At 65.1% G+C, this 55,802-nt stretch carries 56 protein-coding genes (1 of these 56 running past the window's edge); 30 read left to right on the top strand and 26 right to left on the bottom strand.

The window, feature by feature from the left end; all coding sequences use genetic code 11:
• Nucleotides 1-478: the 5' portion of a DUF4394 domain-containing protein gene (locus tag EPO50_RS20310; RefSeq protein ID WP_296346874.1), read on the bottom strand. It extends 299 nt beyond the left edge of the window; the window shows 478 of its 777 coding nt (coding positions 1-478); its start codon is at nt 476-478; its stop codon lies off the left edge, out of view.
• Nucleotides 479-698: 220 nt separating this feature from the next.
• Between EPO50_RS20310 and EPO50_RS20305 the strand changes: the two genes are divergently transcribed.
• Nucleotides 699-1,268, top strand: coding sequence for a sigma-70 family RNA polymerase sigma factor (locus EPO50_RS20305; protein ID WP_296346872.1), 570 nt, complete (start codon nt 699-701; stop codon nt 1,266-1,268).
• Nucleotides 1,265-1,990 (top strand): anti-sigma factor, encoded by a 726-nt coding sequence (locus EPO50_RS20300; RefSeq protein WP_296346870.1) that lies wholly within the window; start codon nt 1,265-1,267, stop codon nt 1,988-1,990. Before EPO50_RS20305 ends, EPO50_RS20300 begins: the two co-directional genes overlap by 4 nt.
• 2 nt (nt 1,991-1,992) lie before the next feature.
• Here EPO50_RS20300 and EPO50_RS20295 read toward each other — a convergent pair whose 3' ends face one another.
• The 9 genes from EPO50_RS20295 to EPO50_RS20255 all read right to left on the bottom strand — a co-directional run bounded on the left by EPO50_RS20295 (nt 1,993) and on the right by EPO50_RS20255 (nt 10,704).
• Nucleotides 1,993-2,952, bottom strand: a complete 960-nt coding sequence (locus EPO50_RS20295; protein ID WP_296346868.1) for an ABC transporter ATP-binding protein — start codon at nt 2,950-2,952, stop codon at nt 1,993-1,995.
• Nucleotides 2,949-3,932, bottom strand: coding sequence for an ABC transporter ATP-binding protein (locus tag EPO50_RS20290; RefSeq protein WP_296346866.1), 984 nt, complete (start codon nt 3,930-3,932; stop codon nt 2,949-2,951). Before EPO50_RS20290 ends, EPO50_RS20295 begins: the two co-directional genes overlap by 4 nt.
• Nucleotides 3,933-3,942: 10 nt before the next feature.
• Entirely contained in the window at nt 3,943-4,812 is an 870-nt protein-coding gene (locus EPO50_RS20285; RefSeq protein ID WP_296346864.1) for an ABC transporter permease, read from the bottom strand.
• On the bottom strand, nt 4,793-5,746 hold the full coding sequence (locus EPO50_RS20280; protein WP_296346863.1) for an ABC transporter permease: 954 nt from the start codon (nt 5,744-5,746) through the stop codon (nt 4,793-4,795). Before EPO50_RS20280 ends, EPO50_RS20285 begins: the two co-directional genes overlap by 20 nt.
• A 26-nt stretch (nt 5,747-5,772) precedes the next feature.
• Nucleotides 5,773-7,308, bottom strand: coding sequence for an ABC transporter substrate-binding protein (locus EPO50_RS20275; RefSeq protein WP_296346861.1), 1,536 nt, complete (start codon nt 7,306-7,308; stop codon nt 5,773-5,775).
• A 111-nt stretch (nt 7,309-7,419) separates the two neighbouring features.
• Nucleotides 7,420-7,719, bottom strand: a complete 300-nt coding sequence (locus EPO50_RS20270; protein WP_296346859.1) for a hypothetical protein — start codon at nt 7,717-7,719, stop codon at nt 7,420-7,422.
• A 49-nt stretch (nt 7,720-7,768) separates the two neighbouring features.
• Nucleotides 7,769-8,533, bottom strand: coding sequence for a sulfite exporter TauE/SafE family protein (locus EPO50_RS20265; protein ID WP_296346857.1), 765 nt, complete (start codon nt 8,531-8,533; stop codon nt 7,769-7,771).
• Between the two features lie 150 nt (nt 8,534-8,683).
• Complete coding sequence (locus EPO50_RS20260) at nt 8,684-9,463, bottom strand: SDR family oxidoreductase (RefSeq protein ID WP_296346855.1); 780 nt, start codon at nt 9,461-9,463, stop codon at nt 8,684-8,686.
• A gap of 92 nt (nt 9,464-9,555) precedes the next feature.
• On the bottom strand, nt 9,556-10,704 hold the full coding sequence (locus EPO50_RS20255; RefSeq protein ID WP_296346853.1) for an iron-containing alcohol dehydrogenase: 1,149 nt from the start codon (nt 10,702-10,704) through the stop codon (nt 9,556-9,558).
• Between the two features lie 48 nt (nt 10,705-10,752).
• On the opposite strand from EPO50_RS20255, the gene EPO50_RS20250 reads away from it, so the two are divergent.
• Genes EPO50_RS20250 through EPO50_RS20240 form a run of 3 tightly spaced genes read left to right on the top strand, consistent with a single transcriptional unit; the run spans nt 10,753 to nt 13,222 of the window.
• Nucleotides 10,753-11,232 carry a GNAT family N-acetyltransferase gene (locus tag EPO50_RS20250; protein ID WP_296346851.1) on the top strand — a complete coding sequence of 160 codons (480 nt, stop codon included), beginning with the start codon at nt 10,753-10,755 and terminating at the stop codon, nt 11,230-11,232.
• Nucleotides 11,233-11,275: 43 nt separating this feature from the next.
• The gene (locus EPO50_RS20245; RefSeq protein ID WP_296346849.1) at nt 11,276-12,361 is read left to right on the top strand and encodes a TauD/TfdA family dioxygenase; all 1,086 of its coding nucleotides are present in this window, start codon (nt 11,276-11,278) and stop codon (nt 12,359-12,361) included.
• A complete protein-coding gene (locus EPO50_RS20240; protein ID WP_367268055.1) occupies nt 12,362-13,222 on the top strand; it encodes a phosphotransferase family protein in 861 nt (286 codons plus the stop codon).
• A 4-nt stretch (nt 13,223-13,226) separates the two neighbouring features.
• Here EPO50_RS20240 and EPO50_RS20235 read toward each other — a convergent pair whose 3' ends face one another.
• On the bottom strand, nt 13,227-14,450 hold the full coding sequence (locus EPO50_RS20235) for an ABC transporter substrate-binding protein (RefSeq protein WP_296346847.1): 1,224 nt from the start codon (nt 14,448-14,450) through the stop codon (nt 13,227-13,229).
• Between the two features lie 203 nt (nt 14,451-14,653).
• Entirely contained in the window at nt 14,654-15,262 is a 609-nt protein-coding gene (locus EPO50_RS20230) for a TetR/AcrR family transcriptional regulator (protein WP_296346845.1), read from the bottom strand.
• Nucleotides 15,263-15,365: 103 nt separating this feature from the next.
• Between EPO50_RS20230 and EPO50_RS20225 the strand changes: the two genes are divergently transcribed.
• The gene (locus EPO50_RS20225) at nt 15,366-16,463 is read left to right on the top strand and encodes an enolase C-terminal domain-like protein (protein WP_296346843.1); all 1,098 of its coding nucleotides are present in this window, start codon (nt 15,366-15,368) and stop codon (nt 16,461-16,463) included.
• Nucleotides 16,464-16,484: 21 nt separating this feature from the next.
• On the opposite strand, the gene EPO50_RS20220 is transcribed toward EPO50_RS20225, so the two are convergent.
• Complete coding sequence (locus EPO50_RS20220) at nt 16,485-17,384, bottom strand: LysR family transcriptional regulator (RefSeq protein ID WP_296346841.1); 900 nt, start codon at nt 17,382-17,384, stop codon at nt 16,485-16,487.
• Nucleotides 17,385-17,455: 71 nt separating this feature from the next.
• Here EPO50_RS20220 and EPO50_RS20215 point away from each other — a divergent pair, with 71 nt between their 5' ends.
• The 11 genes from EPO50_RS20215 to EPO50_RS20165 all read left to right on the top strand — a co-directional run bounded on the left by EPO50_RS20215 (nt 17,456) and on the right by EPO50_RS20165 (nt 28,593).
• Nucleotides 17,456-21,037 (top strand): ABC transporter ATP-binding protein, encoded by a 3,582-nt coding sequence (locus tag EPO50_RS20215; protein WP_296346840.1) that lies wholly within the window; start codon nt 17,456-17,458, stop codon nt 21,035-21,037.
• Nucleotides 21,038-21,041: 4 nt separating this feature from the next.
• Nucleotides 21,042-22,361 carry an LLM class flavin-dependent oxidoreductase gene (locus EPO50_RS20210; protein ID WP_296346838.1) on the top strand — a complete coding sequence of 440 codons (1,320 nt, stop codon included), beginning with the start codon at nt 21,042-21,044 and terminating at the stop codon, nt 22,359-22,361.
• A gap of 192 nt (nt 22,362-22,553) precedes the next feature.
• Complete coding sequence (locus EPO50_RS20205; RefSeq protein WP_296346836.1) at nt 22,554-23,393, top strand: tripartite tricarboxylate transporter substrate-binding protein; 840 nt, start codon at nt 22,554-22,556, stop codon at nt 23,391-23,393.
• 30 nt (nt 23,394-23,423) lie between these two features.
• The gene (locus EPO50_RS20200; RefSeq protein ID WP_296346833.1) at nt 23,424-23,807 is read left to right on the top strand and encodes a VOC family protein; all 384 of its coding nucleotides are present in this window, start codon (nt 23,424-23,426) and stop codon (nt 23,805-23,807) included.
• A 63-nt stretch (nt 23,808-23,870) separates the two neighbouring features.
• Nucleotides 23,871-24,575 (top strand): DinB family protein, encoded by a 705-nt coding sequence (locus EPO50_RS20195; protein WP_296347373.1) that lies wholly within the window; start codon nt 23,871-23,873, stop codon nt 24,573-24,575.
• An 88-nt stretch (nt 24,576-24,663) separates the two neighbouring features.
• Nucleotides 24,664-24,993, top strand: a complete 330-nt coding sequence (locus tag EPO50_RS20190; protein ID WP_296346832.1) for a hypothetical protein — start codon at nt 24,664-24,666, stop codon at nt 24,991-24,993.
• Between the two features lie 43 nt (nt 24,994-25,036).
• Nucleotides 25,037-25,291, top strand: a complete 255-nt coding sequence (locus tag EPO50_RS20185; RefSeq protein WP_296346830.1) for a hypothetical protein — start codon at nt 25,037-25,039, stop codon at nt 25,289-25,291.
• A gap of 113 nt (nt 25,292-25,404) precedes the next feature.
• A complete protein-coding gene (locus EPO50_RS20180; protein ID WP_296346828.1) occupies nt 25,405-26,460 on the top strand; it encodes a phosphotransferase in 1,056 nt (351 codons plus the stop codon).
• 12 nt (nt 26,461-26,472) lie between these two features.
• Nucleotides 26,473-27,465 carry a tripartite tricarboxylate transporter substrate-binding protein gene (locus EPO50_RS20175; protein ID WP_296346826.1) on the top strand — a complete coding sequence of 331 codons (993 nt, stop codon included), beginning with the start codon at nt 26,473-26,475 and terminating at the stop codon, nt 27,463-27,465.
• Nucleotides 27,466-27,484: 19 nt separating this feature from the next.
• The gene (locus tag EPO50_RS20170; protein ID WP_296346824.1) at nt 27,485-28,231 is read left to right on the top strand and encodes an alpha/beta fold hydrolase; all 747 of its coding nucleotides are present in this window, start codon (nt 27,485-27,487) and stop codon (nt 28,229-28,231) included.
• A 20-nt stretch (nt 28,232-28,251) separates the two neighbouring features.
• Nucleotides 28,252-28,593 carry a DUF4189 domain-containing protein gene (locus EPO50_RS20165; RefSeq protein WP_296346822.1) on the top strand — a complete coding sequence of 114 codons (342 nt, stop codon included), beginning with the start codon at nt 28,252-28,254 and terminating at the stop codon, nt 28,591-28,593.
• A gap of 10 nt (nt 28,594-28,603) precedes the next feature.
• On the opposite strand, the gene EPO50_RS20160 is transcribed toward EPO50_RS20165, so the two are convergent.
• Entirely contained in the window at nt 28,604-28,978 is a 375-nt protein-coding gene (locus EPO50_RS20160; protein ID WP_296346820.1) for a hypothetical protein, read from the bottom strand.
• A 97-nt stretch (nt 28,979-29,075) separates the two neighbouring features.
• A complete protein-coding gene (locus EPO50_RS20155) occupies nt 29,076-29,456 on the bottom strand; it encodes a hypothetical protein (RefSeq protein ID WP_296346817.1) in 381 nt (126 codons plus the stop codon).
• A gap of 87 nt (nt 29,457-29,543) precedes the next feature.
• Between EPO50_RS20155 and EPO50_RS20150 the strand changes: the two genes are divergently transcribed.
• Nucleotides 29,544-30,350 (top strand): hypothetical protein, encoded by an 807-nt coding sequence (locus EPO50_RS20150; RefSeq protein ID WP_296346815.1) that lies wholly within the window; start codon nt 29,544-29,546, stop codon nt 30,348-30,350.
• Nucleotides 30,351-30,362: 12 nt separating this feature from the next.
• Here EPO50_RS20150 and EPO50_RS20145 read toward each other — a convergent pair whose 3' ends face one another.
• A complete protein-coding gene (locus EPO50_RS20145; protein WP_296346813.1) occupies nt 30,363-32,684 on the bottom strand; it encodes a xanthine dehydrogenase family protein molybdopterin-binding subunit in 2,322 nt (773 codons plus the stop codon).
• Nucleotide 32,685: 1 nt separating this feature from the next.
• Entirely contained in the window at nt 32,686-33,759 is a 1,074-nt protein-coding gene (locus tag EPO50_RS20140) for an aromatic ring-hydroxylating dioxygenase subunit alpha (protein ID WP_296346811.1), read from the bottom strand.
• A gap of 111 nt (nt 33,760-33,870) precedes the next feature.
• Here EPO50_RS20140 and EPO50_RS20135 point away from each other — a divergent pair, with 111 nt between their 5' ends.
• The gene (locus EPO50_RS20135; RefSeq protein ID WP_296346809.1) at nt 33,871-34,596 is read left to right on the top strand and encodes a glutathione S-transferase N-terminal domain-containing protein; all 726 of its coding nucleotides are present in this window, start codon (nt 33,871-33,873) and stop codon (nt 34,594-34,596) included.
• An 8-nt stretch (nt 34,597-34,604) separates the two neighbouring features.
• Here EPO50_RS20135 and EPO50_RS20130 read toward each other — a convergent pair whose 3' ends face one another.
• The 6 genes from EPO50_RS20130 to EPO50_RS20105 all read right to left on the bottom strand — a co-directional run bounded on the left by EPO50_RS20130 (nt 34,605) and on the right by EPO50_RS20105 (nt 40,278).
• Nucleotides 34,605-35,432: a metallophosphoesterase gene (locus tag EPO50_RS20130; protein ID WP_296346807.1), complete on the bottom strand. Its 828-nt coding sequence runs from the start codon at nt 35,430-35,432 to the stop codon at nt 34,605-34,607.
• A gap of 52 nt (nt 35,433-35,484) precedes the next feature.
• On the bottom strand, nt 35,485-35,784 hold the full coding sequence (locus tag EPO50_RS20125) for a hypothetical protein (protein ID WP_296346806.1): 300 nt from the start codon (nt 35,782-35,784) through the stop codon (nt 35,485-35,487).
• Between the two features lie 48 nt (nt 35,785-35,832).
• Nucleotides 35,833-36,675, bottom strand: a complete 843-nt coding sequence (locus tag EPO50_RS20120) for a carbohydrate ABC transporter permease (protein ID WP_296346803.1) — start codon at nt 36,673-36,675, stop codon at nt 35,833-35,835.
• Between the two features lie 5 nt (nt 36,676-36,680).
• Complete coding sequence (locus EPO50_RS20115; RefSeq protein ID WP_296346801.1) at nt 36,681-37,589, bottom strand: carbohydrate ABC transporter permease; 909 nt, start codon at nt 37,587-37,589, stop codon at nt 36,681-36,683.
• A gap of 29 nt (nt 37,590-37,618) precedes the next feature.
• A complete protein-coding gene (locus EPO50_RS20110) occupies nt 37,619-38,965 on the bottom strand; it encodes an ABC transporter substrate-binding protein (RefSeq protein WP_296346800.1) in 1,347 nt (448 codons plus the stop codon).
• A gap of 77 nt (nt 38,966-39,042) precedes the next feature.
• On the bottom strand, nt 39,043-40,278 hold the full coding sequence (locus EPO50_RS20105; protein ID WP_296346799.1) for an MFS transporter: 1,236 nt from the start codon (nt 40,276-40,278) through the stop codon (nt 39,043-39,045).
• An 85-nt stretch (nt 40,279-40,363) separates the two neighbouring features.
• Here EPO50_RS20105 and EPO50_RS20100 point away from each other — a divergent pair, with 85 nt between their 5' ends.
• Nucleotides 40,364-40,807, top strand: a complete 444-nt coding sequence (locus EPO50_RS20100; RefSeq protein ID WP_296346798.1) for a helix-turn-helix domain-containing protein — start codon at nt 40,364-40,366, stop codon at nt 40,805-40,807.
• Here EPO50_RS20100 and EPO50_RS20095 read toward each other — a convergent pair.
• Nucleotides 40,804-42,225, bottom strand: coding sequence for an MFS transporter (locus tag EPO50_RS20095; RefSeq protein ID WP_296346797.1), 1,422 nt, complete (start codon nt 42,223-42,225; stop codon nt 40,804-40,806). The genes EPO50_RS20100 and EPO50_RS20095 overlap by 4 nt on opposite strands.
• Before the next feature lie 83 nt (nt 42,226-42,308).
• Nucleotides 42,309-42,626: a BON domain-containing protein gene (locus EPO50_RS20090; protein WP_296346796.1), complete on the bottom strand. Its 318-nt coding sequence runs from the start codon at nt 42,624-42,626 to the stop codon at nt 42,309-42,311.
• Between the two features lie 155 nt (nt 42,627-42,781).
• Here EPO50_RS20090 and EPO50_RS20085 point away from each other — a divergent pair, with 155 nt between their 5' ends.
• From EPO50_RS20085 to EPO50_RS20075, 3 genes are all read left to right on the top strand, one after another.
• On the top strand, nt 42,782-43,639 hold the full coding sequence (locus tag EPO50_RS20085) for a hypothetical protein (protein ID WP_296346795.1): 858 nt from the start codon (nt 42,782-42,784) through the stop codon (nt 43,637-43,639).
• A 152-nt stretch (nt 43,640-43,791) separates the two neighbouring features.
• Nucleotides 43,792-44,766, top strand: coding sequence for an SDR family oxidoreductase (locus tag EPO50_RS20080; RefSeq protein WP_296346794.1), 975 nt, complete (start codon nt 43,792-43,794; stop codon nt 44,764-44,766).
• 79 nt (nt 44,767-44,845) lie between these two features.
• Complete coding sequence (locus EPO50_RS20075) at nt 44,846-46,105, top strand: MFS transporter (RefSeq protein ID WP_296346793.1); 1,260 nt, start codon at nt 44,846-44,848, stop codon at nt 46,103-46,105.
• 9 nt (nt 46,106-46,114) lie between these two features.
• On the opposite strand, the gene bla is transcribed toward EPO50_RS20075, so the two are convergent.
• Complete coding sequence (gene bla / locus EPO50_RS20070; protein WP_296346792.1) at nt 46,115-46,984, bottom strand: class A beta-lactamase; 870 nt, start codon at nt 46,982-46,984, stop codon at nt 46,115-46,117.
• A gap of 162 nt (nt 46,985-47,146) precedes the next feature.
• On the opposite strand from bla, the gene EPO50_RS20065 reads away from it, so the two are divergent.
• The 7 genes from EPO50_RS20065 to EPO50_RS20035 are packed head-to-tail and all read left to right on the top strand — an operon-like array spanning nt 47,147 to nt 55,601.
• On the top strand, nt 47,147-49,504 hold the full coding sequence (locus tag EPO50_RS20065) for a cache domain-containing protein (RefSeq protein ID WP_296346791.1): 2,358 nt from the start codon (nt 47,147-47,149) through the stop codon (nt 49,502-49,504).
• A complete protein-coding gene (locus EPO50_RS20060; RefSeq protein WP_296346790.1) occupies nt 49,504-50,325 on the top strand; it encodes an ABC transporter permease in 822 nt (273 codons plus the stop codon). The genes EPO50_RS20065 and EPO50_RS20060 overlap by 1 nt, the downstream gene beginning before the upstream one ends.
• 1 nt (nt 50,326) lies before the next feature.
• Entirely contained in the window at nt 50,327-51,025 is a 699-nt protein-coding gene (locus EPO50_RS20055; RefSeq protein ID WP_296346789.1) for a hypothetical protein, read from the top strand.
• Nucleotides 51,022-52,023, top strand: a complete 1,002-nt coding sequence (locus EPO50_RS20050; protein WP_296346788.1) for an MlaD family protein — start codon at nt 51,022-51,024, stop codon at nt 52,021-52,023. The genes EPO50_RS20055 and EPO50_RS20050 overlap by 4 nt, the downstream gene beginning before the upstream one ends.
• Nucleotides 52,020-52,937: a hypothetical protein gene (locus EPO50_RS20045; protein ID WP_296346787.1), complete on the top strand. Its 918-nt coding sequence runs from the start codon at nt 52,020-52,022 to the stop codon at nt 52,935-52,937. Before EPO50_RS20050 ends, EPO50_RS20045 begins: the two co-directional genes overlap by 4 nt.
• A 60-nt stretch (nt 52,938-52,997) precedes the next feature.
• On the top strand, nt 52,998-53,969 hold the full coding sequence (locus tag EPO50_RS20040; RefSeq protein ID WP_296346786.1) for an SDR family oxidoreductase: 972 nt from the start codon (nt 52,998-53,000) through the stop codon (nt 53,967-53,969).
• A 12-nt stretch (nt 53,970-53,981) separates the two neighbouring features.
• A complete protein-coding gene (locus EPO50_RS20035; RefSeq protein WP_296346785.1) occupies nt 53,982-55,601 on the top strand; it encodes an NAD(P)/FAD-dependent oxidoreductase in 1,620 nt (539 codons plus the stop codon).
• The last annotated feature ends 201 nt before the right edge of the window (nt 55,602-55,802 follow it).

Here is a 55,802-nt window from a genome sequence, read left to right as displayed (position 1 = left end):
TGTAGGCGCCGGCGACCACCTTGGGCGTCTTGCCCTTGGCAGCGTCCGTTTCCGCGAACTTCAGGCTGCCGTCCTTGACGACCTTTCCGTCGTCGACGTTGACACGCAGGCTGGTGCCATCGCTGCCGATGACACGAAGGCGATCCGCCGCGGGATTGAAGTCCACCGTCGCGACGACGCCGGCCGGCAGCATGGTTTCCATCTTGGACTTCATGGTCGCTTTGCCATCCATGCCGATGGTGTAGAGCGTGCCGTCCGCCGCCAGGGCGTAAAGCATGCCATCTGCCGGACGGACGTCGATCCCGAGCAAGGGACCGGAGACACCAGAAACCTTCATGCGCTTGGTCGCCTTCTTCGCCGTCGTGTCGACGATGGCGATGGTGTCGTTGCCGATCAGGGCCGCGACGTCGGCGGCCTGTGCCGCGGTCGCCAGCGTTACGGTGACCGCCGAAGCGGCCAGAAATGCCTTCACTGTCATCACGATCACTCCCGGTTCGTTGCAGACCCAGCAGCGGGTCATGTTGCGGTTACTGGTCGGGAGAAGCCTTTGGATGCCATTCGAAGAAGAAACATTTTCTTCGTTACCGGCTGCATCCAATTGGCCGATTCGGCCGGTACAGTGTTCAGGCGTAGACTGGCCGGATGGGCTCGGAGGCAGGACGGATGACAGCGGACGGTCGGCACAAGGCGGGCAGTCGATGACGGTCGCACCGGCGTCATCTGGCGACTCGGACCACTCTTTGACCGCTGAAGCGGAGATTTCCGCCGCCGTCGTCCGGTGCGCGAGCGGCGACCGGCTTGCGTTGCGGATCATCTATGACCGCGAAGCCGCCCGAATGATAGGCGTGGCAATGCGCATCCTGCGCCGCAAGGACCTCGCCGAGGAGGCGACGCACGAGGCCTTCCTGCGCATCTGGCGCAGTGCACAAAGCTTCGATCCGGCACGAGGTACCGCCCGTGCCTGGCTCTTCGCCATCGTCCGCAACCAGGCCCTGACGAGCCTGCGCAACGAGCAGCGCTTCGACGCCGAAACGCTCGATGAAAGTCACGAACCGGACCTGACGGCTGCGGTATCAAGGCTGCCCGAGTCGAGCGCGTTGCGTCGCTGTCTCCAGCAACTCGACACTGGCAGGCGCAGCGCCATCGTCCTGGCCTACGTCCATGGCTTCAGCCACGGCGAGCTCGCCGGACGGCTGGGCGTGCCGCTCGGCACCGTGAAAAGCTGGGTCCGCCGCGGCCTTCGCTCCCTGCAGGAGTGCATGGGATGACGCCGGCGCGCGACGACAGCCCCCTCGCCGCCGAGTACGTCATGGGTTTGCTTGACGCCGAGGCCCGTGCCGAAGCCGAACGCCGGATTGCCTCCGACGCCGACTTCGCGCGCCAGGTCGAAACATGGCGCGCCCGGTTCTCCCCGCTCGACGATACCGCCGAGGAAATCGTGCCAGCACACGATCTTTGGCAGCGAATCGAAGGCAGCCTTTCCAAGGAAGCGCCCGTTGCGCAGGTTCCTGCTGTCGGCATGATCGGTCGCTTCTGGAGAAGCGTTGCCGCGCTGCGGATCGCGACGCTGGGCAGCACGCTTGTGGCCGCCTTATTAGCCGTCGTTGCCGTGGTAACCCTGCAGCACGCTCAGCAGGTAGCCGCGCGCAAGCCAATCTACGTGGCGATCCTGATCGACGATGCGACCCGGCAAGCGGGTGCGGTCGTGAACGCCTTTGCCGACGGCCGCGTCGAGATGATCCCGCTGGTCGACATGAACGTCCCCCAGGGACGGGCACTCCAGGTGTGGACACTGTGGAACAGGGAGATCGGCCCCCGTTCGGTTGGACTGCTCTCCCGAGCGAGGGCGACCCAGCTCGATCTCGAAAAGCTGCCGGGGACGACCGCCGATCAGTTGTTCGAGATCACGCTAGAACCCGCGGGCGGTTCGCCGACCGGCCGCCCGACGGGGCCGATCCTCTACAAGGGCACGACCACACGAGCGTTGTGAGTTCAGGCGACCAGTGGAAAGTGACAGGCGACCTCGCGGCCCGGCGCGATCGCACGTAGCGGCGGCACCTCGGTGGCGCAGCGCGGCTCGGCAAGCGGACAGCGGGTTCGGAAACGGCAGCCCGAGGGTGGGTCGAGAGGCGATGGCGGATCGCCGGGCTTGAGCTTGGTGTCCCCTAGCGGGAGGTCCGGATCCGGCTCCGGGATCGCGGCCATGAGGGCGGCGGTATAGGGATGCGCGGGCGAGGCGAACAGGTCTTCCGAACTCGCCACCTCGCACAACTTGCCGAGATACATCACGGCGACCCGGTCGGAGACGGACTTCACCACCGCCAGGTCGTGAGCGATGAATAGCAAGGTCAGCCCGAAGCGCGCCTTCATGTCTTCGAGCAGATTCAGGATCTGGGCGCGGATCGAGACGTCGAGGGCGGAGACCGGCTCGTCGCAGACGATCAGGCTGGGCTCCAGCACCAGTGCGCGGGCAATCGCGATGCGCTGGCACTGCCCGCCGGAGAATTCATGCGGCCGGCGGTTCCATACCAGATCGGGGTCGAGGCCGACGGCTTCCATGACGGACCGCACGCGCCGGGTCCGCTCTGCCGCATCGGCGACGCCGGAGACGATCAGCGGTTCGGCGATGATCTCGGCCACCTTGCGACGCGGATTGAGCGAGGCAATCGGGTCCTGAAAGATCATCTGCAGCCGCGGTCGCACGGCGCGCAGCGCCTTCCCTCGCAACTGTGTGAGTTCGTTGCCGTCGAACAGGACGCTGCCGCCCTGCGGCGGCGGCAACTGCAGCAGCGCGCGCGCCAACGAGGACTTGCCCGAACCCGACTCACCCACCAGTCCCAGGGTTTCGCCGTCGCGGACCGTGAGCGTCACACCGCTGACGGCATGGACGCGCCGACCGCCACCGACTGGATACTCGACCACGAGATCGCTGATGCGGAGGAGATCGTTCATGCGCCGTTCGCCAGCGGATGGAAGCAGGAAAAGCCGTGGCCGCCCTCGCGGGTCAGCATCGGCTGCTCGGCATCGCAGCGTTCCGTGCGGTAGCTGCAGCGCGGCGCAAAGGCACAGCCGCCGGTTCGCCGCGCAAGGTCGGGCGGGCGGCCTGGAATAGCGGTGAGCCGCGTATGGGTGCGGTCGCTCAGCCGCGGCAGGGAACGCAGTAGCGCTTCGGTATAGGGCATGCGCGGCGTGCGGAAGATCTCGCGCGTCGAGGCCGCCTCCACCGCGCGGCCGGCATACATCACCATGATGTCGTCGGCGCGGCTGGCAGCAACGCCGAGATCGTGAGTGATCAGGATCATTGCCATGCCGCGCTGGCGCTGCTCGCGCTGCAGCAGGTCGAGAATCTGACGCTGTACCGTGACGTCGAGTGCCGTGGTCGGCTCGTCGGCGATCAGGAGCTTGGGCGCGCAGGCAATGGCAATAGCGATCGCCACCCTCTGGCGCATGCCGCCCGAAAGCTCGTGCGGATACTGCCTTGCCCGACGTTCAGGCTCGGGGATGCCGACCTCCGACAGCAGTTCGACAGCACGCCTGTCCGCGGCGGCCCGGTCGAGGCCGCGATTGAGCCGCAGGCCCTCGCCGATCTGGCGGCCGATCTTCGTCACGGGATTGAGCGAGGTCATCGGGTCCTGGAACACGATGCCGATCTCGCTACCCAGGACGCGACGGAAGTCAGCAGGCGACAACTTCCGGAGGTCCCTGCCCTCGAACACCACCTGGCCCTCGACCTCGACGCCCGTCGTCGCGCTCACCAGACCGATCAACGACCGCACCAGGACCGACTTGCCCGAGCCGGACTCGCCGACGATGCCCAGCGTCCGCCCTTCGGCGAGTTCGAACGACACGCCATCGACGGCCCGCACGACGCCGCGCACCGTCGTGAAGCCAACGCGTGCATCGCGCACGGAGAGAAGCGGTTTGTTGGTCACGACAGCCAGCTCATAGCGCGGACCTGCGCGGATCGACCATGTTGCGCACAATGTCGCCCACGAAGTTGAGCGACAGCACGGTGGCGAACATCACCGCCGCCGGAATCAGCGCCGTGTGCGGGGCGACGTCGAGCGCCTCTCGGCCATCGGCGATCATGCCGCCCCAGCTCGGTTGCGGCGCCGGAATGCCGAGGCCCAGGAAGGAGAGCGCGCCCTCGGCCACGATGATCACGCTGATCGCTACCAGCCAGAAGGCGAACATCGGCGGCAGCAGGTTGGGCAGGATCTCGCGCGTCAGGATGCGCCAATTGCTGGCGCCGATGGTGCGGGCGGCCAGCACAAAGTCGCGGTTGGCCCAGGCCAGCGTGTTGGCGCGCGACACCCGTGCTGCCGCCGGGATCGACAGGATGCCCAGCGCCAGGGTGACGTTGAACAAGCTCTGTCCGAGATAGGCGGTGAAGGTGAGCGCCAGCACCAGTGCAGGGAATGCCAGCAGCACGTCGATGAAGCCAACGGCCAGCAGATCGATCTTGCCGCGGAAGTAACCGGCACTCATGCCAATCGCGCCACCGACCAGGAAACCCAGGAACGGCGCGCAGATACCGACGATCAACGAGGTGCGGGCGCCGTAGATGATGCGCGAGAGCATGTCGCGCCCGAGATTGTCGGTGCCCAGCAGATACTCGGCCGAGGGCGGCTTGCGACGCAGGATGAGTTCCTGGGCGGCCGGATCGGGCAGGCCGATCCAGTCGGCGGTAATCGCCAGGAAGACCACCAGCAGCAGCCAGCCGAGCGGCAGGACGAGCGCCCAGTGCAGGCGCCGCCGCGGCCGCGAGGCGGGTGCTGCCGCGAGAGTGGACTTAGTTGCGGAAACGGACATGACGGACCCGCGGATCGAGCACGGCGTAGAGCATGTCGACCAGGAAGTTGATGATCACGAACCCCGCGGCGATGAATGACACGGTGCCCTGCACGAGGATGAGGTCGCGGTTGAAGATGCCGCCCAGCAGCAGGCGGCCGACACCCGGCAGCGCGAAGATCTGTTCGACGATCACGGCGCCGCCGATCAGCCCGCCGATATTGAGGCCCAGGACGGTGATCAAGGTGAACGATGAGGGGCGCAGCGCGTGCTGCAGCAGCACGCGCCAAGGCGGCAGGCCCTTGGCGCGCGCCAGCAGGATGAAGTCCTCCTTGAGCGTCGTGAGCAGGTCGGAGCGCAGCACGCGCATCAGCACCGTCCACTCGATCAGGCCCAAGGTCAGGGCCGGCAGGATCATCGATTCGAGATTGTCCCACAGCCCATCCGACAGCGGCGAGAAGCCGGTCGCCGGCAAAAGGTCGAAACTCACGGAGAACAGGTAAATCAACACGATGCCCAACATGAAGTTAGGCATCGCCAGGAAACCGAAGGCCGCCGAGGCGGAGATCCGGTCGAACCACCCGCCCGGCTTGCGTACCGACAGGAGAGCGACCGGGATGGCGATCCCGAGCGCCACCAACTGGGCCAGCACCATCAGCTCGAGCGACACCGGCAGGCGGTCGGCAATCGCCTGCGCCACCGGCTCGCCGTTGCGGTAGGACCGGCCGAGATCACCGGAGAGTGCAGACCCCAGCCAATCGAAGTAGCGCACCAGCATCGGCCGATCGAGGCCGAGATCGGCACGCAGGCCTGCAATGTCCTGCGGCGTTGCCAGCGTCCCCAGGATCACGATCGTCACGTCACCCGGCAGGATATTGACGATCAGGAACGTGACCAGGGTGACGCAGAACAGCACGGCCACCAGCCGCAGCAATTGGCGTGCGAGCCAATGCATCGAGACTCCTTACGCGGTGTCGACGGCTACTTGGAGAGCCAGGCTCCCTCGACCTGCACGGCACCGCCCCGCAGCGCCGGAATGCCGTGCACGTTCTTGCGGGTGATGGCGAAGTCGATGTTGCTGCCGCTCCACAGCCACACCGCGTCGTCGTTCAGGATCTTGATCAGGTCGCAGTAAGCCTCTTTGCGCTTGTTCTCGTCGAGGCTGGTGCGACCAATCAGCAGCAGACGGTCGACTTCCGCATTGTTGTAGCCAGAGAAGTTGATCGGGCTCTTGGAGTGGAAGTTAGCGAACATCTGCGGATCGACATCGGCCAGATCGATGATGCGCCAGCCGGTGACCTGGAAGTCGCGGCTCAGCGCTTCCTTGACGAGCTGGGTCTGGTCGACCGGCTTGATCTCGACATCGATGCCGACCTTCTTCATGTCGGCCTGGAAGACCTGTGCCCCCTCACGGCCACGCGGCGTGGCGGTGACGGTCATGGTGAGCTTCACCGGCTTGCCGTAGTCGGCGATCAACTTCTTGGCAGCCTCGGGATTGTAGCCCAGCGTGCCGGTGTCCTTGCAGACGATGCCGGACGACGGCGCATACGGATCGTCATAGACCGGGCGCAGGTTCTGGCTCAGCACCGCGGCATTGGCCTTGCGGTTCAACGACATAGAGACAGCCTGCCGCACGCGCTTGTCGTTCAGCGGCTCGCGCTGGGTATTGAGCGGGATTACCAGCGCGCCGCTGCCCACCCATTGCAGGACCACGAGGTTCTTGTCCTTCTTGGCCTTGACGATGTTCTCGGCGCGATCCTCCCAGACCACCTGCACGTCGCCTTTGACCAGGCTGGCGTAGCGGGCGTCGGAGTCGGGCAGCGGCCGCACGGTCACGCGGTCGAGATAGGGCTTGTCCTTGTCCCAGTAGTCCGGGTTGCGCTCGGCCACCAGACGGTCCGCCGCACGCCACTCCTTGAACACGAACGGGCCAGTGCCGACCGGATTGCGGTTGTAATCGGCGCCCTTCTCGTTGGCCTGCTTCACGGAGATGATCAGCGTCACCACGGTGGGCTGGGCCAGGGTCCTGGGCAGCGCCGCATTGGGTCCGCGCATCTTGAAGACGGCGGTCAGGTCGTCCCCGACCTCGACCTTCTCGATGGCGATATAGGCGCGGCCAGCGAAGCGGTTGGCCGGATCGAGCAGGCGGTTGAAATGGTCGGCCACCGATTGGGCGGTGAATGGCGTGCCGTCATGGAATTTAACGCCGGGCCGCAGCTTGGCGACCCAGACGCTGCCGTCCTCGTTGGGCGTCATGGACAGGGCGAGTGCGGGGATGAGGTTACCCTTGTCGTCGAGCCGCATCAGCGTGTCGTAGATCAGCGACGCCGCCGTGACCGTCGAATTGGAATAGACGCCGGCGCGGATGGGATCGAACCCTTCGAAATCGCTCTCGACGCCGATGGTGAGCGCACCGCCGCGTACAGGTGCCGATGCCGGCGCCTGTGCCAGAGCGGGCGCCGCAATGCCGGCCGCCAGAGCCGCTACCAGACCGAACCTGCGTGAAAATAGTCTCATCCTGCCCTCCGATGATCGCGCCGTTAACCGGCGTCGCACTATGGAGCGGGACGATAGCGCGGTGAGCGCCCGCAGCCTAGAAGGGATTGTGTCGCGACCCCTGCAGCTGGCCTACATGCAATAGGCTTGCGCCGCGACGACGGCGTTGAGGCCCTGCATTTCCTGAGGCGACAGGTTCGAGGGGTTGAGCAGGTTACCGCTGACACTCACCGACTGGTTCGACTTGCGCAGGCCCAGGATCGCGTTCTCGCGCTGGTCCGCCGGGATGCGCGCAATGATGCACTGGCACGTCTGCTGGGAGGCCGTGACCATGCATTCGCGCATGAGATCGTCGGCCCGTGCAACGGTCGACAGGCTCACGGCCAGACCCGCGACAAGAGCAACACCAGAAACAAGGGCGATCACACGCATGGAAGTCTCCAAAAGAAGGCCACCATCATACACGGACTGCCCCGGCGTTTCAGCCGATCAACCAGTTCCGGAGCAGGCCAAACAAGCCGGTCGCGAATAATATGGCCAGGGCCACGTTACGGTAGAGCCTCTCGCTGGCAAGGCCGTGAAACATCCGGCCACCGGCCCAGGCTCCCAATGCCATGACCGGGAACAGCACGACCGCCCGCACCAGTGCATCGACGCCCGCCACCCCCGTCGCCAGCACGATGACGATCAGCAGGAACTGCGTCAGGAAATAGTAAGTAACGATGTTGGCGCGATTGACCTCGGGCGGGTCCTTGCCGGAGAGCAGGTAGAGCAGCACCGGCGGGCCGCCGACACTGGTCGTGGCCATCATCGCGCCCGACAGCGAACCAACGATCACCGTCGCCACGGTCGAGCGCTTGCCGTGATACTTCCAGCCCGTCCACATCAGGACGACGAAGCCCACGATGACGGCCGAGACAGCTGTCACGATCGTGTTCTTGTCGACGCTTGCCAGCAGCCAGACTCCGAGCGGCATGGCGGCACAGGCGGCGATGCTCATGGGCGTCAGCACCTTCCAGTCGGCGTGCTTGCGCACCTGCGGAAAGAGCTGCAGCGAGACCACGAGCTCGATGGCCACGACGGTCACGACCATCTCGGCCGAGCCGAAGAGGATCGCGAAGATCGGCGCCATCAGCATGGCCGAGCCGAAACCGGCAAAGCCACGCATCAGGCCGGCGATCAGAGTGACACCGATGGCGGTCCACAGGCCGGTCTCGGCGAACAACGACTGGATATAGGGGAGCATGAAACAACAACTTCGAAACGAGAGGCGGACGACGACAGCCCGCGGCTCTTTAAGAGCGGCGGGTCAGCAGGTAAGTCGAAGCGCGGCCAGTCGTTTCATGCGGCGTGGACCATCGACGATCTGTTGCTTGCGGTCAACGGCAATGGAACATCAGGCGCGTTTGCCTTGGCCCTCGCCGGTCTTGTCGCGCAGGCGGCGCATGCCGCGCAGCCAGCGGTCGCGGTCGAGCTTGCGTGCCATGTAGTCCTTCACCTCGGCGTGCGGCAGGATCAGGAAGCGCTCCTCGTCCATCGCCTCGATCACGCTCTGAGCGACCGCCTCGGTGTTGAGCACGCCATCGACCGACGCCGCGGTGGCGCCGGCCATGCGCAGCATGTTGGTATCGACCGCCTGCGGGCACAGGACCGAGACGCGGATGCCGCGATCGCCGTACTGGATGGAAAGATGCTCAGCCAGGGCCACGCCGGCATGCTTGGTGACGCCGTAGGGCGCGGAGCCCATCGAGGCCAGCAAGCCAGCGGCGCTCGCGGTGTTGAGCAGATAGCCCTCGCCCCGCTTCAGCATCTGCGGCACCAGCGCCCGCGCGGCATAGACATGGGCCATGACGTGGATTGCCCACGAATCGGCCCAGTCCTTGTCAGTGGCATCCTCGTGGCCGCCACGGCCAATACCGGCATTGGAAAAGAAGACGTCGATCTCGCCGAACTTCTTTTCGGCTTCGGCAATCAGGCGCTTCACCTCGGCTTCCTTGCCGATGTCACCGGCCACCGCGAGCGCACCGATATCCTTGGCGACCTTGTCGAGGCGGCCGGCATCCATGTCGGCCACGATGACGCCCCTGGCGCCTTCCTGGGCGTAACGCCGCGCAATCGCCTCGCCGATGCCACCCGCCGCGCCGGTAACGACGCAGACCTTGTCTTTGACTTTCATGCGTTCCTCCTTTGCCGGGGGCGCGCCAATCCAGTGGCGCGATCTTCATTGGTCACGAGCTTGATCGCGCGACTGGAGTCGCGCGCACCCAGCTACCCCCAGCTTTGCGCGATCAGTTCGACATACTGCGCCTTGGTCGGCTGGCGTGGCGTCGAGAGATGGCAGTGGTCGCCCATCGCGCCGTCGGCGATCTTCTCGACCTCACCTTGAGCCAAACCCATCGCACCCAGGCCCTTGGGAATGCCCAACCGCTCGTTCAGCCCGGCGACCGCGTTCGCCACGCCTTCGGCGTTGCCCTCACGCTCGGGCAGGCCCAGGACCTGCGCCACCTTCTTGAACTTCTCGCCGACGGCTGGCTCGTTGAAGCGCAGTACCGCCGGCAGGTAGATCGCGTTCAAGGTGCCGTGATGCAGCCGATATCCCTTGAGACCACCGGTTGGATGGCTGAGCGCATGCACGGCGCCCAGGCCCTTCTGGAAGACCATGGCGCCTTCCATTGCAGCCATCGCCATATTGTAGCGCGCCTCGCGGTCCTGCCCGTCCTTGGTCGCACGCTCGACGTACTTCCACGCCTTCTCCAGACCATCGAGCGCGATCGAATCGGCCGGCGGATTGAAGACGTTGGCCAGGAAGCATTCGATATTGTGCGTGAAGGCGTCCATGCCAGTGCCGGCCGTGAGATGCGGCGGCAGGCTCAAGGTGAGTTCCGGATCGATCAGCGCCAGCCTCGGAATGAGATACGGGCTGCCGATGGCGAGCTTGCGGCCGGAGTCCATGATGATGACGCCGCCGCGGCTCACTTCGCTGCCGGTGCCCGAGGTCGTGGGAATGGCCACGATCGGCGCCACGGCTGCGGTGATCTTGGCCGCGCCGCCTTCGACGAAAGAATAAGGCTGCAGCGAATTGCCGGGATGCGTCGCCATCAAGGCAACCGCCTTGGCGAGATCCATCGGCGAGCCGCCACCGATGGCGATGATGCCGTCGCAGCCTTCATCCTTGTAAATCTTGAGCGCGTCGCGCATCGCCGCTTCGGTCGGGTTTTCCGGAGTACCGTCATAGATGGTCAGCGGCATGTTGCCCGGGAGCTGGTCCTTCACCTTCGCCCAGAGGCCTGCCGAGATGACGCCCTTGTCCGTGACGACCAGCGGCCGGCGGATGCCGAGGAGCTGCAGTTCGGCGTCCAGCAACTTCAGTGCGCCGAAGTCGAACTGAATGCGCGTCAGATAGGTGATCAAGGCCATCCGCTATTCCCTCTCGATTTTGCCGCGAGCCTACGCGAGAAGAAGCGGATGAGCGATACTCTTGTCTTGCGCGTCGCAACACTTGCCGATGCGTCGAAGATCCTGGCGACCATCACCGCTGCCTTCGAGCAGTATCGCGGCAAGCTGGTGCCCCCCTCCGGTGCGTTCCAGGAAACCGTTGAAGCGATCGCGGCGGAGCTGGCCAAAGACGCCGGCGCAATCGTCGCGGAGCGAAACGGCGAAATACTGGGCTGCGTCATGACCTATGAGGTCGAGGGCGATCTCTACTTCGGCCGACTTGCCGTGGTGCCGGTAGCGCGCGGCACAGGGCTCGCCCGGCGGCTGATCGAGGCCGTGGAAGCCGATGCTCGACGACGCGGCCTGGCCGGTGTTCGCCTCGGCGTCCGCGTCGCGCTCACCGAAAATCAGCGCCTCTTCCTGTCGCTCGGCTACCGCGAAATCTCACGCGAGGCGCATCCCGGGTTCGATTATCCGACCTCGATCAACATGCGCAAATCTCTGGTCTAAGCCTCTTGGCAATCCCGGTGTCGCGGAGGATAAAATCGCCTCCATGAGCACCCCTGCTAGCAATCGCGCGCCCCTCACCGGTCCTTCTGCCTGGCACGGCAAGGATATCAAGGACTCCAAACGCTGGATCCGCGACCTGCCGCCCGAAGTCGGCGAGGAATTCGATGCTGCGCTCAAAGGATTGCGCGGCATGGAGTGGTCGGAGATCAGGGCCGAGGACGTCTGGCTGCCGAGCCTGGGCGAATTGTGGGACGATATCGCCGACGAACTCGAGAATGGTTGCGGCATCGTCAAGCTGCGCGGCTTCCCGGTCGATCGCTACAGTGAAGAGGATTTGCGCCGGCTCTACTTCGCCATCGGGACGCATATCGGCACGCCTGTATTCCAGAACCGCACCGGCGAGCTGATGCGCCTCATCCGCGACGAGGGCGCCCATGTCGGCCGGACCTACGGCGAAACCAAGGACGAGAAGGGTTCGACCTTCCTTTCCTCCTACGCCCGCACCCTGACCAACGGCGGCCTGCGCTTCCACACCGACCGCACCGACGTGGTCGGCCTGCTTTGCGTGCGCCAGGCGCTCGCCGGCGGCGTCAGCAAGCTCGCCAGCACGCCGGCGATCCACAATGCCATCCTCGAGCGCCGGCCCGACCTGCTCGAAGTGCTGTTCCAGGACTACTGGCGCAGCCGCTTCGGCGAAGAAGGCACGACCAAGGATGGCGAGGGAACGACCAAGGAGACCGCCTACCCGCTGCCGATCTTCGGCCTGCGCGATGGCAAGTTCACCTCGCACTACTCCCTGACGTTCATCGAGGCCGCCCAACTGGCGCCCAACGTGCCGAAGCTTACGGATGCCCAGCGCGAAGCCATCGAAATGCTCATGGCGACCGCCGAGGAACTCTGCTTCGAGATGACTCTCGAGCCGGGCGACCTGCAGCTCATCAACAGCCACGTCACCTATCACGGGCGCACGCCGTTCGAGGACAATGCCGCGAGCGGCAACGACCGCATGCTGATGCGGCTCTGGCTGACCATGCGCAACAACCGGCCGCTGCCCAAGGGCCATGAAATCCTGTGGCAGGATATCGAAGCTGGCCAGCCGCGCGGCGGTATCCGGCAAGTCGCCGGCTAGGTGACCCTGGAAGAGATGCGCGCCGCGATCGTCGGCGCGTTTCCCGAACACGCGTCCGCGTCGTTCAGCCTCCTGACGCAAGGTTGGGACAGTGTCGCGGTCGATGTCGACGACCGCCTGATCTTCAAGTTTCCGCGTCACGACGAGGCGCGCCGCCGGCTGATTGTCGAGTCGAGCGTGCTCGACATCGTGCGCCCGGCCGTCTCCCTGCCCGTTCCGTACCTCACCTTGCATGGCACGCCGCCGACGCAGTTTTCACGCCACGACAAGATCGCGGGCGAGCATCTCATGACGGCGGCGTACGAGCGGCTGCCCGAACCGGACCGCCAGCGCCTGGCCTGCGACCTCGCCCTCTTCTACGCCGAGCTGCACCGACTGCCAGCGAACGACATGGCGTCAGCCGGCGCCGTGCCCATCAAGGCCTGGCTGCCGCCCGACGACATTCTGCAGCGAACCTGGCCTGTGCTTTCGGAAGAACTTCGGGCCTATGCCGAACGAACGATCGCAGCCTGGCAGAAGCTGCCGGCCGATCCCCATGGCACGATCTATGGCTTCTTCGACGGCCACGGCTGGAACATGGCGTTCGACCATGCGCGCCGGCGTCTGAATGGCCTCTATGATTTCGGCGATTCGGGCTTCGGCCCGCTCCATCAGGAGTTCATCTATTCCAACCTGATCGCGGCCGACCTCACGACCCGGATCGTGACCGAGTACGAAGTTCTCGCCGGTCGCACTCTGGATCGCGAGCGTATGGCTTTGTTGAATAACGTCTGGCGGCTGTCGGAGCTGGCCGAGCTCGCCCAGGATCCCGTTCACGCCGCGGCGGCGCTCGAAGCCGTCGCGGCGTGCGCCCGAGAGTGACCGCTCAGCCGGCCTCGCTGGTGATCACGTTGCCGAACAGCTTCCAGGTGTCACCCTCGAAGCGCTGCAGCTGCATCGACTGGATGGGATAGAAATCCGTCGCGCTGGTGTTGAGCTTGATGCCTGGCAGCAACAACGGGATCTCGACGTCCTTCATGCTGGCGACCTGCTTCATCAGGTTCTCGCGCGTCAGCTCGTTGCCGCAACGCTTCAGCACTTCCTGCATCGTTGCCGCGACCGCATAGGCATAGGTGTAGAAGGCATCGCCCTGGTTGGCGGCCGGCATGTACTTGTCCATGAAGGCCTTCCACTGCACGAAGTCGGGCGACTTGGCCCACTGTGCATCCGTCGGGTCCTTGTAGTAGGCCGCCGTGATGATGCCCTGGCAGTTCTCCAGGCCGGCCGGCTTCAGGACCGAGTCGACCGAGATCGAAACGTTGACGAGATAGAAGGAGGGCTTCCAACCGATGTCCGCGGCCTTGCGGATCGCCTGCGACGCATGCTTGGGCGTGGCGTGGCAGAAGAAGACCGTGGCGCCGGAGCTCTTGAGCTGGATGATCTGGCTCTCGACCGTGGGGTCAGTCACCTCGTAGCTCACGTTGGATACAACGAGCTTCTCGTTCTCCTTGCCGAGACCCTTCATGAAGCCCGAGACGTAATCCTTGCCGGAATCGTCGTTGAGCCAAAGGATGCCGATCTTCTCTCCCTTGTGCTGGTCGAGGATGTGCTTGGCGTAGATGGCGCTTTCGGTGATGTAGTCGGGCTGCCAACCAATGGTCCAGGGATACTGCTTTGGGTTGCCCCACTTCGATGCGCCAGTGCTGACGAAGAGCTGCGGCACCTTCTTCTGGTTCATGAACTTGTGGATGGCGGTATTGCACGCCGTGCCGAGCGTCTGGAAGGTCGCGAAGACCTTGTCGTTCTCGACGAGCTTGCGGACCATCTCGACCGTCTTCGGTGGCGAGAAGCCATCATCGTAAGTGATGAAGTTGATCTTGCGGCCGTTGATGCCGCCCTGATCGTTGACCATCTTCCAATAGGCTTCGATGCCCTTGCCGATGGTGCCGTAAGCCGAGGCTGGGCCGCTATAGGGTCCGGTGTGGCCGAGTTTGATCTCGGTGTCGGTGACACCGTCGGAATACTTTTTCTGCGCGAACGCTGCCTTGGTACCGGCAAACCCTGCCAACACTGACGCACCGCCTACGAAACTACGCCTGTTGATACCCACGGACGATTCACTCCCATTGTTGAGATCGTCCGAAAGCTTGTCGGGTATCGGCAGCGAAAAGAAGGCCGAACGCGCGCCACCTTCCACCATACGATCAGACTTGCGCCAGAAGGCTCGCGCTGCGGTGTGTCGACGCCCCTTCCGCAGCCGCCGCCAGGGTAACGAAAGCCAGACTCGGTGACGTTTCGCCTGAGTAAAGTCGCTTATGGGCGAGCCGGAGATTTCCGTCGCGTCCCGCTGGCCCGTGCAGGCTCCACCAGCCGCCGCGCTGCCCGGGCCGCGACATCGGCATAGCTGCGATCTCCGTGCATCAGCATCAGGATCATCGCGCCCTCCATGAGCACCATGATCTCTTTGGCGCATTGCCCAGGTCCGGCAACGTGCCGACTGGCCAACTGATCGGTCAGCCAGTGCTCGGTCACGTTCTTGGCGCGACGAGCGATGGCCCGTGCCGGATGTCCCGGCAGGTCGGCAAGCTCGACGACCACGCGCGTGAACCCCGAGCCCGACCAGCCCGGCGTAGCGGCCCACTCCGCGAGCTGACCGAAGAACGAGTCGAGCATCGGCCCGACGGCAGGCGGAAAATGTCGCGCGATGACCTGCAGCCGGGCCAGGTCGAAGTCGCCTTGGCCGTGCAGCGCCGCGGCGAGCAGATCGTCCTTGCTGCGGAAATGCGCATAGAGCGTCCGCTTGGTAATGCGGGCGCGGGCCGCAATCTCGTCGACGCCGACGCGGGCGAAGCCGCGCCTGTAGAAGAGATAGTAGGCGGCTTCGACGATCCGCCGCCTCGTGTCACCGGCTTGCCTTGGCATCGGGCCATGCCTCCGCAGTTCGCGGTATACCGACTAGTGAGTTTACTTGTGCTCCCCCATCCGCGCCAATCGGGTGTCGATTGGCAGACCGGGGGATGTCGCCATGGTGACGTCGATAACAGTGAAGTCGGTCGATGTTCGGGCGGTCTCCGTACCGCTGCGGCGGCCTGTCGTTTCCAAGGTCGGCCGCTTCGACAACTGGCCGATGATCCTCATCGACTTGCATACGAGTGGGGACATCGTCGGCCGCAGCTATCTGGAACCCTACCTCGTGAACTCCGTGCGCTACATCGCGCCGGCGATCCGCGACCTCGCCGCAGCCTGCACGGGCGCGGCGCTATCGCCGCTCGATGCCTTCCAGACAAACCGCCGATCGCTCAACCTCGTCGGCTACGGCGGCGTCGCCGCCATCGCCGTGGCGGGACTCGACATGGCGTTGTGGGATGCGCTGGCCAAGGCAGCAGGACTGCCGCTCGCAACCCTGCTGGGCGGATCGCTCGGTCCGGTTCCTGCCTACAACAGCAACGGGCTGTGGCTGACCGATGTGGGGACACTCGCCGAGGAGGCAGCCTCGCTTGTGGCCGAAGGCGGCTTCGGCGCTCTGAAGCTTCGCCTCGGCCGCGACCGCCTGGCCGACGACCTGGCAGCCATCCGCGAAGTGCGCAAGGGAGCCGGCGACGAGGTCAAGCTGATGGTGGACTTCAATCAGGGTCTGTCGCTGGGCGACGCTCTCATGCGCTGCCATGCCCTCGACGACCAGGGCCTCTATTGGTTCGAAGAACCCATCGTCTACGACAATCTGGCGGGCTACGCCCAGTTGGCCCGCGAGCTCAGGACACCGCTCCAGCTCGGAGAGAATTTCTACGGACCACGCGATCTGTTCGCGGCGATCAAGGGCGGTGCTGGCGACTATGTCATGCCCGACCTCATGCGCATCGGCGGGGTCAGCGGCTGGCTGCGCGCCGCGCCGATCGCGGCAGCGGCCGGCATCCAGATTTCAACGCACCTCTATCCCGAAGTGTCGGCGCACCTGATGCGTGTAAGCGAGACCGCGCATTGGCTGGAATGGCAGGATTGGGCGGACCCGATCCTCAAGGAACCTTTCGCCGTGAAGGCGGGGTACGTCGAAATTCCAGAGCGGCCCGGGACAGGGATCGAGTGGAACGAAGAGGCAGTGACGCGCTATCGCATCGCTGCCTGACGCCGGCGAATCACTGCAGCGCTACGACCGCCCTTCCAGCCGCGCTCGCTCGCGATGGAAGAGTTCGATCACGGCGTCCATGACGGCGCGCACCCGCGGCAACGCACGCAGATCGCGATGTACGAGAAGCCACTGGTCGGCGAAGACTTCAGCAATGACTCCGCCCACGCGCTTCAAGGCCGGGTCCGGGTCGCCGAGATAGCAGGGCAACACGGCGAGGCCCGCACCGGCGCGCGTCGCCTCGTGCAACACCAGCCAATTGTTGCCCCGCACCGCTAACCGTCGGCCGGCCAAACGCTCGAGCAGCCATTGCTGACCCGGCATGTAGCCGTGGTCGTCGTCGAAGCCGAGCCAGGGGTGGTCGACGAGGGCTGCCACCGGATCGGCCTTGGCCGGGCGGCCTACCGGAAAATCACGGGCCGCGTAGATCGCGTAGGCAACGCGACCCAGCTTGCGCGCCACGATGCCGCCCAGCTCCGGCACCTGCTCGCGGATCAGGAGATCGGCCTCCCGCCGCGACAGGTTGGCCAGCGTATGGCTGGCAATCACCTCGAATTCGATCTGCTTCAGCTTTCCGCGTAGCTCGGCGAGGTGGCGGGCGATCAGGGCCGCCATCGCCTCGCCCGCGGAGAGCCGCACCGTGCCGCTCACCGTATCGCTGAGGCCTGCACTGCGGCGGTGGATCGAATGGGCGGCCTTCTCCATCGCCTCGGTATCGGCCAGCAGCTCCTCGCCGGCGCTGGTCGGCACGAAGCGATCGGGCAGCCGCTCGAACAGTCGGGCACCGATCTGCCTTTCGAGCACCGCCACGCGGCGCGACACGGTCGGATGGCTGACGCCCAGCGCCCGGGCCGCCGTGGTCAGCGTGCCTTCGCGCGCCAAAGCGAGGAAAACGCGGAGATCGTCCCAGTTGGGGTCCATGTACAGAATTGTACAGCGACTTTTCCATTTTGTGGACTGACGAATAGGGATGTTCGACCTAGCATTCTCCCATGCACATCGAACCGCGCCTGCTCGTGTTCACCCGGGGCGTCCGCGCCCGCATCACCGCTACTGTCGCCGTTGGCCTGCTGGGCGTCGGGCTCGGCATTGCCCGCCTCGCCCTGTTGGGCTGGCTGATCGGCCAGGTCTTCGCGGGCAAACCTCTGCAGGAGCTGGTGCTGCCGGTGATGCTGATCGCCGTCGTTATGGTGCTGCGCGGCGGCGCCGAGCATTGGCGCGCTGTCATGGCACACGAGACGGCGGCGAGGGTTCAGAAGGCGCTGCGCCGGACACTCTACGACAAGGTGGCCTCGCTTGGACCAGGAACGGTCGGCCGCCAGCGCTCGGGCGGCCTCACGCTTTCGATGATCGATGGCGTCGAACAGCTCGAAACCTATTTTGGCCAGTTCCTGCCGCAGTTCATGATCGCACTGCTTTCGCCTTTGCTGATCTTCGTTGTCGTCGCCTTCATCGACCTGCCAGTCGCGACGGTGATGCTGGGCTTCGCATTGCTGGCCCTGTTCGCCCCCGCGCTCTGGCACAAATGGGACGTGCGGGCCTCGATCGCGCGCATGACGGCGTACAAGTCCTTCGCGGCCGAATTCCTTGACTCCATCCAGGGCCTCGCGACGCTCAAGGCCTTCGGCCAGGGCAAGGCGCGCGCCGACAAGCTCGAAGTCGAAGCACGCGATCTCTTCCGCCGCACCATGTGGGTGCTGGGCACCAACTCGCTGGCGCGCGGCATCACCGATACGTCGATCGCCGGCGGTGCCGCCGCAGCGCTGATCTACGGCGCCTCGAGGGTCGAAGCCGGCGCCATGTCGCTCACCGCCCTGCTGGTGATCCTGATGCTCGGCATCGAGATCTTCCGGCCGATGCGCGAACTGCGCTCCGTGTTGCACCAGGGCATGGTCGGCCTCTCGGCGGCGCAGGGCATCTATCGCATTCTCGACGACAAGCCTTCCGTGGCCGATGCGCCACCGGCAACGCTCAGCACGGTGCTGGCCCCCACTATCACTTTCGAGAACGTGCGCTTCGCCTATCCTGGCACGCGCCGCACCGTGCACGACAACCTCACCTTCACCGCAGCCGCCGGTGAGCGGCTGGGCCTGGTCGGCTCCTCGGGCGGCGGCAAGTCGTCGATCGTGCGTCTGCTGCTGCGCTTCTACGATCCCGACCAGGGCCGCATCCTGCTGGGCGGCCATGATCTGCGCTCGCTTTCCTTTGCACAGATCCGTTCCCTGATCTCGGTGGTGAACCAGGACACGTTCCTGTTCCATGGCACGGTCGAGGAGAACATCCGGCTGGGCAAGCCGGGCGCATCACAGGAAGAAATGGAGGACGCTGCCCGCGCCGCCAACATCCACGAGTTCATCCTGAGCCTGCCGCAGGGCTATCAGACGGTGATCGGCGAGAAGGGCATCAAGCTCTCTGGCGGCCAGCGCCAGCGTCTGGCGATCGCCCGCGCTCTGTTGCGCGACACGCCGATCCTGGTGCTCGACGAAGCGCTCTCCGCCGTCGATGCCGAAAACGAGGCCGTGATCCAGGAAGCGCTGGACCGCCTGATGCAAGGCCGCACGACGATCATCCTGGCCCATCGCCTGTCGAGCGTCATCGACTGCGATCGCATTCTGGTGCTCGACCGTGGCCATGTCGCCGAGGAAGGCAAGCATGGGCCGCTGATGAACCAGGGCGGCGTCTATGCCCGGCTGATGGCCGAGCAGGCGCGTGAGCAGCAAGTCTCCGCGGCAGCCGACGTGATCGACGTTCCGACCCGCGCCGAGACCGTCGCCAATACGCCAGGCGGCGCGGTGAAGCTGGTGACCGAAGGCATCATCAAGGCCGAGGGGCTCACCTGGTATCAGGTGGTCGCGGCGCTGATGAAGGTCATCATGCCGTGGAAGGGCAAGCTCACTGCGACCTTCATCCTGGGTGTGTTGCGCGTTGTCGCCTTCATCGGCATCGGCGTGCTGTCGGCGCTGATCGTACTGGCGCTCAAGAACCACCAGCCCTATGGCGGGCTCGCCATCGCGCTCGCGGTGCTGGCGCCACTCTCTGGCCTGCTGCACTGGCTGGAATCCTGGTTGGCCCACGACATGGCCTTCCGCCTGTTGGCCGAGATGCGCATCGACGCCTTCCGCAAGCTCGACGCGCTGGCCCCGGCCTATCTCACACGCCGCCGCACAGGCGATCTGATGGCGCTGGCCACCCACGATATCGAGCTGGTGGAATACTTCTTCGCCCACACCGTGGCGCCGGCCTTCGTCGCGATCCTGGTGCCGGCCGTCGTGGTCGCAGCACTCGCCACAGCCAACGGCTGGCTCGCGCTTGCCTTGGTGCCGTTCCTGCTGGCGGTGGGCCTCAGCCCCTTCCTGATGCGAAAGCGCGTCGACAAGCTCGGCAGCCAGGCCCGCGAAGCCGCTGGTGAGCTGGGCGCCTTTGCCGTCGACTCGGTACAGGGTCTGGGCGAGATCGTGGCCTTCCAGCAGGAGAACTTGCGCGGCGACAAGCTCGACCAGCTCTCGCAGCGCCATATCTCGCTGCGTCTGCCCTTCTTCAGCGAACTCACGCTTCAACATGCGATCCTCGAAGTGCTGACCGGACTGGGCGGCCTGGCGGTCGTCGTGGTCGGCGCGGTCCTGTCCGCGCAGGGTGCGCTCGATCCGGGCCTGCTGCCGCTGATGACCATCCTTGCAATGGCGGCCTTCCTGCCGGTCTCCGAGATCGCGCAGATCGGCCGCCAGCTTGCCGACACGCTGGGCGCGACCCGTCGTGTCTATGCGCTGGCCAACGAGCCGATCCCGGTACGCGACGGCCCCGGCGTCCCGGTCACGCGAGGGGCAGCCGCCCTTTCGCTCGAAAAGGTGACCTTCACCTATCCCGGCCAGACGCGCCGCGCGCTGAGCGAAGTCAGCTTCGACATTCCTGCCGGCAAGACGATTGCCCTGGTCGGCACCTCGGGCGCCGGCAAGACGACGACCGCGCAGCTCCTGATGCGCTTCTGGGATCCCGACTCCGGCCGCATCCTGCTGAACGGTGCCGATCTCAAGAACTACAAGCTCGATGCCCTGCGTGGTCTCGTGGCCCTCGTCGCGCAGGACACGTACCTGTTCAACGACACGCTGCGCGCCAACATCCTGATCGCTCGGCCCGACGCCACGGAAACCGAATTGCAGGCCGCCATCGAGCATGCATCGCTCAGCGAACTCGTGGCCGCCCTGCCCGAAGGTCTCGACTCGCCGGTCGGCGAACGTGGCACCAGTCTCAGCGGTGGCCAGCGCCAGCGAGTCGCGATCGCCCGCGCCTTCCTCAAGGATGCGCCGATCCTGATCCTCGACGAAGCGACCTCGCATCTCGATGCGGTGAACGAACAGGCCGTGCGGCGCGCGCTCGACGTGCTGAAGGCCGATCGCACCACCATCGTGATCGCCCATCGCCTCTCGACCGTGCGCGATGCCGATCTGATCGTGGTGCTCAACGAAGGCCGCGTAGCGGAAAGCGGAACGCACGCTTCGCTCCTTGCGCGTGGCGGACTCTACGCACGATTGGTTTCACGCCAGCTTGCCGCCGTCTACGCGCCCGCGGCACAGTGAGGGGATGAAGCGACAGATCCACCTCAATCTTTTCATCCAGAGCCGCGGCCATCACGAAGCCTCGTGGCGGCATCCCGACTCTTCAGCCCTTGCGCTGACCGACATCGAGTACTTTCGCGATCTTGCACGTCGCGCCGAAGCCGGTCTTTTCGATTCGATCTTCCTGGCCGACACCCTGGCGCTGATGGACACCGTGGCGCATGCCGCCAGCACCTGGCTCGAGCCGATCACGACGCTCGGCGCCATCGCCGGCTCGACCAGCCATATCGGTCTGATCGCAACGGCGTCGACGACCTATTCCGAGCCCTTCAATCTCGCCCGCCATTTCGGCTCCCTCGACCATATCAGCGGCGGCCGTGTCGGCTGGAATATCGTGACCTCCTGGCTCGCCGCTGCCGCGCGCAATTATGGAGGCGAGAGTCTGGTCAGCCACGATGAACGCTACGAGCGCGGCGAGGAATTCGTCCAGGTCGTGAAAGCCCTGTGGGATAGCTGGGCCGACGACGCCGTGCTCGACGACCGGGTGAGCGGTCACTATGCCCGGGCCGATCGCATCCGGCCGATCAACCATGAGGGCAAATACTATCGCGTCGCAGGTCCGCTCAACATGCCGCGTGGCCCACAGGGCCGTCCGGTGTTCGTGCAAGCCGGTTCCTCCGACACCGGACGCCGCTTCGCCGCCCGCCACGCCGAGGCGGTGTTCACGGCGCAGATGGAGAAGAAGACAGCGCAGGATTTCTACGCCGACCTGAAGGCGCTGGCGGCAGCCGAGGGCCGCAAGCCCGAACACGTGATGATCCTGCCTGGCCTCAGTCCGGTTATCGCGTCGACCGAGGCCGAGGCGCAACACCTGGCGCGCGATCTGAACGAGCTCACCGATCCCGAGGTGGGACGCAAACGGCTGAGCGGTCGCTTCGGCGGTCACGATTTCTCACATCTCCCACTCGACAGGCCGCTGACGCCAGAGGACTTCCCTGATCCTGGTACCGTGCAGGCGGCCCGCAGCCGCACTGAGGTGATCGTGGGACTGGTCCGTCGCGAGAAATACACACTACGCCAGCTTCTCGCTTACCTCGCCGGCGCGCGCGGCCACTTCACCACCGCCGGCACGCCCGAGCAGATCGCCGATCTGATCGAGGACTGGTTTAACGACGGTGCTGCCGACGGCTTCAATCTGATGCCGCCGCTGCTGCCGTCGATGCTCGACGTCTTCGTCGCAGAAGTGGTTCCGCTGTTGCAGAAGCGTGGACTTTTCCGCAGCGCCTATGAAGGCAAAACGTTGCGCGATCATTTCGGTTTACCACGTCCAACTACGCATCATTGAGGCACCAATCTCTTGCCGCGAGCGCATGACCTGCGGCATCCTCGAAAGGTGACATCGACGAAACCCCTCCTCCGCCGATCGATCCTCGGCGCAGCACTAGCAGCCCCTGCCTTGGCGCATGCGCAGACCAGTCTGCCCGATCGAGTATTGCGGATCGTCGTCGGCTTCGCGGCAGGAGGCGGCTCCGATGTCATGGCCCGGCTCATCGCCACTGCACTCGAGCGTCGGGTCGGGCGAAGGGTCACTGTCGAGAATCGCCCGGGCGGTACGGGTGCGGCGGCTGGCGAAGCGCTCAAGTTCGGCGGCACCGACGGCGGCATGGTCGCCTTCATGCCGACACCCTCGCTGGTCGCCAAGCTCTTCGCGCCCGCCTATCCCTTCGATCCGGCCACCGACCTGGCGCCAGTTACCACCGCCGGCACCTATATCGACGCCTTCGCCGTCTCACCCAAGATCGGTGTCGCGACTATCGCGGAGTATGTCGAGTGGTTGAAGGCCGGCGAACCGGGACGCAACAAGATCGGCACGACGGCCAGCGACGCCATGCTGCAGTTCTACACGCGTGCGCTCGGCCGGGAGTTCGGTGTGCCCATGGAGGGCCAGGCTTTCCGTGGCACTGCGCCGCTCGTGACCGACATGGAAGCCGGCAAGGTGCCGGCGGGCGTCGCGGGTCTCACCTCTTTTCTGGTAGCGCATCGTGGCAACCGCGTGCGCGTTCTCGCCACCTCCGGCTCCAGGCGAGTCTCGGTTGCGCCCGACCTGCCGACAGCGAAAGAGGCCGGTTATCCGGGCCTCACCATGGAGGAATGGTACGGATTCTTCGCCGCCGCCAACACGCCTCCACCTCTGGTCGATCTCTGGAATGGTGCTCTCACCGCCGTACTGAAGGACAAGGAAGTCAGCCATCAGCTTGCCCAGCTCGGCCTCGAGGTCGAAACCTCGACGCCGGCCGTCTGTGCCGAGCGTCTCGCGGCGCATATGAAGAAGTGGCAGGCGACGCTGCAAGGGCTCGGCATGAAGCCAACCCTTTGATCATATGAATCGAGGGAAGGAGAAACGTCGATGTTCAGCCATGTCACGATCGGCAGCAACGATCTCGCCAAGGCAAAGCCGTTCTATGACGAGCTGCTGAAGCCGCTCGGCCTGGTACGTCATCTCGACTTTCCGACAGCCGCTGGATATGGCCGTCCCGGCGGCCGGCCGCAGCTCTGGGTGCTGAGCCCGCTCGACCAGAAGGCGGCCTCGGTCGGCAATGGCGTCACCATCGGCCTCGAAGCCGACAATCGGGGCTCCGTGGATGCCGCCTACAAGGCAGCCATGAGTGCCGGCGCGAAGGATGAAGGTGCTCCCGGCCTCCGGTCGCACTATCATCCCGACTACTACGGTGCCTATGTGCGTGACCTCGACGGCAACAAGATCTGTGTTGTCTGCCACAAGAAACCCTGACCAGCAGGACAAGCCATGACGGAACCATTGAAGGTCTTCTGGCAGCCCGGTTGAACGAGCTGCCTGAGACTCAAAGAGTTTCTATCGGTCCGTGGGATCGACTTCGTTTCGATAAATGTGCTCGAAGATCCGGCCGGCCTGGCCGAGCTGCAGGCGCTCGGCGTGCGTTCCGTGCCGGTGCTGTCGCGCGGCAAGGAGTTCGTGTTCGGCCAGAGCCTGCCGCAGATCGTGGCGTTCCTCGGGCTTACCGAAAAGGCAGGCCCCGCCCTCTCGGCCGACGAACTCTCCCAGCGCCTCGACAAGTTCATGAGCGCGGCGATCGCCTTGCTGCCGCTGATGCCGGCGAAGCGCCTGCACGTCCATGTGCCTGGTCGGCCACGCAGCTATCGCGCGCTCGCCTATCACCTCTTCAAGGTCGTCGATGCCTTCCTCGATGCCGAGCGCGGCCTCACCCTGGAGCAGGCGATGTTCCGCGAAGAGCCGGCGCCCGATGCCGCCAGCGATGCTCTCGTGGAATACGGTACAGCCATACGGGATCGCTTCCGCGCCTGGCGGTCAGATGGTGATACCGACCCGGCCCGATCGCTCGCCACCTACTATGGCGCGCAAAGCCTGCATGAATTGCTCGAGCGCACCACCTGGCACTCCGGCCAGCACGTGCGGCAATGGATGATGCTGCTGGAACGCGAAGGCGCGTCCTTTCAACGCCCGCTGATCGACGCCGATTTCGCACGCCTGCCGATGCCCGCGAACGTCTGGGACGGCTGACCGGGCCCGCTCTGCGGTTGCAACCTCCTCCCCTGACCAGCGTTTTGTCACTGAGATATGCCCAACCAGCAGCCTCGGAGGACCTGACATGCGTACAGCCCATCACAACGGCAAGGACCTCGCCAAGGAGATCGCGCTTCTGAAGTCCCAGCTCGAAGAGCTGACGGAATCGATGAGCGGTACCGGCCAATCGATCGCGGCCCGCGGCGAGGAAGCAATCGAGGAAACGCTCAAGTCGGCGCGCGCCCTGATCGCCAAGTATGGTGACACGGCCAAGGCCGTCGCCCAGGACACGATCAACCTCAAGAACAAGGCGACCGATACCTTGATCGAGCAGACCGAGACCCGGCCGCTCACCACCGTGGCGGCGATCATCGGGATCGGCTTCCTAGCAGGCTATCTTTGTCGTCGCTCCTAGGAAGGACTCCGGACCCACCAAGCAACCCTCCGGGCAACCTTCCATGATCAGTGCGCTCATGCGGGCCGCAGCGACCGTCTCTGCGGCCCGCTCGTTGCGCGCCGCCACGGACAAGGCGGTCAACCGCGTATTGCTCGCCCTCGGAGCCGGCGCCGCACTGGCCGTGAGCGCGGTCTGCCTCACCTTCGCGGCCTTCGTTGTGCTCGAACGTCAACTCGACGCCGCGAGTGCTTCGGCGATCGTCGGCGGCGTGTGGGGCATCGTAGGAGTCGCGGGTTTCATCAAGATGCGCCGTTGAAACTTCGCTGATCGACATGGCTTCCAGTCAGAATCTCTCCATTCCGGAAATGCGTTCCTCCCTGCGGGACCAGGTGTTTGCCGAACCCTCGCCGTCGCCTCTAGGTTCGGCGCATGTCGACTTACGCCAACACTGTTCCCGTCATGGAGCGCCACCGCTTCGATGTTTCTTCTCTCGAACGGTACTTTACCGCTCGTCTTGAGGGCTATCGCGGCGGCCTGGAAGTTCGACAGTTCGACTCGGGCCATTCCAACCCGACCTTCTTCGTCTCGGCCGAGATGTCGACCGGCCAGCGCCAGGACTTCGTGCTGCGCAAGAAGCCGCCGGGCAAGCTCGTGGCCTCGGCACATCAGGTCGATCGCGAATATCGCGTGATCTCGGCCCTTGCCGACACCGATGTTCCGGTCGCACGCGCGCGCCTGCTCTGCGACGACGATTCGGTCATCGGCCAGATGTTCTACGTCATGGATGCCGTCGAAGGCCGGATCCTCGTCGATCCATCGATGCCCGCCCAGACGCCGGCCGAACGCGCCGCCATCTTCGACTCGATGAACGACGTACTCGCCCGCCTCCACAAGGTCGATCCGGTGAAGGTCGGCCTCGGCGACTATGGCCGCAGCGGGCAGTACATCGCCCGCCAGGTCTCGCGCTGGAGCAAGCAGTACGCCGAACTCAAGACCGAGGACATCCCGGCGATGGACAAGCTCTCGGCCTGGCTGCCCGAGAATATTCCCGACGACGGCGATCCCACGAGCATCGCCCATGGCGACTACCGTCTGGGCAATCTCATCGTCCATCCCACCGAGCCGCGCATCGTCGCCGTGCTCGATTGGGAACTGTCGACCTTGGGCCATCCGCTTTGCGACATCGCCTACAACTGCCTCGGCTATCACCTGAAGGAGCCGCCACACGGCTACGCCACGGTGGACTTCGCCAAGCTCGGCCTGCCGACAGAGAAAGAGTACGTCGCGGCCTATTGCCGGCGCACGGGCCGTACGTCGATTCCGCACTGGAACTACTACCTCGCTTTCTCGCTGTTCCGGCTCGCCGCGATTGCCCAGGGCGTCTACCGCCGTGGGCTCGGCGGCAACGCCGCAAATCCCGAATCAATCAAGATGGGCAAGGCGGCGCGCGAGCGCGCCGAACTCGCCTGGAGCCTCGTGTCCTAGGAGTAAACGCAGATGACCAAGAAACTGATCACCCGCCGTACCTCGCTGCTCATGGCTGGCGCCGCTGCTGCAGCACCCCTCGCCTCCGTGCGCGCACAGCAAACGGGCCTGCCCGACAAGCCGCTCAAGATCCTGGTTGGCTTTCCGGCCGGCGGTGGCACCGACGTGATGGCGCGCTTCCTGGCCGAGCCGCTGAAGCAGCGCACCGGCCGTAATGTCCTGGTCGACAACAAGGCGGGAGCCTCGGGCACCATCGCAATCGAAACCCTGAAGAACTCTCCGCCCGATGGCACGACCATCGCCTACGTGCCGAGCGCCACGATCATCCAGAAGATCACCATGCCGGGCGTGACCTGGGATCCCGTGACCGATCTCGCGCCGGTCGCGCAGGCCGGTACGGTCCAGACGGCGTTCTGTGTCTCGCCGACCATCGGCGTGAACAGCCTCAAGGACTATATCGCGTGGCTGAAGAAGAACCCGGACCGGCAGAGCTTCGGCACGACGGCGCTGGGCTCCTCGACCCACTTCTTCGGCGTCATGGCGGGCAAGGAAATCGGCGTCCCGCTCGAGCCGGTGCCCTATCGCGGCGCGGCACCTCTGGTGGCTGACCTGCAGGGCGGCCATATCGCGGCCGGCTGCGGCGGCATCACCGACTTCCTGGAGCATCACCGCGCCGGCAAGGTGAAGGTGATCTTCACCTCGGGCGTAAAGCCCACCACCTCGGCGCCGGAGATTCCGACCATCAGCCAGCTCGGCTATCCGCAGCTCGCCTCGCTGGGCTGGTACGTCTTCTTCGCCCCGGTCAAGACGTCCGCGCCCCTGCTCGACGCCTGGAACAAAGAGCTGAACGCCGTGCTTGCCCTGCCCGAAGTGCAGAAGAAGCTGGTCGAACTGGGCCTCGACGTCGAGCCGGCAACTCCTGCAGAATTCACCGCGCGCCTGGTGAAAGACCTCGGCGACTGGAAGAAGACTGTCGACTCGATCGGCTATAAGCCACAGGGTTGACGCCCAAAGGGAGAGATCGATGCCGACACTGAAGAGGCCCGATGCCGAGATCTATTACGAGGTCCACGGCACGGGCTTCCCGCTGCTGCTTTATGCTCCCGGCGGATTGAAGTCGCAGCTCGGTCTATGGAAGGAGAGCCCGGCCAATCCCGGCCAGCCGGCCGCCTGGATGAACCCGATGCAGGCGCTCTCCGACCGATTCACCGTGATCGGCATGGACCAGCGCAACGCCGGCAAGTCGGTGGCCGACGTGAAGCCCGACCATGGCTGGCACACCTTCGCGGCCGACCACATCGCGTTGATGGATCATCTCGGCTTCGGGAAGTTCCATGTCATGGGCGGCTGCATCGGCGGCAGCTACTGCTTCGAGGCGATCGAGCAGGCGCCCGATCGCGTGGCGGCGGCGGTGCTGCAGAACCCGATCGGCCTGCACGAGAACCGCGACACCTGGGATGCCGCCGTCAAGGGCTATGGCGAGACGGTGCGGGGGCGCGATCCGAACATTTCGCAGGCCACCATCGACGCGTTCGGCCACAACATGTTCGGCGGCGACTTCGTCTTCTCCGTTACGCGCGACTTCGTGAAGAACTGCAAGACACCGCTCCTCCTGCAGCCCGGTACCGACAAGCCGCACCCGGCCAAGACGAGCGACGAGATCGCCGCCCTCGCGCCCAACATCGAGGTCCAGAAGGACTGGCGCGGCCCGACCTATCTGGACGAGTCGATCAAGCGCGTGCGTGCCTTCCTGGAGAAGAACACGCCATGATGCAGAAGGGAGCGATCCTAATGGCAGCCTTGCTCGCGATGAGCACGGCCGCCGAGGCCCAAGAGGTGTGGGGCGCGGTGGCCGCCGATGGTCAGCGAAACTTCGGCGTCGCCGTTGGCATGGCGACGCGCGAGGCTGCCGAGATCTCGGCCCGTGCCGAATGCGGCGGCGGCCCGACCTGCATCATCCGTCTCGCCGCACCTGCTCGCTGCGTTTCCTACGCCCACAGCGGCAACGGCGAGGCCTCGGGCTACGGTGCCGGCCCGACCAAGGATGCCGCGGAGCAATCGGCCTGGAACGAGTGCAACGCCCGTGTGCTCGCCGATTCCTGCACCATCCGCAGCGGTCGCTGCTTCGACTGACGCTTCTTCGCTAAAACGGGAGCTTCGATTCTAGCAGCCACCTGCGCGCTTCGTGGATGCTGCGGAAGACCTCCACTGGCCGTTTATCGGAGGTCATCGACATGAAGAGCCGCGCCAGCTCGCCGCGCTTGTGATCGGCGACAATGGCGAGCGGCCCCCGAGGCTTTAGGACCGGCGCAGAGCGCAGCCGCTCGGCAATCGCCGACAGCTCTTCCTGGCCCATGCTCGAGGTGGCCGAGGTGATATCGATGATCTTGCGGTAGTGCAGAACGCCGGCGTCGATCATCTCCTTCACGAAGGCGGCGAGGTCGGTGGCGGAAATATCGCCACGCGCGACGCCAACGACGATCCGGTCAGGTGCGAAGATGTCGAGCTTGAACGGCATGCCCCCTGCCTGAAGTCAGTGACGGGGCTTACGCTACCTCGACATTGTCAGATCACGCGACGACATACCCTTGCAGCCACGCCGCAATTAGATCGCCTTAAAGTGTTCCCACCGGTTGTTGCTCCAACCACTTCCGCGCTTCATGCAGGCTATGGAACACCCTCACCGGCCGCTCGCCTTCGGTCATCTTGGCGAACTTCACGGCATTGTCGGCAGCCTTCCCGGGACTCATTACGAAGGCAACCGGGCCGCGAGACGCCGCGTTAGGCTGGGATCGCATGAAAATGGCGGTTCTTTCGATATCTTCTTCGCTCATCGGCGACGATGGGGAAGAAATGTCGATGAGCTTGCGGTAATGCATTGCACCGCTCGTCAACATCTGGCGAATCCCCTCGGTGATATCCTCGCCGGTAACGACGCCGCGGACCACGATGATAGCCAGGCGGCTGGGGTGGAAGAAATCGATGTGGATAGGCATGGAACGTATGTTCGCCTGCCTACATTTTACCGCAGCCCTGCGCAAGGATCGGTCGCTGTTTGAGTTGCGCCAACCCGGAGATCGTCAGTGGAAAAGGTCGCCATCGTCGTCGCCATCACCGTCGCGGTGGCAGCCATCGTCCATCTGTTCGGCCGCGCCCGGCCGGCGGCACAGCAACTCCGACGCACCACGATCGCGGCCATTGCTGCCGCCATCGCCGGCGGTGCGACCGTCTATGGGCTGGACTATCTGACCGGCAGCGATACCGAGCTGGTCGACCAGGCGGTAAGCGAGGCCCGCGCCCTGCCGCTGGTCGGACTGGTGCTGGACGATGTGCCGGGCGCCGAGGCCCGGCTGCGCACGGCGCTGAGCGAGGAGCTGCGCAGCCCCTCGACCCAGGGCCCGCCACGGCCGCTGGCCTTGATGACCGAATTACGCGCCACCCAGATCGTGCCTGCGCTCAAGGCGACCAATGCGGCCGATGCTCAGGCGGTCCTCGCCGCGCGGCTGGCTCTGATGCGCCATCTCAAGAGCACCGACCCGGCGACCTGCCGTGAACTCGTCCTGATCGGCATCCAGCGTGGTGAAAAACTCGACGCTACGGCGCAGAAGCTGATGCGCGACATGCTGACGGCCATGGAGAAGGCCTATCGCGCCGGCCGCGCGGCCCTCAAGGCAGGAACCATCTCACCGCCCGCTCTCGGTGACGCCGATGTCGCCGTCGTGCTCGGCGAAGCCGGGCTGACGCCAGCCGACTTCGAGAAGCTGCGCACCCTGCAGCGCCTCTCCAACGAGGAAGCGTGCGATCTCGGCATCAAGCTCAACGAAGCGCCGGGCAAGCTGCCCGCCGACAAGGCCGGCTCGCTGGCGCGCTATCTGGCGGCGGCGCAGTAGCCGTAGCGACGGTTACGGATTGGCCTTCGCCGCCTGCAGCGCCTCCCAGACGCGTGCCGGCGTGGCCGGCATGTCGAGGCTCTGCACGCCCGCCGTACGCAGAGCATCGAGCACAGCCGCCATCACCGTCTGCGGTGCGCCGATACAGCCAGCCTGACCCGAGCCCTTTACACCCAACGGATTTGCAGCGGTCGGCCGCTCCACCAGGGCGATGTCGAATGACGGCAGATCGTCGGCGCGTGGCAGGGCATAGTCCATCAGAGAGCCACTGAGGAGCTGGCCGGATTGCGAGTCGTAGACCGTGTGTTCCATCAGGGCCTGCCCGATGCCTTGCGCCACCCCGCCCTGCACCTGGCCTTCCGTCAGCATCGGGTTGATCAGCCGGCCGTAATCGTCGATCGCCGTATAGTCGACCAGCCGGATGGCGCCGGTCTCGGGATCGATCTCGACTTCCGCGACATGGCAACCGCTCGGAAAGGTGAAGACGTCGGTGATGTTCAGCACATGCTCGCCGAGACCGGTTCCCGGCGCCATTCCATCCGGCAGGTTGGCCGGATCGCCGGCGCTCTGCGCCAGCGTAGCGAGATCGATCGCGCGGTCGCTGCCGCGGACGGTGAAGCGCCCCTCCTTGTAGTCGAGTTCGTCGGTTGTCGCCTGCAACAGATGCGCGGCGAGCTGGCGTGCCTTCGCCAACGCCGCGTCCATCGCCTTCACCAGCGCCGCGCCACCCATGTGCATCGACCGCGCGCCACCATGGCCGGCACCGCTGCGTACCGCGCGTGTGTCGGCCTGCACATACCGGAACGCCACGATCGGCAGGCCGAGATGCTGGGCAGCGATCTGTGCGAAAGCCGTCTCGTGTCCTTGTCCGTTCGACTCCGTACCCACCGCGATCGTCACGGTGCCATCGCTTTCAAAACGCACCTCCGCGCCTTCGTTGGGCGCACCGCGCGAGGTTTCAAGGAAACAGGCGACACCGATACCGCGCAGCAGTCCCTTCTCCTTCGATGCCTTCCGTCGCGTCTCGAAACTTGCCGTATCGGCACGCTGGATCGCGGCCTCGAGATTGTCGCCGAAGCCACCGGAATCGATCGCCATGCCCATCGCCGTACGATGCGGAAAAGCAGCGATCAGGTTCTGACGGCGCAGATCGGCAGGGTCGCGCCCAATCGCACGCGCTGCGGCCTCGATGGCGCGCTCGATGATGTAATTGGCTTCAGGCTTGCCAGCACCGCGATAGGCATCGACCGGCACCGTGTTGGTGAGTGCGCCGCGGATGTCGACGGCGATGGCGGGGATGTCGTAGACGCCACCTTGTGCTGTCGACGCTGCGACGACCGACGCGCCAGGTCCATTGCCCGAGAGATAGGCGCCGAGATTGGCCACCATTGCCACATCGAGGGCGAGGAAGCGGCCTGTAGCATCGAGCGCGAGTTTCGCCCGGGCCTCGATGTCGCGGCCCTGCGCACCGGTCACGAACTCCTCGGCCCGGTCGGCGATCCAGCGGACCGGCCGGCCCAGCCGACGCGCCGCCCAGAGCAGAAGCACCCATTCGGGATAGAGGAAGTTCTTCATCCCGAACCCGCCGCCGACATCGGGCGCGTGGAGCTGGATGCGATCCAGCGGCACCTTGAACACGAATTCGGCGAGCTGGCGACGGATGCCATGCAGCCCCTGCCCCGTCAGTTCGAGATCCATGACGTCGCTGGCGGCGTCGTAGCGAGCAATGCCGGCGCGTGGCTCCAGCGGGACGACCACCACCCGGTTGTTCATCACCTCGACTTCGACGATATGCGCAGCCTCCTTCAAGGCGCGCTGCACGGCATCGTGCTCGCCGCGCTGCACATGATAGGCGAGGTTGCCTGGCGCCTGCTCCCACAGCGCGGGGGCTTCTGCCGCGAGAGCCGCGCTGCCATCGACGACGGAGGGCAGCGGCTCGTAGTCGACCTCGATGAGTTCCGCGGCTTCGCGGGCGATATCGGCATTGTCGGCGACGACAAACGCCACCGGATCGCCGACATGGCGTACGCGTCCCTCGGCCAGCGCCGGCCGGGGCGGCACGATCAAGGGCTTCACGGCGGCCATGCAGGGCAGATGTCCCAACCCATCGGCCGCGAGGTCCGCCGCCGTTGCAATCAGTTGCACGCCGGGCAGTGCGGCGGCTTGAACGGTATCGATGCGGTGGATCAGGGCGTGGGAATGCGGCGAGCGCAGCACATGGCCCGCCAGCGCAGTCGGCGCAGCGATATCTTCGAGGTAGCGGCCTCGGCCCAACAGGAAACGCGCGTCTTCGAGGCGGCGGATCGACCGCACGTCTGCATTCGTGTCTGGCATCTCAGGAAGCTTTCACCTGGCTGTCGGCCATCGGGCCTGGTTGTCCGTCTCGGTCGAGCAGGACCTGTACGAGTTTGCGAAACTGCGTCGGTCCGGCATCGAGGCTGGTCGGCAGCATACGGCGCGACGGATCGAGGTCGATCAGTTTCTGCTGCGCCTCGATGATCGCCTTGTCCTCGCCGAACGCCGCTTCGACGATGGCGAACAGACGACCCACCCGCTCGGCGTCGATATCGGCGCTGCGAGCGCCGGCAGCATAGAAGTACCGCGCCGTGCGGTCGCCGATCGGCGTCACCGCCTGATCATCGTAGCGCAGGAAGAGCGGCGCTTCGTCGGGTTCCTTACGGTTCCAGCGGTCGGCGGTGCCGGCCGGATAGAAAGCGGTGCGCAACAGGAAGATTCCCGGGAACAGAAAGTCGTAGCTGTTCCACAGGTCGAGCACCTCGCCCCAGCGACGCATGAATCCGCGCGACGGCTGGTTGCGCAGCCAGCGTTGTACGCGCAGGCCCCGCTCCAGCGGCTGAATGCGCGGCCGCTCGTCGGCCCATTGCGGCATGTCGAGGCCCAGCGTCTTCTCATGCGCGAAGGTGAGATGCGAGAGGTCGAGCAGATTGTCGTCGATCAGGAGATAGTGCGCGGCATAATCCATCTGTCCGCTGCGCATGCAGTAAGCCGGATCGCTGAGCCGCACCGAGTCGGGGATCGATGCCGGATCGGCCGCCGCAGCCTCACCCATCCAGACCCAGATCCAGCCGCCGCGCTCCTCCGCAGGGTAGCGCCGCACGCAGGCCGATTGCGGGATCAGCTTCTGGCCAGGAATCTCGATGCAACGTCCATCCGGCGCGAACTTCAGGCCGTGATACATGCAGCGCAGATCGTCCTGCTCCAGCCGGCCCATCGATAGCGGCGCGAAGCGATGGCAGCAGCGATCCTCCAGCACGACCACACCGCCATCGCCCTTGCGATAAAGCGCCAGTGGCTGCTCGATGATCGTGCGTGCTTCGATACGGCCGGGCGCCAGATCGTGTGACCAGCCGGCAACGTACCAGGCGTTGCGAACCCACTTTCCATCCATGGTGCCGGTCCTCCCGGACCCTTTGTTACGACGAGCATACACCATTGACGGACCGCGGCGACGGGCGGACGCTCCCGCCACCTGACGCAACCCTGTCTTTCGGAGCAAGTAATGATCGATCTGCACTACTGGCCCACGCCCAACGGCAAGAAGGTCACCATCCTGCTGGAGGAGTGCGGCCTGCCCTACAAGATCGTGCCGGTGAACATCGGGCGTGGTGACCAATTCACCGACGAGTTCCTGGAGATGAACCCCAACCATCGCATGCCAGTGATGGTCGATCATGCGCCCAAGGACGGTGGTGCACCGGTCACCATCTTCGAGTCCGGTGCGATCATGATGTACATCGCCGAGAAGGCCGGGAAGTTCTATCCGCAGGATCTACGGACACGCTACGACGTGAACCAGTGGCTGATCTGGCAGATGGCCAACCAGGGGCCCAAGAGCGGCGAGTGTGGCCATTTCCGCAGGGTCGATCAGGCCAAGGAAGGCGACCAGACCTATGCCATCACTCGCTTCACTGACGAGGTGAACCGGCTCTACGGCGTGCTGAACAACCGCCTCTACAAACACAAGTATCTGGCGGGCGACCAGTACACGATCGCCGACATGATCTGTTACCCGTGGACCATCAACTGGAAGTTCCAGGGCCAGGACATCGAGGAGTTCAAGCACTTCAAGCGTTGGTTCGATGAGCTTGGCGCACGCCCTGCCGTCCAGAAGGGCATGGCCGTCGGCGCCGATCTCTCGGTCGACAACACCAAGCTGCCGCCCGAGGAGCAGGCCCGCATCCGCAAGCTGCTCTACAATCAGCGCGCCCGGCCGGTTCCGGCCTAGGCCGTCGGCTAAAGCGGACCGTAAGCGCCGGGAAAGTCGGCGATGTTCAGGGTCGGCACGCCGGGCACCTGGACGAGCCGGCTCTCGGCGCTTCCATCCGCGCCGAGACGGTGCTCGACATAGCCCACTTCCTTGAGGCCATAGCGCGGCTGGCGCGCGTCCGGAATGACGAACGCCGTCGACGTGCCCCAGACGTGTAACGCACCGTCGGCTCGGGTCTCGCGATACTGATGGACGTGGCCGCAGGCGACGAGCGCCGGCGGCGCTTCTGCCAGCAATGCCAGCAGGCGGCGACGCGGCACGGGATTGATGAACCGCCCGGTGACCGCCGTCTCGTCGCGGTCGCGGTCGAACAAAGGCTTGTGCAGGAAGAGCGCCAGTGCTCGATCATCGAGCGTCGCGGCCGCGTCGGCGATCACCGTCTCCTGCTCTTCGGCAGCCTCGAGATCGCTGCCAAGAAGCTGGGCATTGATCCCCAGGACCCTCCAGCCGGGAACATCGAACGACCAGAAATCCGCATCAAAATGCCGGAGATAGCGATCGCGGCTGGCAGCATCGATCGCCCCCTCGCCGTGGGCGGGCGCGTCCTGGCTGTCGCCGAGATCGTGGTTGCCCGGCAGATAGCGGATCGGCAAATCGAGCGCGTCGTGCAAGGCGCGCGCCGCGGCGAGGTCGGCGTCACCGGCCGCCCCATCGAGCGAGATATCACCCGAGTTGAGCACGAGATCCGGCGGATCCGCGCGCAAGGCCGCGCCGATCCGCCGGAAGTTCTCAATGAAGAACGGCTTCTCCTCGCTGAGATGCGTATCGGAGATTTGGGCGATGCGGAAAACCATGTTCCCATCCTAGCTGAGCATTGTTGCAGCTCCGGGAACCCTCGCTTCCCGCCTATCTACGGGCCAACAGCTCCGTCGCAAGGGCCGTCCACTCGTCTTCCAGCGACTGATCGGGAACGGACCGGCCGACACGTCGATACCACCAGCCGGCGTTGTTCAGGTCGCCTTCCTGGCGATGCAGATGCGCGTGCACCCGATCGCAATCCGGCTCGCCTTCGTGACTTTGGACACACTCGTGCGCCCGTTCCCAATCACCGTGCGCCAGCCACCACAGGGCCTGCACAGCCGGCGTGCTATCGGCCGGAGGCGTCGCCGCCGACAGGCTGCTTCGGAAGGTATCGATGGTCGTCATGGCCGCAGGCCCCTCCTAACGAACCGTCATGATCGCCCTGGGACGGTACTACTTCACTCCACCGGCCGACAGGCCCTGCACGATTTCCTTCTGGATGATGATGGTGAGCACGATCACCGGCAGCATGACCACGATGGCGGCGGCGGCGAGCGGGCCCCAGGCGAAGCTTTCGAAGGTCAGCATGTTGTAGACCGCGACCGGCATGGTGCGCGTCGTGCGACCGGCGAACACCGCGCCGAAGATGAAATTGTTCCACGACGAGATGAAGGCCAGGATTGCGCCGACCACGATGCCCGGCCGGCTGAGCGGCAGAGCGACGTAACGGAAGGCTTGCCACAGGGTGGCACCATCGATGCGCGCCGCCTCCTCCAGCTCGTGCGGCTGTGTCTCGAAGAAGCCGATCATGATCCAGACCACGATCGGCAGGGTGATCACCATATGCGTCAGCGCGATCGGCCAGACCGTGCCGATCAGGCCCAGCACCTGGAACAGGGTGAAGAGCGGGATCAGGTAGGAAAGGCCAGGCGTCATGCGGCTGAGCAGCAACACGGCCGCCATCTTGTGCGCCCGGGCCTTGGCGATGCCGTAGCCCGCCGGCACGCCGAGCAACAGCGCCACCAGGGTGGCCGAGCCCGTCACCTGCACCGAGTTCCAGAAGTAGAGGAACATCGGGCTTTCTTCGAAGACCTTGGCGAAGTTGTCGAAGGTCACTTCCTCCGGCCAGAAGACCGGTGGCCAGGCGGTGTTGTCGATGTCGTACTTCAACGAGAGCGACAGCATCCAGAAGAACACGAACAGGCAAGGGGCCAGCAGCACCGCGACGGTGGCCGCGAGCGCCACCTTGTCGACAACCTTGCGGATCTTGCGTTTGGTTCGAACGGTCAGAGCCATCTAGTTCAAGCCCACTTGGCTTTCTGGCGCGCCCACAGGAGCACCAGAGACAGCGCCACGATGATGCCGAAGAAAACCACGACCACTGCCGAAGCCGTGCCGACCTGGTTGTAGGCAAAGGCCTGGGCGTAGAGATAGACGTTCAGCACCTCCGACGCCGTGCCCGGTCCGCCGTTGGAGATCACCCAGATCGTCTCGAACACCTTGAGCGCGTCGATGGTGCGCATGATCAGCGCCACGACCAGGAACGGCGCCACCAGCGGATAGGTGATCTTCCAGAACATCTGCCACTGGCTGGCACCGTCGATCAGCGCCGCCTCGTAGGGCTCGGTCGGCAATGATGCCAACCCACCCAGCACGATGATCATCACGAACGGCGTCCACAGCCAGATCTCGACCAGGATCAAGCTCGGGATCACCGTCCCCGGAGCATAGACCCATTGCGACGGCGGCAGGCCAACGAGGCTCAGCAGGTAGTTCAACACGCCGAGCTGGGGATGGAACATCATGGTCCAGATCAGCGACACGGCGACCGGAGTCGCCATCATCGGCATGATGAACAGCGTACGGAAGAAGCCGCGCCCACGGAACTTCTTGTGAAACACCAGCGCCGACACCGTGCCCAGTACCATCGGCAATATGACGGCCAGAATGGTGAAATAGATCGTGTGGCCGATCGATTCGAGGAATCGCCGGTTGGTCATCAGGTTCACGTAGTTGTCGAGCCCGATGAAGGTCTGTTTGCTGCCGATATGCCAATCGTTCAGGCTCATCCACACCGTGAAGATCCATGGGAAGATGATCACCGCCGAACTGACGATCAGCGCCGGCCAGATGAACAGAAGGTAGGGCCGCAGACGCCGTTCGCCGGCCGTCCGCGTCCCTGCCGCTATCGTTACGTCAGCCCCAGCCATACGCTACGCCCGACCCGTCCTGTGTGTTTCTAGCTTTGCTCGCTCTTGTCGAGAACGGGCTGAAACTCGGCGGTCGCTCGCTTCATTTCAGTGGCGGGATCGGCGCCGCCCAGCAGGTTGGTGAGCGCAGTTCCGATGACGTCGCGGAACTCGGTCACCGGCACGATCACAGGCAGGCCGGGCATGCTGATCGGCGCGCAGCCGGCAGCACACTCCGCCCATTCCCGGGGAACGGTGAGGCTCGAGAGCACCGCCGGATCCTTGAGCGGATTCGTACGGAACGGAATGCCGCCGCCTACCTGCAGCATGCGGCCCGCCATGGTGCGGCCGGTCATCCACAGCATCGTGTAATAGGCCGCCTCCTTGCGGGCGCTGGCCTTGGGGATGGCCATGCCGGTGCCGAAAGTCACCGAACCATGTCCCTTCGGGCCGGACGGCGGCAGGCCGTATCCGACCTTGCCGACGACACGGCTCTTGGTCTTGTCCTCGACGGGTGCGGCAAAGCCCGTGGCATCGATCCACATCGCCGCCTTGCCCTGCATGAAGAGGCCCTGCGCTTCGTTCCAGTTGAAGCCGGCGATGCCGGCCGGACCATAGGACGAGAGTAGCTTCTTGTAGTAGGCCGCCGAGGCGATCGCGTCGGGCGTATCGGTGATCAGCTTCAGTGGCTTGCCGGCGACGGTCTCCTGGCCCCAGCCCGAGAGAAGCTGCGTCCACAGCACGACATTGGCATTGCGCACGCCACGACCGACGAAGCCCGAGATTCCGGCCGCGGGATCGTTGAGCGCAGCAGCGGCGGTCATCATCTCGTCGAGCGTCTTGGGAAAGGCGACGCCCTTCTTCGCGAACAACTCCTTGTTGTAGTAGACCATGAAGTAGTCGCACAGGATCGGCAGGGCATTGACCTTGCCGTCGGACGTGGTCGCGAAGCTCATGCCGAGCTTCGAGATGTCACCGAGTTCGTACTCGGCCGGCATCATCTGCGGATCCTTCAGCCAGTCGGTGATCTCGAGCAGCCAGCCGCCCTTCTCGAACTGGCGCTTCTGGACATGGAAGGCAAAGTTGAAGAGGTCGAAGGACGGCTTGCCCGAGTTCAGCTCGATCGCCACCTTCTGCCGCGCCTGCTGCTCGGGGATCACCTCGATACCGAGCTTGATACCGGTCTGGTCGAGGAACTCCTTCTGATACTTCTTCATCAGATCGGCGCGTGGGCCGGTTTCCATCAACACTTCGACCTGCTGGCCCTTGAAGCGCTGCCAGTTGAAGGCGCCGCTTTGCGAATAGGCAGTGACGGTATTCAGCATCGGCGCGGCGAGACCGCCCAGGACAGCAGCCCCCTGCAACGCACGGCGACGCGTGATCGAACGAGACGACATTTGCTTCCTCCGGACTCTTTTCTTTTCGTGGGTTTTCCCAACGTTGAGGCGAAGCCTAGTAGAACCGATGCACGGCGTCACGATCCTTTGCGCATCTCTGGTGTGAGGTGCCTGGTGAATGCCCAGAAGAGAAATGCGGTTCCGCTGAGCACCGCTCCCAGAAGGCAGACGCCGTTCCATCCGGCCTCGGCATAGATCAGCGTCGAGCCGATTGATCCGCTGGCGCTGCCGAGCGAGTAGAACAGCATGTATCCCGCCACGAGACGGCTGCGCGCTTCAGGTCGCACGCGATAGATCAGACTCTGATTGGCGACATGGACGGACTGCAGACCGAAATCGATAGCCACAACGCCGACGACCAAACTCCACAACGACCAGGGAAGAAGCGCGATTACGCCCCAGGACAGAAACATGAGGATCAATCCGATGCCGGTTGTCCGTTGCGCAAATCCTCGATCCGACAACCGGCCTGCCCTCGACGCGCCGAGCGCACCAGCGGCACCGGCGAGGCCAAACAGACCGATCTCTGTATGCGATAGCGAGAACGGCGGCGCTGCGAGCGGCAACACCATCGGTGTCAGCAGCGTCGTGATCGCTGCAAAGATCAGCAGCGCGAGGACCGCGCGAACGCGCAGCACCGGCTCCTCGACGAACAGCATGAACACCGAGCCGATCAAGCGTGGATAGGAAACGCGCGCACTGCGCTCGGTCTGCCGCGGCAGCGCCTGACTGAGCGCAGCGATGACCAACAGCGTCGCGACCGCCGAAACTAGGTACACGGACCTCCAGCCGAAGAGATCCGACAAAGTGCCAGACACCGAACGGGCCAGCAGGATGCCGAGAACGATACCGCTGGTCACCACACCGACAATCCTGCCGCGCTCCGACGGATCGGCGAGATGGGCGGCATAGGCGACCAGCACCTGCGTCACGACCGCCAGGAGGCCGACCATCGCCATGCCGGCCAGCAAGGCAACACTGGTCGGGGCAAAGGCTACAGCGAGCAGCGCCAGCACGGAGAGGAGCGACTGCCCCAGGATCAGGCGACGGCGATCCAGCAGGTCCCCCAATGGGACGATCAGAAGCAGGCCGGCGCCATAACCGATCTGCGTGACCGTGATGACGATGCCCACGTTGGCGTGACTGATCCCGAAGGTATCGGCGATCGTGTCGAGCAGCGGTTGGGCATAGTAGACGTTCGCGACTGCCAGCCCGCAGGCGACGGAAAACAGCAGCGCGACGCCGCGGGACAAGGACAGCGTGACGGGCGCCGCTCCCGCATCATTCGATACCGAACTGCAGTTGATGCTCATGCGAGACCTCGGGGCGGTTTCGATAGACTGGTTTTAAATTAAAACCTCATTGCCTTTAACTTGTCTGGTTGTAATATGCAACCTAATGGTCAAACGGATTAGTCACCGGGATGCGCTTTGCCCCGTCGCACGGCCGCTCGACGCGATCGGCGATTGGTGGTCGCTGCTCATCGTCCGCGATGCCTTCGGCGGGCTACGGCGATTCGGGGAGTTTCAGAAGAGCCTGGGGTTGGCCAAGAACATCCTCTCGGCACGCCTGAAGAACCTCGTCGAGCACGATGTGCTGGAGACTGTCCCGGCATCGGACGGCAGCGCCTATCAGGAGTATGTGCTGACCGAGAAAGGCCGCGGGCTGTTCCCCCTTCTGGTCGCCTTGCGGCAATGGGGCGAGGACTACTTCTTCCGGCCGAGCGAGGGCCACGTCACGCTTGTCGACCGCAAACGCGGCAAGCCCGTGCGCCGGCTGGAGCTGCGCGCTCAGGACGGCCGCCTGTTGGAGCCGGAAGACACCTATGTGAAGGCGTGCTAGCTAGAGCGACGACTCGAAAGCGGCGGTGCGATCTCTTCCAGCGATTTGCACTCGGCCGCGACGCCGAGCTTCAGGGTGACCAGTGCAGCCGCGATCATCAGCACTGCCCCCAGGAGATAGCCCCAGAAGATTTCTAACGAGCTGCCGCCTTCGATCAGGACGCCGAACAGCCACGGCCCGCCGACGCCACCGAACAACGTGCCGAAGGCATAGAAGAGCGCAATGGTGAGGGCACGGATCTCGAGCGGGAAACACTCGCCCACCGTGAGGTAGGCCGAGCTTGCCGCGGCTGACGCAAAGAAGAAGACGATGCTCCACATTGCTGTCTGCGTGGTCGCGTCGAGATGGCCGGCATGGAACATCCAGCCGGTCAGCGCCAGCAGGACACCGGACAGAGCATAGGTGGTCACAATCATCTGTCGACGTCCCCAGCTGTCAAACAGCGGCCCGAGCAGCAGTGGGCCCAGGAAGTTGCCGATCGCGAATGGCAGGATGTAGAGGCCAACTTTGTCAGCCGGCACGCCGTAGAAGCGCGACAGGATCAGCGCGTAAGTGAAGAAGATCGCGTTGTAGACGAAGGCCTGCGCCGCCATCAGCACGATGCCCAAGGTCGTACGACCGGGATAGACCCGGAGCAACGTCCGGCCGACGGAAAGCAGCGTCGTCTTGTGAGTCTCTCCGAGCAGCAGCGTCGCCTTCACCGGCTCGAGGACGACCTTCCCATCCGCCACGATCCTCGCCTCGATCTCTTCGATCACTTTCTCCGCTTCGCGCGGGCGGCCGTGAAGCATCAGCCAGCGCGGACTCTCCGGAAGGAATCGCCGTAGGTAGAGAATGACCAGTCCCAGCACGGCACCGCTGCCGAAAGCGACCCGCCAGCCCATGTCGGGGCTCAGGAACTCGGGATCGAGCAGCCATACCGAGAGCAGCGCGCCCATCGCTGCACCGACCCAGAAGCTGCCGTTGATGGCGAGATCGATGCGGCCGCGCAGGCGCGCGGGGATCAGTTCCTGGATCGCCGAGTTGATAGCGGCGTACTCACCGCCGATGCCGGCGCCGGTCAGGAAGCGAAACAGCATGAAGCTCGTGAAGTCCCACGAGAAGGCCGTCGCCGCCGTGGCGACGAGGTAAACGCCCAACGTCACATTGAACAGCCTCTTGCGGCCCAATCGGTCCGTGAGGTGACCGAAGAACAGTGCTCCCAGCACGGCGCCTGCGAGATAGGCGCTACCGGTGAGGCCCACCTGCTCCGCCGTGAGTTGGAGCCGCGGGCTGGTCTGTAGCGCCGCCGCCACCGAGCCCGCCAGGGTAACCTCGAGCCCGTCGAGGATCCAGGTGATGCCGAGCGCAATCACCACCAGGCGGTGGAAACGGCTCCAGGGAAGGCGATCAAGGCGCGCGGGGACGTCGGTTTGCACCGGGGTGCAACGCACCAGCCGCCGGATAGTTCAATACGCGCGATTTAGCCCGGAACCTTTAATCTGTCCCACCCTGTCGAGTTTCACCTGATCGTCAGACCATTGCGGACGTTCTTAACGCCGTAGACCTGCTCCGCTACGTCCTGGGCACGAAGTAGCTCCGGCTGATCCGCGACAGTGCCCGTCAGTGTCACTTCACCGTCGTCGACCTGAACCTCGACGTTCGAGGCGTCGAGCAACGGATCGGCGGCCATGCATTCGCAAATGTCTTCGCGTATTTGGCTGTCGAGACGCCTGTAAGCCGCTCGGACCGGTCGCCCCGCTTGATCATAAGTAAAGGCGTTGGCGCGTTCGCGACCGACATGCGACGCGCCGCCATAACTTCCAGATTTGTTGGCCAAGCCGGCCTCCGCAAAAGAATCTCCCATACAGACAACGATGAAGCCGCACGTCAGTTGCGGCGCTGGGGAGGAAAGCGCCCGCCTAGCCTTAGTCACAATCAGTGGAACTCTCACGCCGAGTGCCCGTTGGAAGGGCAGAAGGCGAGGAGATGCACATGGTGGACGCAGTCGTAGTCGAAACCCATCCCGTACCGATGAGATCGACGGTGTCGTGGCCGGCGATCATCGCCGGCGGTTTCGTAGCGGCCGCCCTTACCCTGATGCTTCTGGCCCTGGGCGCCGGACTGGGTTTCAGCGTCGTTTCGCCCTGGTCGGGCCCACCCGACATCAGCACAACCACCGCCGCAACAGTGGGCGGCATCTACATGGCGGTGACTGCTGTGCTGTCCTCGGCGATTGGCGGCTATATCACCGGTCGACTGCGGACCGGCTGGGCGCAGGCGCCGCTCGACGAAGTCTACTTCCGCGATACCGCGCACGGGGTGGTATGCTGGGCCTTCGCGACCGTCATGGGCGCGGCCTTGCTGGCCTCGGCAGCGACGGTCGTGAGTGGCGGCATTGCCAGCCGCTCCAACCAGAACGGCGCGAGCCAATCGATCGCCGATCCCACCGCGTCGATCCTCGATCGCCTGTTCCGGCCGGATTACGGCGCATTGGCGGGCGGTACCGGTCAGCGAGCGGCAGGCGTCTTTGCCGGCGGCCGTGATCTTGCGGCCGATCGCGACGTCGCACGGCGTATCCTGCTCACCTTCGACCAGCGAGGCCGGACCGAGTTCACCGGTGATGACCGGCAGTACCTCGCGCAGATGGTCGCGGCCCGCACCGGGCTCGAACCGGCCGCGGCCGAGCAGCGCGTCAGCGCAATCGAGGCGGAGGTGAGGGTCAAAGCCGATGCCGCACGCCGTGCCGCCGCCCATCTATCGTTCTGGTTGGTCGCGTCACTGCTCATGGGCGCCGTGGCAGCAGGCCTTACCGCCGCTGAAGGCGGTGCCGCCCGCGACGGGCGATCTTAGTCGGCTGGCAATCATTTACTCAAAAGGAGGATATCATGGGTCGTTCCATCTTGCTCTGGCTGCTCGGCGTTCCTATTCCGATCATCATCCTGCTCGCGATCTTCTGGCGTTAGGTATCCCCTAGTCAGAAAGGCGTACAAGGAAGGTCGATAATGGCAGCAGCTCGGTCCCCGAAGAAAGTTGCCGCACGCTATCGCAGCCTCCAGCGCCGCAGAGCGCGGGCTGACCGTAGCCGCCCGCCGTTCGCGGCCGACAAAGCGATGCAGGCCGGGGCACGGCCTTATCCCGTGCCACCCTTGCCTCGACAGCATCAAGCAAAGCCCGGCCACGAAACCCGGCTCGATCCGCCGCCGATGTATGAAGCGCCCTTCTATCGCGGCTCCGAAAAGCTGTTGGGCCGCGTGGCACTCGTCACGGGTGGCGATTCAGGCATCGGCCGCGCCGTGGCCGTGCTCTTCGCACGCGAGGGCGCCGACGTGGCGATCATCCATCTCGACGAGGCACAAGATGCCGAGATCACGCGCGCCGCCGTCGAAGCCGAAGGGCGGCGTTGCCTGGTGCTGCAAGGCGACGTCAGCCGTCGCGCCTTCTGCTTCCGCGCTGTCGAGCGCACAGTCAAGGCATTCGGTCGTCTCGACGTGCTGGTCAACAATGCGGCCTTCCAGCTCCATGCCTTGCGTGTCGAGGATCTTAGCGAGGCGCAGTTCGACCGTACGCTCAAGACCAATCTCTATGGCTACTTCCACATGGTTCAGGCGAGCGTGCCGCACATGAAGCCGGGTTCGGCCATCGTCAACAACGGCTCCGTGACCGGCTTGCACGGCAGCAAGTATCTGCTCGACTATTCGATGACCAAGGGCGGCATCCATGCGTTTACGCGTTCGCTCGCTGGGCATTTGGTGCCGCGCGGCATCCGGGTGAATGCAGTCGCGCCCGGGCCGGTATGGACACCGCTCAATCCCGCCGACAAGAAAGCGTCCGACGTCGCGACGTTCGGCGCCGATGTGCCGATGAAACGCCCCGCGCAGCCCGAGGAAATCGCGCCGGCGTTCGTCTTCCTCGCCTCGCCCCATTGCTCCAGTTACATAACCGGTGAAATCCTGCCGGTGATCGGCGGCTACGGCTGACAGGCATCGCGCGCCCCTGCATCGCTGGTTTGCCGATGCCGCGCTGGTGAGCGGGCGGCCTGCCACCTAGAGTGGCGCCATGACCGACAATACGATGGCCGCGGGTTCAGCGCCCGCGGCGGTGCAAGCCTCTCCGACAGCAGCGGCCTCCGCCAACAACACGACCTTTGCGGTCATCCTGTCGCTCAGCTTCTGCCATCTGCTCAACGACATGATGCAGTCGCTGGTGCCGGCGCTCTATCCCATCCTCAAGGATTCATACGCACTGACATTCGGCCAGATCGGGTTCATCACCCTCGCCTTCCAGTGCACTGCATCGATGCTGCAGCCCGTCGTCGGCATGTACACTGACAAGAAGCCCCAACCCTATTCCCTGATGGTCGGTATGGGCTTCACCCTGGTCGGCCTGCTGCTGATGTCCCAGGCCAGCTCCTATCCGGTGATTCTGCTGGCCGCCGCACTGATCGGCATGGGCTCCTCGGTGTTCCATCCCGAAGCCTCGCGTGTCGCGCGCATGGCGGCGGGCGGCCGGTACGGCCTCGCCCAGTCGCTGTTCCAGGTCGGTGGCAACATGGGCTCGGCCGCGGGTCCGCTGCTGGCAGCCTTCATCGTCGTACCGCACGGCCAGCAGAGCATCGTCTGGTTCTCGGCCGCGGCTCTCGTGGCCATGATCGTGCTGTTCCAGGTCGGCAGCTGGTACAAGGCGCGCCGCACGGTGTCGAAGCCGGCAGCGCGCAAGGCAGCCGCGGATACAGGCGCAAGCGCCGCCCCGCTGACGCGCCGTCGCGTCGGCATCGCTGTGGCGATCCTGGTGGCGCTGCTCTTCTCCAAGAACGTCTACAGCGCCAGCCTCGGCTCCTACTTCACCTTCTACCTGATCCAGAAGTTCGGCATGGAGGTGCAGACCGCGCAGCTCTACCTCTTCGCCTTCCTGGTCGGCATCGTCGTCGGCACGATCCTGGGTGGTCTGGTCGGTGACAAGGTCGGTCGCATCCCAGTCATGTGGTTCTCGATCCTGGGCGCTCTGCCCTTCGCCCTGATGCTGCCCCACGCCAACCTGTTCTGGACCGGCGTGCTGGCTGTCACCGTTGCGATCATCATGGCCTCGGCCTTCTCCGCCATCCTGGTCTATGCGCAGGATCTGCTGCCCGGTCGCGTCGGTCTGGTGGCCGGCATGTTCTTCGGTGTTTCCTTCGGTCTGGGCGGCCTCGGCGCGGCCGCCCTCGGCGAGATTGCCGACCATGCCGGCATCGAGGCCGTCTACAAGGTGACGCCGTTCCTGCTGCTGCTGGGCCTGCTCACGGCGTTCCTGCCGCGTCACCCCAGTCTCAATAGGTAGCCACGGCGATCACTTGAGGCTGGCTGCCACGATGCGGCCGGCCTCGGCGATCACGTCGTTGCGCGCCTCGTCCGATATCGTCGAGCCGGTGTAGTAGACCGTCACCAGCAGCGGCGCGCGGCCGGTCGGCCAGACGATCGCGATGTCGTTGGCGCTGCCATTGCCGCCCGTACCGGTCTTGTCGCCCACTTTCCATCCTGGCATCCCGGCGCGCAGGCGCTTGTCGCCCGTCTTGTTGGCGAGCAGCCACCCAGTGAGGCGTTCGCGCGACGCAGCCGACAGTGCATCGCCAAGAAGGAGCCGCTGCATCGTGCCCAGCATGGCGACAGGCGATGTGGTGTCGCGCGGGTCACCGGGCAGGCCCTCGTTGAGTGCAGTCTCGATACGATCGAGCCGAGTCGTCTGATCGCCCAGGCTGCGCGCATAGGCGGTGAGTCCGGCCGGCCCGCCAAAGCTCGCGAGCAGCAGATTACCCGCGGTGTTGTCGCTGAGCGTCATCGTGGCATCGCACAGCTCCGCCACCGACAGACCCGCCGGACCGACATGGTCCTTGGTGATCGGCGAATAGGTCACGAGATCCTGGGCCGAGTAGACGATACGGCGATCGAGCCGTTCCTCGCCGCGATCGACGCGCGCCAGAGCGAAGGCTGACGCCAGGAACTTGAAGGTGCTGCACATCGGGAAGCGTTCTTCACCGCGATAGCCGATGCGCCGGCCGCTCGCCGAGTCGAAGGCTGCCACCCCCAGCCGACCTCCATTGCGGCGTTCCAGCTCGGCGAATTTGACCGTCGCATCGTTGGCAAAAGCCGGCATTGCCAGGAGAGGAACGGTCAGAAGGGGTGCTGCGAGGACGGCGCGGCGGGCGAGCTGTGCAGGCATGTCTTCTCCTTGGGTAGAGGGGAGAGGACTCCTGAACCGCGAATATGGCGCGCGATAGGCGTGCATGCCTCACGCACTATGCCTGCGTCGCCGGAACGATGGTAAGGTTACAGTCGAATGGCACGCCCGCCCAAACCTGCCTCACGCCCCATGGCTCGCGCCATGGCCGTATTCTCAGGCGCCGGTCGGTCCGGCCGCAACGAGGCGCCCTGGCGGACCTGGCTGCGCCGCAGCCTGCCGGTGATCGGCGTGATCGCCGTGGTCCTGCTTATCTCGGCCATTGCCTTCTACGTCTATGACAGCAACCGCCGCGGCGCGATCATCCTATCCAACGACCTGATCACTGCCATCGACCGGCGTGTCGAAGTCCAGATGCACGCCTATCTCTCGCCGGCGCAGCAGTTCCTCGAACTGGCGGGCGCGGCAGCGCAGGGCCGCAGCGTTGCCGAGGGCGGTCCCGAAGCTGAACGATTCGCGCTGAATGCCCTGCCGACGATTGGGCCGGTCACTGGTTTCAGCTATGCCGATCCCGAGGGCAACTTCCAGTTCATCGTCCGCAACGAGCAGGGCGGCTACGACACCAAGACGATCGACGTCCGCGACGGCAACCGCCGCGTCACCTGGGTTCGGCGCGACGCCACCGGCAAGGTGACGGCGACCGAAACCGATCCGTCCGACACCTTCGATCCCAGGACGCGGCCCTGGTACCAGGGCGCGGAGCAGAGCAAGAAACCTTTCTGGACACCCACCTATCTGTTCTTCACCGTCAAGAAGCCCGGCATCTCGTTTGCCATTCCGAACTACGACGCCGACGGCAAGCTCGTGAATGTGCTCAGTGTCGACATCGAGCTCGCCACGCTTTGCGCCTTCCTGAAACAGCTCGGTATCGGCGTCAGTGGCAAGGCCCTGATCATCGACAAGCAGGGCCGGATCGTCGCCTATCCCAGTGACGACTGGCTGCCGGCCGACCGCCCCGACGTGACCTCGCCGCTGCTCGACGAGATCGGCGATCCGGTGCTGACGCGGGTCTACAACCGGCTGCGCGTCGAAGGCTACGGCCGCCAGGTTCTCGATATCGACGAGCGCCGCATCATCGTCTCGTCCGAGCCCGTAAAGATGTTGAGCGGCCACAACTGGGTGGTCCTGATCGTCGTGCCCGAGACCGATTTCACGGGCTTTGTCGTCGATAGCGGCTGGGCGGCGCTGTTCATGTCCGTGGTCGTGGTGCTGCTCATAGCAGGACTGACCGGCCTGATGGCCTGGCGCTCCATGCTGGCCGACCGCCGTGCTACCGCCGCCGCAACCCGGCAACAGGCCCTGGAGCTTCGCACGCAGGCCTTCGTCGACCTCGCCCAAGGGGCTGCGACTGCCGATGGTCTTGCCGGCGAGAACCTGCAGAGCGCAACCGAAAGTGCGGCAACGGCATGCGACGCCAAACGCGTGGCGATCTGGCGGCTCACGTCCGACCGGCGCACGCTCACCTGTGAGGATTGCTTCGACCGCACCGTCGACGACCATACTGCCGGCCTCGAATTCCATCGCGATGAGATGCCTCATCTCTTCGCCGCCGTCGACAAGGGGGCACCAATCGACGCCGCCGATGCGGGACGCGACCGGCGCACCTCCGAGCTGTTCACGAGCTATCTGGAGCCTTTGGGAATCTCGCGGGTCTACCTCGCCCCCATCGTCGCGGCCGGACAGTCGATCGGCCTGCTGAGTGTCGAGGACCCGCGGCAAGGCGATCGCGCGGCGGGGCTCGCGGCCTTCTGCGATGCATTGTCGATCCTGCTGGCGCTGCGGTTCACCGCCGCGACACCGGGCGCCCTGGCGACCTCTTCGCAGGCTCTCGCTGCGGCCGTGATGCCGCCCCCCGCCGAGGAGAGGCCGCCGGACAGTTTCCTGCAGCGCCAGGCTCGGCTCGAACGCACCTTGCTGCAGCAGGGCGCGGCTCTCGAAGATGTGCGCGAATCCTCTGTCGACCGCGCGGCCGTCGGCGTGATCAAGCTGCCGACCTGGACAAGCGTGACGCAACGGCCATCCGACAGCGGCCAGCGCACGGCGATGGATGCGATCGTCCATGAGCTGCGCCTCTCGATCGAACGCAGCGGCGCTACCTATGCCGCCCTGCTCGACGACCAGATCGTCGTGGCCGCGTTTTCGCCAGAGGCCGACAGCATCGGTGAAAATGCGCGCTGCGTGGCGACGGCGATGCTGGCGCTGCGCGATCGGCTGATCGAGTTCGAGGATCAGTGGAGCACCAGCCTCGACTTCCGTCTGGCCATCGATATCGGCACGGTGATGATCTCCACCGTCGGCACCGAACCGCCGACCCGTAGCCTGTGGGGCGGGGCCCTGGGCGTTGCCAAGGTGCTGGCCGCGACGGCCAGCCGACGCAGCGTCGCGGCCTCCGAGACTGCCTACGAAGTGTTGTCGGGCGATTTTCTCTTCCGGCCGCGCGGCAGTTATTTCCTGCCTGAGACCGGCACGATGCGGACCTTCGTCATGGTCGGCCGCACGTGATGGCGCCCACGACTTACAGCTTCGATCGCGGTCGAATTCGACGCGCGCTCGGCGGGTTGGGTGCGATCGTGCGCCAAGGCACCAGCAACCTGCTGCTCTTCGTCTCGTTCAGCGCGACGGTACTCGTCGTGGCCAGCCGCCGCTCGACCTGGCGTCGGCCGGTCTGGCTCGAGTTCAAGCGCATGCTGAACAACGTGGCCGTGCGGTCGCTGTCGACCACCGTCGCGACCGGCCTGCTGATCGGCGTGGCCCTGGTGTCACAGGCCGTCTACTGGCTCGCCGCGACCGGTCAGACCGGGCTAGTAGGCCAAGTGATCGTCATCCTGCTGATCCGTGAACTCGTGCCGATCCTGGTCGGATTGCTGATCTTCGGCCGCAACGGCACAGCCACCCTGATCGAGCTGGGCGAAGCACATACCGGCGGCTGGCTGCGGCTGTTCGAGATCCAGGGCCTCGACCCGATGGTCTTGCTGGTCGTGCCGCGGGCGCTGGCTTTTGCCCTGGGTGCCTTCTGCATGGCAACGGTTCTGCTGTTGTCGACCCTGCTCACAGGCTACCTGATCGCGCACGGTCTCGGTCTCATCGCCTATTCGATCTGGGATTTCTCCGACATGGTGCAACGCGCCATGACGGTGCGCGACTTCATCGTGCCACCGCTGAAATGCATCTTCATTGGCTTCTTCGTGGCGCTGGTCTGCTGCGCGACCGGACTCGGCCGTCGCGACGAGGGTGACGAACTGCAGCGTATCGTGCCGCGCGGCTTCGTGCGGTCGGCGCTGGCGATCCTGGTGATCAACGGCGTCTTCGATCTGGTGGGCTGAGATGGCGCGCCCCGCCCGATCGATCCTTTCCCTGCAAGCAGCAACTTTAGGCGAGCGCCAGCTCTCCACCACGACCACCCGCATCGACCTCGAGCTGCCGCGCGGCGGCGCCACGCTGGTGCAGGTCGACGACGAGATCGATGCCGTGGCGCTGGTCGACCTCTGCATCGGCCTCGCCGCGCCGACCGACGGGCAAGTGCGTTTCCTCGGCGTCGACTGGCAGGCGCGTGGCGCGCGCGAGCGGCTGACGCGCCGCCGCCGCATCGGCACCGTGGTACAGACACATGTCTGGCCCGCGCACATGAGCGTTCTCGAATCCGTGCTGGTGGCGCGCTTCTACCATTTCGACCGGCCGCGCGAGGAGGTGATCGCCGAAGCGACGGCGCTGGCCCGCCTGTTCGGTCTGCCCGGCCTGCCGGTTGGCCGGCGCGAGACGACGCCGCGGCGTGCGCTCGTTCGTGCAGCCTGCGTACGCGGCTTTCTCGGTGCACCCGATCTCATAGTGGTGCAGGATCAATCGCTCGAGGCCACGGCCGATCTCGCCGTGCCGATGGCGCAGGCGATCGCCGAAGCCTTGGATCGCGGCGCAACGGTACTGTGGATCGTTGAAAGCCTGGCAGCGGAAGCAGCTCGCTTCGTGACCGCCGAGCAGGTGTTCCGGCTCGGCGACCATGGCCTGGTGCAGGTGAGGAGGCGATGAAGCGCTCGATTTTCGGCGTCTACCAGTTCGACGAGCTCGTCGGCGCCGTCGTGCTGGCCTGCATCGGCGTGTTCGTCGCCGTTCTGATCAACGCCGGCCTGCTGAAGGACTGGTTCCAGCCCTCCTTCACCTTGCGCATTCTGCTGCCCGATGAAGGCGTCTCCGGACTGGCGCCGGGCGCCGAGGTTCAGGTGTTGGGCACGCGCGCCGGCGAGATCCGGCGCATCGTCATCGACCCCAACCAGCGCATGCATGCCGTGGCCCGCGTCGAGGACCAGATGCGGCCATTCATCCGCCGCGACTCCCAGGTCTCGATCCGCCGCCAGTTCGGTGTCGCGGGTGCGGCCTATCTCGATATCTCGCGCGGCACAGGGCCCGAGCTCGACTGGTCCTACGCGGTCGTCATAGCCCACAGCGAGCGTGCCGCGACCGACACGCTGGGCCAGATGATCGACGAGGTGCGCGCCAAGGTCCTGCCCATCCTGGACGAAGTGCAGAAGGCCGTGGTTGCCATCACGGCCGTCGCCCAGCGCGTCGGCGATCCGGCTGGACCGCTGGAGCAGACGCTGTCTTCGGCTGCCGGCATCGCGCGGCGGGTCGAGAGCGGTGAAGGCGTCGTCGGCCGGCTGATCGCCAACGACAAGATGGCGACCGATCTCGAAACGACCCTGGTGAGCGTCCGCGAACTCGCCAGCCAGCTCGAACGTACCTCGAAGGATCCGCGCATCGGCCAGATCCTGCAGAAAACCGATTCGGTGTTGGCCTCACTGCAGACTACGACACGCAATCTCGCGGCGACGACTCCGCAGATCACCCGCAACGTTACCGACACGACCGACGCTCTGCCCACGACCCTGCTGCAGGCCCAGCTCGCCGCCCGCGAGCTCGAACTCCTGCTTGGCCAGTTGCGCCATCATTGGCTCTTCGGGGGCAGCAGCGGCAGCAACGCCACCCCGGCTACCGGACGCCGCGCCCCGGCGATCGAGGTACGGCCGTGATGGTGTTGCGGATCGCCGCTCCCATCGCGGCGGCACTGCTGCTGGTCGCCTGCGGCGGTGGCACGCCGGCCGACCAGGGTCCGCCGCCCGACACCAAACTCGACACGGCCAACCGCGCCGGCACACAGGCCTTGTCGCTCGGTATGCCAGCGCAGGCTGTGCGCCAGTACAAGCTCGCCCTCTCCCGCGCCTACGAACGCGACGATGCCGAGGCCATCGCCGATACGGCCTACAATCTTGCCCTGGCAGAAATCCGCGCCGGCGATCCCAAGGCCGCGTTGCTGACGACACGGAATGCGCAGGCCGAGCTGCAGCGGCGCCAGGTCGCCGTGCCGGCCGAGCTGATGCTGGTTCAGGCCGCCGCCGCCTATCGTGCGGGCGATACCGCTACGGCCGCGACCGCTGCGCAGCAGGCACTGGAACTCAAGGCGCGCGACGTGGATACGGCGCCCCGCGCCTGGTTCATCCGCGGGCTGGTCGCAGCGGAGCGTGGCGATGGCGCCACCCTGGCACAAGCGATCGCTGCCATCGCGCCCAGCAAACAGGCAGATATCCAGGCCGACCGACAGGAACTGGTGGGCCGTGCCGCCTTGCTCGACGGCAATGCAGGTGCCGCCCTCACCTCTTTCGAACAGGCCGCCGCCAACCGGCAGCAGGCGATCGACTATCGCGGCATGGCCCGCGTATTGGCCCTTGCAGGTGAAGCTTCGCTGAAGCTCGGGAAGCCGTCGGAGGCCGCCGTCTTCTACCTGCGCGCCGGCCGAAGCAGCCTGTTGCAAGGTGACACCGCGGCGGCGACACCGCAGCTCAAGCGGGCGGAGGAGCTGGCGCGACAGACGTCGCAGATCAGCATCGTCGAGGAGATTGCGCGCCTGCGCAAAGCGGCCGCCGAGAGGGCGCCCGTCAGGACTTAGGCTTTCCGTCCCGCCTAGACTCGTGCCACGATCCGGTGCTTCCTGCCACTGGAGGGACCGATGAAAGATTTCGCAGGGAGGATTGCCGTCATCACCGGTGGCGGCACGGGCATGGGTCGCGAACTGGCCCGTCAGTTGGCGGCCGAAGGCTGCAACATCGCCATGTGCGATGTCTCTGGTGCCGCCATGGCCGAGACCAAGCGGCTTTGCGAGGCCGGCGGCATGAGCCAGGGCCAGCGCATCACCACGCACATCGCCGACGTCTCGAAGGAAGCCGACGTCGCGCGCTTCCGTGACGAAGTCGAGAAGGACCAGGAGTCCGACCGCATCCATCTGCTGTTCAACAATGCCGGTATCGGCGGCGGCGGCAGTTTCCTCGTCAATGGTCGTGACGAATGGGAGCGCACCTTCGACATCTGCTGGGGTGGCGTCTATCGCTGCACGCGTGCCTTCCTGCCGATGATGCGCCGCGCCGATGCCGGCCACATCGTCAACACGTCGAGCGTCAACGGCTTCTGGGCCTTCATCGCACCCGACATCCCGCAGACCGCCTATGCTGCCGCCAAGTTCGCGGTGAAGGGCTTCACCGAGGCGCTGATCACCGACCTGCGCCTCAACGCCCCTCACATCAAATGCTCGGTGGTGATGCCGGGCCATATCGGCACGTCGATCGCCTCGAATTCGCTCAAGGTGCAGACCGGCAACCAGGGCGAGGAGATCACTGCCCGCGAGATCGAACTGGCCCGCAAGCGCCTCGCGGCGCGCAACCCCGATATCGACAAGGTTTCCGACGAGGAGATCCGCAAGATGATCCTCGAACGGGCGCGGCGCTTCCTGGAGGATGCGCCGACGACAGCTGCCCAGGCTGCGACCATCATTCTGGACGGCGTGCGCAACGAGCGCTGGCGCATCCTGGTCGGTCGCGACGCCGAACTGATTGACGACCTGGTGCGCGCGACGCCGGAGAAGGCCTACGAGCCCGAGTTCTTCGCCGATTTCGCGGGCAAGGCCGGCTGGACCGTCGGCCGTTAGGAGGGGCGAGTCATGGTTGCCCAGCAACGCACACCGGCGCCCGACTTCGATGCCATCGTCATCGGTGCTGGCATGTCGGGCCTCTTCCAGCTCCACCGCCTGCGCGGACTGGGCATGAAGGTACGCGTCTTCGAGGCTGGCACCGGCGTCGGCGGCACCTGGTACTGGAACCGCTATCCCGGCGCGCGGTTCGATTCGGAGAGCTATTCCTACGGCTACTCCTTCTCGAAAGAGCTGCTGGAGGAATGGGACTGGACCGAGCATTTCTCCCCCCAGCCCGAGACGCTGCGTTACCTGAACCATGTCGCCGACAAGTTCGACCTGCGTCGCGACATCCAGTTGAGGAGCCGTGTCGCGGCGGCCCACTGGCACGAGGAAACGCGAAGCTGGCTCGTAACTCTGGAGGATGGCAGTTCAGCGACCGCGCGCTTCCTGATCACGGCGATCGGCCCCCTCTCCGCGCCCACGATGCCCCGCGTCGAGGGCGTCGAAAGCTTCAAGGGCCAGTCCTGCCACACCGCGCGCTGGCCGCACGAGCCGGTGAACTTCGAGGGCAAGCGCATCGCCGTGATCGGCACCGGTGCCACCGGCGTGCAGACGATCCAGGAGGTCGCAAAAACTGCGAAAAGCCTGACCGTGTTCCAGCGCACGCCCAATTGGTGCGCGCCCTTGCACAACGGCAAGATCGACAAGGCGGAGATGTCCGCCATTCGCGAAAGCTATCCCGATATCTTCCGGCGCTGCCAGGAGACCTTCGCCTGCTTCCTGCACACCGCCGATCCGCGCGCCACCTTCGACGTAACGGCCGAGGAGCGCGAGGCCTTCTTCGAGAAGCTCTACGGCGAACGCGGCTTTGGCATCTGGGTCGGCAACTTCAACGACATCCTGACCGACCCCAAGGCCAATGCGCTGATCTCCGATTTCGTGGCACGCAAGATCAGGAGCCGCGTCAAAGATCCGGCGGTAGCTGAGAAGCTGATCCCCAAGAACCACGGCTTTGGCACCCGCCGCGTGCCACTGGAGACGCGCTACTACGAGGTCTACAACCAGCCCAATGTCGAGCTGATCGACATCACCGAGACGCCGATCCAGCGCATCACGCCCACCGGCATTGCAACCAGCGCCCGCGAATTCGAGTTCGACATGATCGTCTATGCGACCGGCTTCGATGCGCTGACCGGCGCCTTCGACCGCATCGACTTCCGCGGTGTCGGTGGCCGGCGGCTGAAGGAGAAATGGGCCGAGGGGGCGGAGACCTTCGTCGGCATGTCGGTGGAGGGCTTTCCCAATCTGCTGCTGCTGCTGGGGCCCCATACAGCTTTGGGCAATATCCCCCGCAGCATCGAATACAATGTCGAATGGGTGACTGACCTGCTGCGTTTCATGCGCGAGCACGGGCTGACGCGCATCGACGCCACACCGGAAGGCGTCGAGGCCTGGATGAAGACGGTGCTCGATGCCTCAGTGGGATTGCTCTCCAACGAGGTGAACTCGTGGTTCACCGGCATCAACACCAATGTCGAGGGCAAGCAGACCCGGCGCATCGCACGCTACAGCGGCAGCGCCCCGGCCTACCGCGCCCGCTGCGACGAGGTCGCGGCGGCGAACTATCGCGAGATGGTGCTGAGCTGAGCTATAGCCTCGCGCCTTCAACCGGGATCAGGTGGCGGCGCGATGCCAAAGACGGAAACACCCGCCTGCTAGGCCTGAATGTGCCAGTCGTTTCCGATAACGCCGATATCCTGGGCCGAGAAGCCCACGCCCGCGGCCGGGGTCGAGCTCCAGAGGGCGACGGCGCCGTCGATGTTGCGCCACAGGATGTCGGCCTTGCTG

It is taken from the genome of Reyranella sp. (assembly GCF_004297405.1).
Taxonomy (GTDB): Bacteria; Pseudomonadota; Alphaproteobacteria; order Reyranellales; family Reyranellaceae; genus Reyranella.
This window is presented reverse-complemented; position numbering and strand designations above follow the sequence as displayed.

Bases quoted from the DNA above. Each gene is read 5' to 3' on its own strand.
- EPO50_RS20305 (WP_296346872.1), top strand. From the start codon at position 699: ATGACGGTCGCACCGGCGTCATCTGGCGACTCGGACCACTCTTTGACC.
- EPO50_RS20300 (WP_296346870.1), top strand. From the start codon at position 1,265: ATGACGCCGGCGCGCGACGACAGCCCCCTCGCCGCCGAGTACGTCATG.
- EPO50_RS20295 (WP_296346868.1), bottom strand. From the start codon at position 2,952: ATGAACGATCTCCTCCGCATCAGCGATCTCGTGGTCGAGTATCCAGTC.
- EPO50_RS20285 (WP_296346864.1), bottom strand. From the start codon at position 4,812: ATGTCCGTTTCCGCAACTAAGTCCACTCTCGCGGCAGCACCCGCCTCG.
- EPO50_RS20280 (WP_296346863.1), bottom strand. From the start codon at position 5,746: ATGCATTGGCTCGCACGCCAATTGCTGCGGCTGGTGGCCGTGCTGTTC.
- EPO50_RS20275 (WP_296346861.1), bottom strand. From the start codon at position 7,308: ATGAGACTATTTTCACGCAGGTTCGGTCTGGTAGCGGCTCTGGCGGCC.
- EPO50_RS20270 (WP_296346859.1), bottom strand. From the start codon at position 7,719: ATGCGTGTGATCGCCCTTGTTTCTGGTGTTGCTCTTGTCGCGGGTCTG.
- EPO50_RS20265 (WP_296346857.1), bottom strand. From the start codon at position 8,533: ATGCTCCCCTATATCCAGTCGTTGTTCGCCGAGACCGGCCTGTGGACC.
- EPO50_RS20260 (WP_296346855.1), bottom strand. From the start codon at position 9,463: ATGAAAGTCAAAGACAAGGTCTGCGTCGTTACCGGCGCGGCGGGTGGC.
- EPO50_RS20255 (WP_296346853.1), bottom strand. From the start codon at position 10,704: ATGGCCTTGATCACCTATCTGACGCGCATTCAGTTCGACTTCGGCGCA.
- EPO50_RS20250 (WP_296346851.1), top strand. From the start codon at position 10,753: ATGAGCGATACTCTTGTCTTGCGCGTCGCAACACTTGCCGATGCGTCG.
- EPO50_RS20245 (WP_296346849.1), top strand. From the start codon at position 11,276: ATGAGCACCCCTGCTAGCAATCGCGCGCCCCTCACCGGTCCTTCTGCC.
- EPO50_RS20230 (WP_296346845.1), bottom strand. From the start codon at position 15,262: ATGCCAAGGCAAGCCGGTGACACGAGGCGGCGGATCGTCGAAGCCGCC.
- EPO50_RS20225 (WP_296346843.1), top strand. From the start codon at position 15,366: ATGGTGACGTCGATAACAGTGAAGTCGGTCGATGTTCGGGCGGTCTCC.
- EPO50_RS20220 (WP_296346841.1), bottom strand. From the start codon at position 17,384: ATGGACCCCAACTGGGACGATCTCCGCGTTTTCCTCGCTTTGGCGCGC.
- EPO50_RS20215 (WP_296346840.1), top strand. From the start codon at position 17,456: ATGCACATCGAACCGCGCCTGCTCGTGTTCACCCGGGGCGTCCGCGCC.
- EPO50_RS20210 (WP_296346838.1), top strand. From the start codon at position 21,042: ATGAAGCGACAGATCCACCTCAATCTTTTCATCCAGAGCCGCGGCCAT.
- EPO50_RS20205 (WP_296346836.1), top strand. From the start codon at position 22,554: ATGGCCCGGCTCATCGCCACTGCACTCGAGCGTCGGGTCGGGCGAAGG.
- EPO50_RS20200 (WP_296346833.1), top strand. From the start codon at position 23,424: ATGTTCAGCCATGTCACGATCGGCAGCAACGATCTCGCCAAGGCAAAG.
- EPO50_RS20190 (WP_296346832.1), top strand. From the start codon at position 24,664: ATGCGTACAGCCCATCACAACGGCAAGGACCTCGCCAAGGAGATCGCG.
- EPO50_RS20185 (WP_296346830.1), top strand. From the start codon at position 25,037: ATGATCAGTGCGCTCATGCGGGCCGCAGCGACCGTCTCTGCGGCCCGC.
- EPO50_RS20180 (WP_296346828.1), top strand. From the start codon at position 25,405: ATGTCGACTTACGCCAACACTGTTCCCGTCATGGAGCGCCACCGCTTC.
- EPO50_RS20175 (WP_296346826.1), top strand. From the start codon at position 26,473: ATGACCAAGAAACTGATCACCCGCCGTACCTCGCTGCTCATGGCTGGC.
- EPO50_RS20170 (WP_296346824.1), top strand. From the start codon at position 27,485: ATGCCGACACTGAAGAGGCCCGATGCCGAGATCTATTACGAGGTCCAC.
- EPO50_RS20165 (WP_296346822.1), top strand. From the start codon at position 28,252: ATGGCAGCCTTGCTCGCGATGAGCACGGCCGCCGAGGCCCAAGAGGTG.
- EPO50_RS20160 (WP_296346820.1), bottom strand. From the start codon at position 28,978: ATGCCGTTCAAGCTCGACATCTTCGCACCTGACCGGATCGTCGTTGGC.
- EPO50_RS20155 (WP_296346817.1), bottom strand. From the start codon at position 29,456: ATGCCTATCCACATCGATTTCTTCCACCCCAGCCGCCTGGCTATCATC.
- EPO50_RS20145 (WP_296346813.1), bottom strand. From the start codon at position 32,684: ATGCCAGACACGAATGCAGACGTGCGGTCGATCCGCCGCCTCGAAGAC.
- EPO50_RS20140 (WP_296346811.1), bottom strand. From the start codon at position 33,759: ATGGATGGAAAGTGGGTTCGCAACGCCTGGTACGTTGCCGGCTGGTCA.
- EPO50_RS20135 (WP_296346809.1), top strand. From the start codon at position 33,871: ATGATCGATCTGCACTACTGGCCCACGCCCAACGGCAAGAAGGTCACC.
- EPO50_RS20130 (WP_296346807.1), bottom strand. From the start codon at position 35,432: ATGGTTTTCCGCATCGCCCAAATCTCCGATACGCATCTCAGCGAGGAG.
- EPO50_RS20125 (WP_296346806.1), bottom strand. From the start codon at position 35,784: ATGACGACCATCGATACCTTCCGAAGCAGCCTGTCGGCGGCGACGCCT.
- EPO50_RS20120 (WP_296346803.1), bottom strand. From the start codon at position 36,675: ATGGCTCTGACCGTTCGAACCAAACGCAAGATCCGCAAGGTTGTCGAC.
- EPO50_RS20115 (WP_296346801.1), bottom strand. From the start codon at position 37,589: ATGGCTGGGGCTGACGTAACGATAGCGGCAGGGACGCGGACGGCCGGC.
- EPO50_RS20110 (WP_296346800.1), bottom strand. From the start codon at position 38,965: ATGTCGTCTCGTTCGATCACGCGTCGCCGTGCGTTGCAGGGGGCTGCT.
- EPO50_RS20105 (WP_296346799.1), bottom strand. From the start codon at position 40,278: ATGAGCATCAACTGCAGTTCGGTATCGAATGATGCGGGAGCGGCGCCC.
- EPO50_RS20100 (WP_296346798.1), top strand. From the start codon at position 40,364: ATGGTCAAACGGATTAGTCACCGGGATGCGCTTTGCCCCGTCGCACGG.
- EPO50_RS20085 (WP_296346795.1), top strand. From the start codon at position 42,782: ATGGTGGACGCAGTCGTAGTCGAAACCCATCCCGTACCGATGAGATCG.
- EPO50_RS20080 (WP_296346794.1), top strand. From the start codon at position 43,792: ATGGCAGCAGCTCGGTCCCCGAAGAAAGTTGCCGCACGCTATCGCAGC.
- EPO50_RS20075 (WP_296346793.1), top strand. From the start codon at position 44,846: ATGACCGACAATACGATGGCCGCGGGTTCAGCGCCCGCGGCGGTGCAA.
- bla (WP_296346792.1), bottom strand. From the start codon at position 46,984: ATGCCTGCACAGCTCGCCCGCCGCGCCGTCCTCGCAGCACCCCTTCTG.
- EPO50_RS20065 (WP_296346791.1), top strand. From the start codon at position 47,147: ATGGCCGTATTCTCAGGCGCCGGTCGGTCCGGCCGCAACGAGGCGCCC.
- EPO50_RS20060 (WP_296346790.1), top strand. From the start codon at position 49,504: ATGGCGCCCACGACTTACAGCTTCGATCGCGGTCGAATTCGACGCGCG.
- EPO50_RS20055 (WP_296346789.1), top strand. From the start codon at position 50,327: ATGGCGCGCCCCGCCCGATCGATCCTTTCCCTGCAAGCAGCAACTTTA.
- EPO50_RS20050 (WP_296346788.1), top strand. From the start codon at position 51,022: ATGAAGCGCTCGATTTTCGGCGTCTACCAGTTCGACGAGCTCGTCGGC.
- EPO50_RS20040 (WP_296346786.1), top strand. From the start codon at position 52,998: ATGAAAGATTTCGCAGGGAGGATTGCCGTCATCACCGGTGGCGGCACG.
- EPO50_RS20035 (WP_296346785.1), top strand. From the start codon at position 53,982: ATGGTTGCCCAGCAACGCACACCGGCGCCCGACTTCGATGCCATCGTC.